Raw genomic sequence first — 55,237 nt, forward strand, 5'->3', positions numbered from 1 at the left:
TGTTGAGTTCTCAAGGAACGGACACTGCCATCGGTATCCCTCTCGGGAATCCCTCCGGGTGTTTCTTCCGTTTCGGTGCTTCCGACGCTATCACACCTCGGCCGGGGTGATTTCACCGCGCTCAGCGCGCGCCGGAATCCTGCCCTTTGAGGGAAGTGAGTCGGAGTCGGTAGCCCGCCATGGAATCTCCGAATGGAATTCTGTGGCGGCTGCACCTCTGCTGCCCGGCCGGGCGGCCTCTCGGTCGCTCCCGGCGGTGACAGCTCGGACTACGTTACGCGTCACCCGGTTGGGTGTCAAGCGCGGACCGGTGAGCGGCCGGCTCAGGCCGCCACCGGAAGTTCGTCCTCGCGGTCACCGGCGGTCACATCGCCGGTCTCACCTGCGCGAACGGCTCGGCGGCCGAGGATGAGGACATAGGCCAGGAACGCCGTTTCGACGGCCACTCCGATGCCGATGCGGGCCCAGGTGGGCAGCGACGAGGGGGTGACCAGACCCTCGATCAGACCGGAGATCAGCAGAATCAGGGTGAGGCCGATCACCATGCCCAGGGCGGCCCGGCCCTCCCGGGCCAGCGCCGCGCCCCGGGTGAGTCTCCCCGGGTCGATCACCGTCCAGCCCAGCCGCAGGCCGACGCCGGCCGCGATGAAGACCGCGGTGAGTTCGAGCAGGCCGTGCGGCAGGATCAGGCCGAGGAAGACGTCCAGCCGGTCGGCGGCGGCCATCAGGCCCACGCCCGTCCCCACGTTCATGGCGTTCTGCAGCAGCACCCACAGCACCGGGATGCCCAGGAAGACCCCGAGCGTCAGGGAGATGCCGGCGACCACCATGTTGTTCGTCCATACCTGGAAGGAGAAGGCCGCCGCCGGGCTGCTGGAGTAGTAGCTCTCGTAGCCGCCGCCGGGCCGGGTCATCTCCCGCAGCTCGTCGGGGGCGCCGATGCTGGCCTGCACCTCCGGGCTGCCGGCGATCCACGCCCCGATGCCCGCCGTGGCCAGGATGAAGACCAGCGCGGTCGGCACCCACCAGGCACGCGTGCGGTAGCAGGCGGCCGGGAAGCCGGCGGTGAAGTAGTGCAGGGCATCGCGCCAGGTGGCGCGCCGGGTGCCGACCACCACGCTGCGGGCCCTGGCGACCAGCGTGGTGAGCCGGTTGACCACGGCCGGGTCCGGGGCCCAGCTCTGGAGCTGGGAGAGATGGGTGGCGGTGCGCTGGTAAAGGCTCACCAGCTCGTCGGTCTCGGCACCGCTCAGCCGCCGGCCACGGCGGAGAAGCTGGGCCAGCCGGTCCCACTCCTGACGGTGCGCGGCCACGAACACATCGACGTCCATGGCACGACCCTCTCAGACGCTGCCGGGCGGAGGCAGTGGCCGGTTCGGTGGTGTGGCCAATCGGTGACCGGTGCAGACTGGCCGTACCGGCCGGACGCGGGGAGGATGGGCGGCCATGAGCAATCCCGTGACCGGTGATGCCGTTGTCCTGGGCCTGCAGCCCGCCAAGCTGCTGAGCCGGGCGCTGGCCGTGTCGATCGACCTGGCCGTGCTGCTCGGCGGGTACTTCCTGGCGACGCTGGTGCTGCTGAGCGCCGTGCAGGATCTGGGCTTCGCCGCTACGGCGGCCACCGCGATGGCCCTGCTGGCGCTGATCCTGGTCGGGGTGCCGGTGGCGGTGGAGACGCTGTCCCGGGGCAAGTCACTGGGGAAACTGGCCCTCGGGCTCCGGGTGGTGCGCAGCGACGGCGGTCCGGTCCGGTTCCGGCACGCGCTGGTGCGGCAGCTGGTCGGGGTGGTGGAGATTCTGGCCACCTCGGGGTCGGTGGCCTGCATCGCCTCGCTGGTGTCGGAGCGGGGGCGGCGGATCGGTGATGTGTTCGCCGGGACGCTGGTGGTGCGGGAGCGGATACCGGCGCCGCGCGCCTGGCCGCTGCCGGCGCCCCCGCCCGAGCTGGCCGGGCAGTTCGCGGAGCTGGATCTGTCCCGGGTGCCGGACGGGCTGTGGCTCACCGTGCGGCAGTTTCTGGCGCGGCTGCCGCAGATGGACGCCCGGATGAGCTGGTCCATGGCGGTGCGGCTGGCGGACGATCTGGTGCGGCTGACCGGGCGGGCGGCGCCGTCCGGGACGGATCCGGTCGGCTATCTGCGCGGAGTGGCGTGGGAGCGGCAGCGGCGGGATGTCCGGCGGCTGCAGGAGGAGCAGCGGCAGCTTCAGCAGGCAGCGCAGGTGGGTCCGGTGGGTCCGGTGGGTCCGGTGGGTCCGGTGCAGGAGATGCCGCGGGCGTGGGCGGAGGAGCCGGTACGGTCGGCCGTCGGCGGGGACGGGGACGGGGGCCGGGCCGGGGGGTTCGCACCTCCCGGGTGACGGGCGCGGACGGGCGGGAAGCCGGTCAGGCCGCGGCCGTGGGCCAGTCGGAAGGGGGCGCGTCCAGGTCGTCGAGTTCGATGCCGGGGGCGGCCAGCACGATGTCGCCGGTGAGGTGGACCAGCCCTCGCTCACCGCTCTCCAGGTCGTCGATCCGGTACTCCTCGACCGTGAGCTCGCCGCCCGCCGCGGCGTCACGGTGCAGTGCGCTGCTCAGCAGGGTCCAGCTCTGGTCGACGGTGCGCGGGGCGAGCACGGGCTCGGTGAGCGCCAGCAGGCGGACCCGGGCGGCCGGGCCGCCGGGGGTCAGCCGCAGCAGCCGGGCGACGGCCACCAGGTGGGCGGGTGAGCCGCCGGTGAAGGCGTGGGCCCGGGCGTTGCCGGGCTCGGCGTGTTCCCCGCCGGGGCCGGTGCGGACCCAGCTCAGCCCGTCCAGGGCCGCGCCGCGCAGCTGCCACCGCCCGGCCCGGGCTTCCAGCCGCAGCGGGCGTCCCCGTTGGTCCACGGTGAGGTCGAGGGAGCCGGCCGGGCGGCCGTCGGGGCCGAGCCGGCGGGCGGTGTAGCGCCAGCCGGACGGGCCGGGCGCGCACTGGAACCGCTCCTCGCCGAGCGGGGTGCGGTCGTGCGGGTCGTGGAGCAGATAGCGGCCACTGGGCATGCGGTGATCTTCGGGGAACCGGGAGGGAGCCGGGAACGGGATCGGGATCGGGGTCGGGTGCGGTGCGGCCGCCGGGGCCCGGCGGCCGCACCGCACCGGGCCGTGGTCAGTAGCGGTAGTGCTCGGACTTGTACGGGCCCTGGACCGGGACGCCGATGTAGGCGGCCTGCTCGGGGCTCAGCTCGGTGAGCCGGGCGCCGAGGGCGTCCAGGTGCAGCCTGGCGACCTTCTCGTCCAGATGCTTGGGCAGGGTGTAGACCCCGATCGGGTACTCGTCGTTCTTGGCGAACAGCTCGATCTGGGCGATGGTCTGGTTGGCGAAGCTGTTGGACATCACGAACGACGGGTGGCCGGTCGCATTGCCCAGGTTGAGCAGGCGGCCCTCGGAGAGCACGATGATCGAGCGGCCGTCGGTGAAGGTCCAGGTGTGGACCTGCGGCTTGACCTCGTCCTTGACCACGCCGGGAACGGCGGCCAGGCCGGCCATGTCGATCTCGTTGTCGAAGTGGCCGATGTTGCCGACGATCGCCTGGTGCTTCATCCGCAGCATGTGCTCGGTGCGGATGACGTCCTTGTTGCCGGTGGCGGTGATGAAGATGTCGGCGGTGTCGACCACGTCCTCCAGGCGGGCCACCTGGTAGCCGTCCATGGCGGCCTGGAGGGCGCAGATCGGGTCGATCTCGGTGACGATCACCCGGGCGCCCTGGCCGCGCAGCGACTCGGCGCAGCCCTTGCCGACGTCGCCGTAGCCGCAGATCACCGCGACCTTGCCGCCGATCAGGACGTCGGTCGCCCGGTTGATGCCGTCGACCAGCGAGTGGCGGCAGCCGTACTTGTTGTCGAACTTGGACTTGGTGACCGAGTCGTTGACGTTGATCGCCGGGAAGAGCAGGGTGCCCTCGCGCTGCATCTCGTACAGCCGGTGGACGCCGGTGGTGGTCTCCTCGGTGACGCCGCGGATCTCGGAGGCGAGCTGGGTCCACTTCTGCGGGGTCTCGGCCAGCGTGCGGGCCAGCAGCCGGAGGATGACGGCCTCCTCCTCGCTGCCCGCGGTGTCCGGGGCGGGCACCTCGCCGTCCTTCTCGCAGACCACGCCCTTGTGCACCAGCAGGGTGGCGTCGCCGCCGTCGTCCAGGATCATGTTGGGGCCGCCGGTGGGGGTGCCGGGCCAGGTCAGCGCCTGCTCGGTGCACCACCAGTACTCTTCGAGGGTCTCCCCCTTCCAGGCGAAGACCGGGATGCCGCGGGGGTCCTCCGGAGTGCCGTCGGGGCCGACCGCGACCGCCGCCGCGGCATGGTCCTGGGTGGAGAAGATGTTGCAGGAGGCCCAGCGGACCTCGGCGCCGAGCGCGACCAGGGTCTCGATCAGCACGGCGGTCTGCACGGTCATGTGCAGCGAGCCGGTGATCCGGGCGCCGGCCAGCGGCCGGGCCTCGGCGTACTCGCGGCGGATCGACATCAGGCCGGGCATCTCGTGCTCGGCGAGGGTGATCTCCTTGCGGCCGAACCCGGCCAGGGAGAGGTCGGCGACCTTGAAGTCGGGGTGAGCGGACTCGCTCGTGGGCATGAAGCTGCTCCTCGATTGACGGTCTTGGCGGGCAGGGTGCGCCGGGGACGCGACGGCAGGCGCCCGTGCCGGTCCGCTGGGCGCCGGGCGGCGTTCCCGGCCGCACCGGTCCGTCGGAGGGCCTTCTTTCCCCTCGGCCGGGCACGGGCCCGTCCGGCGGGCCGCCCCGACTGCCATCAGCAGCGACGTGTTGTGCGGTCGTCACCGAATCTAGCAGCCGGGCCGTGGGCACCTTCAAGGCCGCATGACGGGGCGTCCGAAAACGAGCCCTCGCCGCCTCCGGGCCGCCGCGGGCGGCGCGGGGTCTCAGAGCCGGACGGTGGCGCGGAAGACCGTGCCGGGGCCGTCCACCAGCAGGGATTCCTGGGCGGCGGGGACATAGGCGGACTCGCCGCGCCGCAGGATCAGCTCCCGCTCGGCCGGGCCGTCCGCGATGCGGATCATGCCGTCGGTGCAGAGCAGGATCTGCGGCACGCCGGTGGGCAGGGCGCGGGGCTCGGCGCCGGGCGCCAGTACGCAGCGGGACAGCCGGAACTCGCTGACCGGGGCGGCGTACACCTCCTCGCCCTCCGGGGTCTCCTCCGGACGCAGCACGCCCGCGTCGCCGCTTTCGAAGCGGACGATGCGCAGCAGCTCCGGCACGTCCACATGCTTGGGCGTCAGGCCACAGCGCAGCACATTGTCGGAGTTGGCCATGATCTCCACGCCCATGCCCCTGAGGTAGGCGTGCGGCACCCCGGCGGCCAGGAACAGCGCCTCGCCGGGCTGGAGCCGGACGTGGTTGAGCAGCATGGCGGCCAGCACGCCCGGATCGCCGGGGTACTGGCGGGCGATGGCGGCGTACGCGCCGCAGGCCGCGGCCCAGGGGCCGCCGTCCGCGGCGACGCGGTGGGCGGCCTCGGCGGCCAGGCGGACGGTTTCGGCCACGGCGGCGCGGTCCGCGGTGAGGACGGCGGAGAAGACCTCGCGCAGCGCGGCGTCCTCGGGGCGGGCGGCGGCCAGGATGTCGGCGTAGGGCTTGAGCTGGTCGACGTCGAGCGCGGTGAGCAGGGCGGCGGTCTCGGCGGCGGGGCGGAAGCCGCACAGCCCTTCGAAGGGGGTCAGCGCGCAGATCAGCTCGGGCTTGTGGTGGGCGTCCTTGTAGTTGCGGTGCGGGGCGGAGGGCGGGACGCCGCGGCCCTCCTCGTCGTCGAAGCCGGCCTGCGCCTGGGCCAGGTCGGGGTGGACCTGGAGGGAGAGCGGGGAGGCGGCGGCCAGCACCTTGAGCAGGAACGGCAGGCGCGGTCCGAACGCCTCGGCGGCGGCGCGGCCCAGCTCGCGCCCGGGGTCGGCCGCGATCAGCTCGCCCAGCGGGATCCGGCCGCCGTCGCCGCGTTCCACCAGGGAGGGGGCGCCGGGGTGGGCGCCCATCCAGAGTTCGGCCTGGGGCTGCCCGGTGGGCTCGGTGCCCAGCAGCTCCGGGATGGCGGTGGTGGAGCCCCAGGCGTAGGGGCGCACGGCGTTGACAAGTCGGTCCATGGCGGCGGTTCCGGTTCCGGTGCGGTGGGCGGGCGGGCGGTTGCCCGGCGGGGCGGGCCGGCACGGGAGGCGGCGGCCGGCCGGCCGCCGCCTCCGGGTCAGGTGCGGTTGTTCGAGGTGAGCGCCAGGTAGACGGCGGAGAAGTCGAGCTGGGCGATCAGCTCGGCGGCGGCCTCCAGCGGGGTGCTCGGGTCCGAGGGGGTCAGCTCGCTGAGTGCGGCGCCCTGTTCCACGGCCAGTTCCCGGGCGGCGTCGGCGGCGCCGAACCGGGGGCCGGGTCCGGGTCCGGGCCCCGGTCCGGGGCCGGGTCCGGCGGGGCGCTCGGCGGCCCCGGCCCCGCCGCCGCCGTTGCCGAAGCTGCTGCCGGGCGGATCCAGGATGGCCGGGCTGCGCAGCAGGACCACGCGGGCGTGCAGCGCGGGCGGCTCCTCGACCCGGTCGCGGAAGAAGTCGTCGGCCTCGGAACCGCCGGTCAGGCTGCCGCCCAGCAGCGCCCCGTGCGCGGTCATCGCCTCCGGGAGGGCGGCGCTCAGCGCGGGCAGGCCGGACAGTCCGGTGAGGGTCGCGGCGCCGTGCCGGGCGGCGGCTGCCGCGAGCGGGCCGTCGCTCCACAGCAGCGGCAGCGAGCCGGCGAACTCGGCGGCCAGGGCCTTGGCCGGGTTGGCGTCCACGGGGGCCGCCGGGCCGCAGCGCTCGGCGGTGGCGTCCAGCCGGTCGGCCATGGCGAGCAGCGCGTCCTCGCCGGCCCGGCACAGCCCGAGCCGGTCGCAGAGGTACAGCAGCGGGGTCACCAGCGACCACTGGGGACCGGGCGCGGCCGGGTGGGCGGGCAGCTCGACCCGGGGCGCGTGGGTGAGCTCTATGGTCAGGCTGCGGCGGCGCAGGGTGAGGTCGGCCAGCGAGGAACGGTCGGGGACCACGGTGACCACGGTCAGGCCGCGGCGGTAGGCGGTCTCCAGCAGCTCGCCCAGGCCCGGCTCGCTGCCGTCGGTGCTGGTGAGCAGGAGCAGGTCGAGGGCGCCGGCCCAGTTGGGCAGCGGCCAGCGCAGGGCGCCGGGGGCGGCCAGCGCGCCGGTGGCGGGCAGCCGGGCCACCCGGACGTTCTCGTCGATCAGCGCGGAGAGCAGATCGACGGTGAGCGCGGCGTCCGGGCCGGGGCCGGCCACCAGCACCGTGCCGGGACGGCCGTCCGGCCGCAGGCGCGGCACGGGGGACTCCTCGACGGCACGCAGCGCGGTGCGCACCTGGGCGCCGGCGGCGGCGACGGAGCGCAGCAGTCCGCGCAGATCGGCCCGGTCGAGCGCGTCGGGGGCGTCCAGCAGCGATTCGTCGATCATGTCGGGACTCCGATCGCCCGGGGTGGCCGGGAGGTCCGGGGAGTGGCTCGGAACGGGTCAGGACGGCTTGCGGGCCTCGTCCTCCAGCAGGACCGGGATGTCGTCGTGGACGGGGTAGGCCAGGCCGCAGCTCTCGCTCGTGCAGACCAGTTCGCGGCCGTCCTCGCCGGCGCGCAGCGGCGAGCGGCAGGCCGGGCAGGCGAGGATTTCCAGAAGACCGGCTTCCACGGGCGGCATGGGCGTTTCCTCACTTGTCCATCGGTGCACGCGGCGGGAGGAGCCGTTGCCGGGCTCCTCCCGATCACCCTACCGGCGCCGCACCCCGCCAGCCACGCAACCGCCCGCTGCCGTCTCCCGCCGCATCCGCGGCGGGGAGAGGGCGGCGGGAGCGGGCGGAGTCAGGCGCGGACGAGGGCGAGGACCTCGTCGCGGACCTTGGCGACGGTGTCCGGGTCGCGGGCCTCCACATTGAGCCGGAGCAGCGGCTCGGTGTTGGACGGCCGCAGGTTGAACCACCAGTCGCCGGAGGTGACGGTGAGGCCGTCCATCTCGTCCACCGTGGTGCCCGGCCGGCCGGCGTAGGCGGCGCGCACCGCGGCCAGCCGGCCGTTCTGGTCGTCCACCCGGCTGTTGATCTCGCCCGAGGCGGCGTAGCGGTCGTACTGCTCGACCAGCCGGGAGAGCGGCTCCGGCTGGCCGCCGAGCGCCGCCAGGACATGCAGCGCGGCCAGCATGCCGGTGTCGGCGTTCCAGAAGTCCCGGAAGTAGTAGTGCGCGGAGTGCTCGCCGCCGAAGACCGCGCCGTGCCGGGCCATCTCGGCCTTGATGAAGGAATGCCCCACCCGGGTGCGCACCGGGGTGCCGCCGCTCTCCCGCACCACCTCGGGCACCGACCAGGAGGTGATCAGGTTGTGGATCACCATGGAGCCGGGGTGCTTGGCCAGCTCCCGGGCGGCGACCAGCGCGGTGATCGCGGAGGGCGAGACGGGCTCGCCGCGCTCGTCGACCACGAAGCAGCGGTCGGCGTCGCCGTCGAAGGCCAGCCCGATGTCGGCGCCGGTCTCCCGCACCCGGGCCTGGAGATCCACGATGTTGGCCGGGTCCAGGGGGTTGGCCTCATGGTGCGGGAAGGTGCCGTCGAGCTCGAAGTAGAGCGGGTCCAGGGTGAGGGGCAGCCCCTCGAAGACGGTGGGGACGGTGTGCCCGCCCATGCCGTTGCCCGCGTCCACCACGACCTTCAGGGGGCGGATTCCGGTCAGATCCACCAGGGTGCGCAGATGCCCGGCATAGTCGCCGAGGGTCTCGCGGCGGGTCATCGTGCCCGGTGCGGCGGCCGGTTCGGGTGCGCCCTGGGCCAGCCACCGCTCGGTGAGGGAGCGGATCTCGGCCAGCCCGCTGTCCTGGCCGATGGGCGCGGCGCCCGCCCGGCACATCTTGATGCCGTTGTACTGGGCCGGGTTGTGGCTGGCGGTGAACATGGCGCCGGGCATGTCCAGGGCGCCGCTGGCGTAGTAGAGCTGATCCGTCGAGCAGAGCCCGATCTCGGTGACGTCCGTCCCGAGCGAGGCCGCGCCCTCGGCGAAGGCGCGGGACAGGCCGGGCGAGGACGGGCGCATGTCGTGGCCGATGACGATGCCGGCGGCGGGGTCCTCACCGGCGTTGCGGAGCATGGTGACGAACGCCGCTCCGAGCAGCCTCGCCAGGTCCGTATCCCACTGATCAGGGACCACGCCCCGCACGTCGTATGCCTTGACGATCTGCGACAGGTCCGGCACAGCTCACCCCTTGGGTCGCGGTTGACGGCGCGGGTAACCGTTGCCACCCGATGCGGTCGGCGGCGCCGCTCACTGTACCGGCCGGATGTTACGCCGGGATCAGGAATCCGGTGAACGGAGAACCCGCAGGTGGCCGCGGCGGGCGACCTCCATGGGATCGGCGCCGGGGGCGGCCGGGCCGGGCGGCGGCTCGGGGCGGGGGCGGCTGCGGGCGGCCTCCCGCACCGCGTCGGCCAGGGCCTCCAGATCGTCGCCGCTGGGGCGGCGGGCGGCGGTGGTGTCGACGGCGAGCCGGACCACTTCCCAGCCGCGGGGGGCGGTGAGCCGCTCGGAGTGCTCGGCGCACAGGTCGTAGCAGTGCGGCTCGGCATAGGTGGCGAGGGGGCCCAGCACGGCGGTGGAGTCCGCGTAGACATACGTGAGCGTCGCCACGGCGGGGCGACCGCAGGCGGTTCGCGAACAGCGTCGGACGGGGCTCACGATGTTGGACCGTACCGCACTCCTGAGCGGGCCGCGACGCATCGCCGTGGCGTCACCCGGCCGTGTCGCCGCATCCTGGCCGGGACGTACCGGTTCGCCCCGTAAGGTGAGCTGCTTCGGCCCGGTGTCCTCTATGGTCAGAGGCGATGAAGAACGAGCCGAGCAGCGTCTCCTCCCCCGCTCCCGGGCCGCCGGCGCGGCGCCACCGGGACCGGCACGGCCGCGGCATGCGCGGTCCGCTGGCGCCTCCGCAGGTGCCGCTCTCCGCCAGCCGGTCGGAGACCTTCGCGTCCCTGGTGCAGGACTCGGCCGAGCGGCTGCGGCGGCGGCTGCCGCAACTGGAGGGCGTGGCCTTCGAGGTGCAGGAGGTGCCGCGGCTGTCCGGGCCGCCCGGGGGCGATCCGGCGGCGGAGGGCGTGCCGCTGGGCGGGGTGGTGCGCGGCCGGGGCGGGCGGCCGGACCGGATCGTGGTGTACCGGCGGCCGGTGGAGCTGCGGGCCCGGGACCGGGACGAGCGGGCGGACCTGGTGCACGAGGTGGTGGTCGAGCAGGCCGCCGAGCTGCTCGGCCTGGCCCCCGAGTCGGTGGACCCGCGCTACGGCGAGGACTGAGCGGGCCGCCCGGCGGCCGGGCCGGGGGCCGGGCCGGGGCCGAGCCGGGGAGCTCAGTCGTCGGGGAGCAGCAGGCCGATGTTCTCGCCGGTGCCGGGGACGGTCACCCGGGAGCGGTCGTCGGGCAGGGTCTGCACGGTGAACATCGGGATCTTGTCGCGCTCCACGGTCAGGGTCCGGGCGGCGTAGAGCTCGCCGCCGCCGGTGCGTTCCACGGTGGCGGCGTAGCGGCCCTTGGCGCCTTCCGGCAGCTCCGGGGTGACGGCCACGGTGGTGCCCGCCGGGACGGTGATCTCCTCGGTCACCGGGTCGCCGCCGCCCGAGGCGGCGGACCAGGTGACCCGCACCTCGGCGGTCTCGCCCGGGGCGACCAGGGACAGCTCGGTGCCGTCCAGGACATTGCCGGAGACCGAGGCCCGTTCCTCCACCGGCGCGGTGCCGGCGATGAACGCCATCTCCTGCTTGCTGCCGTCGCCGCGGGTGACGCGGAGCGAGGCGACCACCGGGCCGGTGAGGGAGTCCTCGGGGGTGAGCAGCAGCGAGCCGGGCTCGCCCTGGGTGATGTCGGCGAGTTCCACGGCCTCCAGCAGCCCGGAGCGCAGGAAGAGGCTCTCGTTCCCGGCCGGGGTGAAGGTGCCGGTGGCCCCGACGAGCTGGACGGAGAGATTGAGGTCGGCGTCGCCGGGGGTGAAGGCCACCAGGCGGACGGTCTTGGCGTCGGCGGGAATGCCGGGCAGCAGGACCCGGCCGTCGGTGCCGCCGGTGACGGCCGGCAGCCAGTCCACGCCGAGCTGTTCGTCCACGGTCTCGATCTGGGCGCCGATGCGGCCGGTGCGGGCGGTGACATGCACGGCCAGCCCGGCGTGCTGCTCATCGGTGAGGGTGGACAGCCGGACCGCGACCCCGGAGCGGCCGGGGAGCGAGACCCCGTCCTCGGCGATGCCGGTCTCCAGCCTGCCCTCCGGGCCGTACAGCTCGATGTCGACGACCGTGCCGCCGTCCTCGGGGTTGGTGAGATGCAGGTAGTCGTGGCGGGTGTCGACGGTGGCGGCGCCGGCGAACCAGAAGTCGGCGGCCGGGGCCTGGCAGGCGGTGCCGAGCAGGCCGCGGGCGCCCGAGGTGTCCACGATGCTGCTCTGCTGGACGGTCCAGCCGGGGGCGACCCGGTGCTCGGCGGTCCCGGCCAGGGCGGTGGCCTCGTCGTTCTTGACGTTCACCGCCACGGGGACGCCGGGCTCGGCGGACTCCACGACCGGCTCCGCCCCGGGCTGTTCCCCGGAGTCGTCGGTGGCCTCGGTGGCGTCGGTGTCCTCGCCGGTCGCTTCCTCGTCCTCGTCCGGGTTCTCCTCGTCGGTGCCGGGGGTGTAGGGGGTGATGGGGAGCAGGCTCGCGGTGCCGGGCCGGCTGTCCCCGGCCGGTCCCTCCCCGGCCGGGCTGTAGGCGGTGTAGTAGGTGGCGGCCTCTTCCACGGCTGTGGGGCGGGGGCAGACCAGGGAGGTGCGGACCACGGGCGCCCGGGCGGCCTCGCCCGCCGGGGCGGGCGGGGCGGCGGACTCGCCGCCGCCCAGGGTGCCGAGCGCGCCGGCCAGGGCCAGGGCGGCTCCGGCGGCGAGCAGGGAGAGCACCGGGCTGCGGCGCAGGGCGTCTCGGTTCATCGCCGGCCTCCGTCGCCGTAGTCGGTGCCGTAGTCAGTGCCGTAATCGGTGCCGTAGTCGTACTGGCCGTAGTCCTGCCGCTGGTCCCATTCGCCCCGGCTCCGGCCGGGGACGGACGGGGCGGCGGAGGGCTGCTCGCCGTATCCGCCGGGGTCGTGGGCGGGGTCGTGGGCGTTGCCGTCGTAGGAGTAGCCGCCGCTGTCCTGGTAGCCGTACTCGGGCTGATAGCCGGTGGCCGTCCCGGTGCCGGGGTCGTACCAGCCCTGCTGGGACGGCACGGCGGCGCCCGCGGGTTCGGGGGCCGGTTCGGGTTCCGGGAGCGGTGCCGGTTCCCGGGCGGGGGGCGCAGGTGTCTGCCGGGTGTGCTCCGGGGTACCGGCCGGGCGGGCGGGCTCGCCCTCCTCCGGCAGGTCGTCGTCGAGCTCCCGGCGCCGGCCGGGCAGCGCCAGCACGGTGAGCACCAGCAGCAGGAAGCCCTGGGTCCAGACCCAGAAGGTGTGGGCGGAACCGGAGTCGTAGGTGACCTCCAGCAGGCCGCCGCCCTCGGGAAGTTCGAAGCCCTGGGCCCAGCCGTCCAGCGTGACCCGCGGCAGCGGAGTGCCGTTCACGGTGGCGACCCAGCCGGGGTCGGCGGTGTCGGCGAGGCGCAGAACGCGGCCGGCCGGGCCGTCCGGCAGTTCGGTGCGGACCTCGACCGGGCCGGCGGGCAGCGGCTGCGGTTCCACCGCCCCGGCCCCGGCCTCGGGGTCGGCGGCCTCGGGGTCGGCGGCCTCGGGATCGGCGGCCTCGGCGGGCTGTCCGGCGGGGAGGATCTGGACCCGCGCGGTCTCCCGCTGCACCCGCCACAGCGGGCTGCCGTCCTCCTGGCTGAGCCGCTTCAGGCCCACGGTGGCGTCCAGCACCCGCTGCAGCCCCTCGGAGGAGCCCTGGCGCACCAGCACATAGCGCACCGCGTAGTCGCCGAGAATCGCCGTCTGGTCGGCACCGGTACCGGCCACCAGATCGGCCACGGCCCGGCTCAGGGCCTGATCCTCGGGCATCAGCGCGGCAAGGTCGGCGTCGCCCAGCCGGGCGCCCGCGCCGCGCACCAGGGTGTACTCCACATGCACCGGGGTGCCGTCTGGGGCGTCGGCCTCACTGGACAGCAGCAGGGTGCGGGCCTGGTCGCTGGTGGAGCTCTCCTCGGCGACAAAGGCCGGGACCTGCACCGGCGAGCGCCGCTCCAGCGGCCCGCCGGCGCCGTCCACCACCCAGGCGGCCAGGGCCAGCAGCGGACCCGCCGCCGCGGCCACCGCGGTCAGCGCGGCCACCGGCTGCCGCCAGCCGAAGCTCTGCTCGGCGACCCGGGCCCGGGCGCCGTCGGCGCCCACCGCGGCGGCGCACAGCAGGGCCAGGCTGTAGACCAGCACGGCGGGTCCGGCCCAGTGGCCGCCGCCGTTGGACCAGACGGCGAACAGCAGGGCGATCAGCGCCGCGCCCCAGGCGGCGGTCATGGCGAGCCGCCGGTCCCGGCGCAGCAGCGCGGCGAGCGCGGCCAGCAGCAGCCCGGCCAGCAGCCAGGCGCCGGTGGTGCCCGGCCCGCCGGGGCTGAAGGTGAGCAACTGGGCCGCGGAGGCCGGCTCGGTGGCGTACGGCAGACCGGCCTCGGACAGGAAGCGGTCGGGGCTGATCAGCACCCGCCACAGCCACGGTCCCAGCAGCAGCAGGGGGGTGAGCAGCAGCGCGGCCAGCCGCAGCGCGCGGGCCCGGCGGGCGCCGGGCGGCTGGCGGAGCGGCAGGATCAGCACGGCCAGTGCCAGCACGGCGGCCAGCGGCCAGATCACCGGGGTGAAGGCGGTGATGACGGTGAGCACCAGCGCACCGGACCAGGCGGTCCGCCACGGCCCGCGGGCCGCGCCGCCGCCCGCGGCCAGGCCCGTGGTGCAGGCCGCGAAGCGGGCCAGCGGCGGCAGCAGCACGGCCAGCACCACGGTGCCGATCCGGCCCGAGGCAAGGGCGCCGGTGAGCGCGGGCAGCAGGGCGTAGGCCACCGCGCCCCAGGCGCGCAGGATGCGGGACGGCAGCAGCGGCTTGGAGCACAGGTAGGCGCTCAGCCCGGCCAGCGGCACGGCCAGCACCACCAGGCCGGTCATGGCCAGGCCGGTGCTGCCCAGCAGCAGGGAGGCCGCCATGGCCAGGAAGGCGAGGTGGGGCGGGGCGGACTGGCTGCCGCCGGTGCCCAGCGGCTGCCAGGTGGTCAGGTAGCGGTCCCACAGGGCCTCGGCGTCGCCCGGCGCGGGAAGCAGGGCACCGCCGCTCAGCGCGCCGCCGCCGAGCAGGGCACGGCAGGCCAGGAAGGAGACGAGGAGCAGCAGGGCGAACAGCACCGGGCCGGGCCGGCGGGCCAGTTTGCGCAGCAGGGCGAACTGCTCGACCTCGAAGTCCTCGGCGGCTTCGTCGGTGGGGCCGGACTCCACGGCGGAGGCACGCCCGCCGCCGTGCCGGCCGACCGGGCCGCCGCCGCTTCTGGTCCGGCTGGTCAGCGTGGTGACGGCCTGTTCCAGGGTGGCGCGGACGGTGGCGCCGGGCGGCGGGAAGAGCGGGCGGATGACGGCCGGCTGGAAGTCGGCCGCGGTGGTGTGGCGGCGGCTGCGGCGGGCCATGAGGATGCGGCCGGGCCGCAGCAGGGTGGCCAGCAGCCCGGCGGCCTCGTCCAGGGCATGGCCGGGGGCCTTGCCCAGCAGATGGCCCAGGATGCGCAGCACGGTGCCGAGGACCAGCCGGAACAGCGCCCAGGGCAGGGCCCGGCCGCGCGCGTTGGCGAGCAGGGTGTAGGCGGCGGCGGCCTTGTCCACGCGGTGCGGGCTGCCGCCGAGCCGGCCGGCGCAGTCGATGGAGCGGCGCTCCCGGGCGGCGGCCTCGGCGTGCCGCAGGACCGCGTCGGTGGCGATGAGCACCCGGTGGCCGGCGGCGTGGGCGCGCCAGCACAGGTCGATGTCGTCCCGCATCAGGGGCAGCCGGCGGTCGAAGCCGCCGAGGCGCTCGAAGACGTCCCGGCGGATCAGCATGCCGGCGCTGGAGACGGCGAGCACGGTGCGGTTGGCGTCGTGCTGGCCCTGGTCCTGCTCGCGTCGCTCCAGGCCCGTCCAGCGGCGCCCGCTGGGGGCGATGGTGACGCCGGTCTCCAGCAGCTGGCGCCGGTCGTACCAGCCGCGCAGCTTGGGGCCGATGACGGCGGCGTCCGGGTCGGCGTCCGCCCGGCGCAGGAGCGCGCGCAGCGCGCCGGGCTCCGGGGCGGAGTCGTCGTGCAGCAGCCAGAGCCAGTGCACGGGCTCGCCGAAGGGCAGCTCCGGCATGTCGTAGGTGCTGGTGTCCCAGGTGCGGGTGACCGGGTTCCAGGCGTCGGGGCGGCGCAGATAGCGCAGGTCCTCGGGGGTGAGGACGGGGGCGGTGCGGGCCGCTTCGGCGACCGCGGCGCCGAAGCCGGTGCGCCGGGCGAGATGGAGCACGCGGTCCGGGCCGAGCTTCTCGGTGAGCAGGGCGGCGGAGCTGTCGGCGCTGCCGGTGTCGGCGGCGATGACGTCCTGCACCTGGCGTTCCTGGCCGAACAGCCCGTTCAGGACGTCGGGCAGCCAGCGTGCGCCGTCATGGGCGACCAGCACGGCGGTGACGACGTGCTGCGGAAACTCTGGATGGCCCGGCTGGGCCGACTGGGCTGACTGGGCTGACATCGAGGTGCGGGCCCCGGCTTCGCTTCGGTGGCGTCGGACAGCGAACCACACTAGCGCCCCGCACCGTCAGCACCTCCGCCGTCCACAGGACGGGCGCCCCACCGCCCGGCGGCGGCCCCCGGGAGGCGGGCCGCGGCTAGACGGCGGCCTTCTTCAGCCGGCGGCGTTCGCGCTCGGACAGCCCGCCCCAGATGCCGAAGCGTTCGTCGTTGGCGAGGGCGTACTCAAGGCATTCGGAACGCACTTCGCAGGCGAGGCAGACCTTCTTGGCCTCCCTGGTGGAGCCGCCCTTCTCCGGGAAGAAGGACTCGGGGTCGGTCTGGGCGCACAGGGCGCGTTCCTGCCATCCGAGTTCCTCTGCACCGTCCAGGTCCAGCAGTTGATGGAACATCTCGGCCATCGCGCCCCTCGCCTCCTGTACGTCCCCGTGATGTCGTCGTTATCAATTCCACTCGAACGACACGAGTGAAATTACAAGTGCGGTGATCCGGACCAGTCAAGCCGCGATCTGCTATTGACGCGATGTTTCACCCTCCGAGCCCACAGTCATGTCAATAATGTACAAATCACCACAAGCCCTGACCGTGCTTCCGACAGGATCCCGGCATTTCGCCCGGCCGCCGGCGCCCTCTCCCTGGAAGACGTCTCGAACGCCGGTGGCGTTCCCGGGCCTCCGGGCGAGCGAACCCGATCACGGTGGGATCACGGATCCGCAACGCCGCCCGCCGCCGCCGGCCGCCAGGGGCGGCACGGCTGAGGCCCGCTTGTCCGCTCCCCGGAGGCATAAACCTTCCTTCCACAGATTCCACCGGATGCGGTGAAACAGTGACGGAGCGGGCGCTGCGGGTTGACGGGCTGACGGGCTGACGGGCTGACAACGAAGACGCGGGCGCTCCCGGCTCGCCGCCGCGCCCGGAACGCCGCAGTCCGCACACCGCCGGACGCGCCGCCGGACGCACCGGACACCCCGGGACACCCCGGACACCGGAGTGTCACCGCCTGCTGACAGACTGAACCCATGCGACGCATCGTGGTTCTGGCCGGCGGCATCGGCGGCGCCCGCTTCCTGCGCGGCCTGAGACCGGCCGCTCCGGATGCCGAGATCACCGTGATCGGCAACACCGGGGACGACATCCATCTCTTCGGGCTGAAGATCTGCCCGGACCTGGACACCGTGATGTACACCCTCGGGGGCGGCATCCACGAGGAGCAGGGCTGGGGCCGGGCGGACGAGAGCTTCGCCGTCCGGGAGGAACTCGCCGCCTACGGCGTGGAGCCGACATGGTTCGGTCTGGGCGACCGGGACATCGCCACCCATATCGTGCGCACCCAGATGCTGGGGGCCGGCTATCCGCTCAGCGCGGTCACCGAGGCGCTGTGCGCCCGCTGGCAACCGGGCGTGAAGCTGCTGCCGATGACGGACGACCGGGTCGAGACCCATGTGGTGATCGACGCCCCGGACGGCGGCCGGCGGGCGGTGCACTTCCAGGAGTACTGGGTGCGGCTGCGGGCCGCGGTCCCGGCCCACGGAATCGTGCCGGTCGGGGCCGAGACGGCCGCGCCCGCGCCCGGGGTGCTCCAGGCGCTGGCCGAGGCCGATGTGATCCTCTTCCCGCCGTCGAATCCCGTGGTCAGCATCGGGACGATCCTGTCCGTGCCGGGCATCCGGGAGGCGGTGGCCGGAGCGGCGGCACCGGTGGTCGGCCTGTCCCCGCTGATCGGCGGGGCCCCGGTGCGCGGCATGGCGGACAAGGTGCTGGCGGCCATCGGGGTGGCCGCCGACACCGCCGCCGTGGCCCGGCACTACGGCCCGGAGCTGCTGGACGGCTGGCTGGTCGCCCCCCAGGACGCCGACGCCGTCCCGGAGGTGGAGAAGGCGGGCATCCGCTGCCGGGCGGTGCCGCTGCTGATGTCCGACCGGCAGGCGGCCACCGCCATGGCCGGACAGGCCCTGGAGCTGGCCGAGGAGGTGCGCGCGGCATGACGCGGCAGACGACGGCCAGGGACGCGGCTCAGGCGGCGTTCGAGGCGTGGGCGGTGCCCGGCATCCCCGAGGTGCAGCCGGGGGACGACATCGCCAAGCTGATCGCCGCGGCCGTCTCCGGCCCCGGCGCCCGGCCGCTGGCGGACGGGGACGTGGTGCTGGTCACCTCCAAGATCGTCAGCAAGGCGGAGGGCCGGCTGGTGCCGGCCGAGGACCGCGAGGCCGCCATCGACGCGGAGAGCGTGCGGGTGGTCGCCCGCTACGGCCGGACCAGGATCGTGGAGTCCCGGCACGGCTTTGTGATGGCCGCCGCCGGGGTGGACAACTCCAACACCCCGCCCGGCACCGTGCTGCTGCTGCCGGTCGACCCGGACGCCTCGGCCGCGCGCATCCGGGAAGGGCTGGCCGAGCTGCTCGGGGTGCGAACCGGGGTGGTGCTCACCGACACCTTCGGCCGGCCCTGGCGGCTGGGGCAGACGGATGTGGCGATCGGCGCGGCCGGCCTGCGGGTGCTGGACGACCTGCGCGGCGGCACCGATTCCTACGGCAATCCGCTGGGGGTGACCATGACCGCGCTGGCCGACGAGCTGGCGGCGGCGGCCGATCTGGTCAAGGGCAAGACCGGGGGCCTGCCGGTGGCCGTGGTCCGCGGCCTGGCCGGCCGGGTGATGCCGTCCGCGCCCCCGGCCGGCGGAGCGGCCGGAACGGAGGGAGCGGACGGGGCGGACGGAGCGGACGGGGCGCGGGCGGCGGCGGGAACGGCCCGGGATCTGATCCGGCCGTCCGGGACGGACATGTTCCGGCTGGGCACCTCGGAGGCGGTTCGGGAGGCCGTCACCCTGCGGCGCACGGTGCGGGAGTTCACCGGTCAGCCGGTGGATCCGGCCGCGGTACGGCGGGCGGTCGCCGCCGCGGTGACGGCGCCCGCGCCGCACCACACCACCCCGTGGCGGTTCGTGCTGCTGGAGTCGGAGGGCGCCCGCACCCGGCTGCTGGACGCCATGCGGGAGGCGTGGATCGCCGATCTGCGGGCGGACGGCCGCGGCGAGGAGAGCATCGCCCGGCGGCTGCGGCGCGGCGAGGTGCTGCGGCGGGCGCCGTATCTGGTGGTGCCCTGCCTGGCCGCCGAGGGCGCGCACCGCTACCCGGACGCGCGGCGGCAGACCGCGGAGCGGGAGATGTTCGTGGTGGCGGCCGGCGCGGGGGTGCAGAACTTCCTGGTGGCGCTGGCCGGTGAGGGCCTCGGCTCGGCCTGGGTGTCCTCCACCATGTTCTGCCGCGATGTGGTGCGGGCGGAGCTGGAGCTGCCGGCCGGATGGGATCCGATGGGCGCGGTCGCCATCGGCTTTCCCGCCGCGCCGCCCGCACCCCGCCCGGCCCGCCCGGCCGATGCCTTTGTCGAGATTCGCTGACCGGCGGCGGCGTCAGGGGCAGGAGATCTGGTCGCCGGTGGCGGCGGCATAGCCGCCGCCCTGCCAGGCGCCGGAGTCGATCGGCGTTCTGGCGTCCCGCACCGGCTGGACCCGCTCGTGCTGCTCGCCCAGGGTGACGGTCAGCTCCCGGCCCTGGCCCTCGGCCTCCCGCAGCCGGGCACCGGGCAGCGCCGCCTGAAGGGTCAGCGCCTCGCCCCGGCGGGCCGGGTCGTGGGTGATGACGGTGTGGGTCTGGAGCCGGCCCGCGGCCCGCTCACCGCCAGAGGCGTCCGCGGCGGCGAAGCCGGTCTCCGTCAGCTCCTCGGCGACCTGCTTGCCCAGCTCGGCGCGGGCGCTGGCGTTCTCCACCCGGACCCGGATCCCGCCCGGCGGGATGTCCACCGGCACCACCCCCGAGGGCCCCCCGTCCCCGCCGTCCCCGCCGTCACCTCCGCTGCCGCCGCTGCCGTCGCTCTCCCCGGGGGGCTCGCCGCCGTCCTCGGTCTTCTGCCCGTTCTCCTGGCCGGCGGGCCGGGGGGCCAGCGGGCGGTCCTCGCGGAGCGCGCGGAAGAGGCGGTCCGCGGCAGGCTGTTCCCAGGCCAGCGCCGAGTCGCCGATCTCCCCGATGGGCACCGTGGTGAACTCCGCCGAGGACGGGCCGAAGCCGTGCAGGGCACGCACCAGCTCGATCATCTCCTCGGCGCCGAATCCCGGATCCACCCGCACCGAATCCAGCAGCACCTCCGCCGTCCGCCGCAGCTTTCCGGGATCGAGCAGCACCTCGGCGCTGACCGCCTTGTCGATCAGCGCGGCCACGAACCGCTGCTGGCGCTGCATCCGGCCGAAGTCCGCGGAGGCGTCCACATTCCTGCTGCGCACATACTGGAGGGCCTCGCCGCCGTTCAGGGTGGAGGTGCCCGGCGAGAGGTCGAGGCCGGTCTTGTCGTCCTTCAGGGCCCGCACCGTGCACACCTCCACCCCGCCCAGTTCGTCCACGGTGCGCATGAAGCTGACGAAGTTGACCTCGACATAGTGGTCCACCCGCAGCCCGGTCATGTCCTCCACGGTGCGCACCATGAGCTGGGGGCCGCCGTGCGAGAGCGCGGCATTGAGCTTGTCCGGGTGGGCCTCGTGCCGCTCGCCGGTCGGGGCGAACTCGTGGGCGGGCAGTTCGGCCCGGGAGTCCCGGGGGAGGCTGATCACGCTGGCCCGCTTCCCGTCCGCGGAGAGATGCACCAGCATGATGGTGTCCGCGCAGTTGCAGGACACCCGGCCGAGGTGGTACTTGGCCAGGTCCTCGACGGGGATGCCCTCCCGGCTGTCGCTGCCGATGAGCAGGATGTTCAGGCCCGCGCCGCCCTCCGGCCGGTCGTCCAGGCCGCTGAACGGGTCCACCCGCCGCACGCTGTCCTCCACCCCGCGGACCATGGCATGTCCCACTCCGCCGGTGATCAGCACCAGGGCGGCGGCGGTGGTGGCCAGCCGCAGCCCCCAGCGCGGCCGGGGGGCGGGCCGCGGTGCGCGGCCCCGGGGCGGTCGGGGTCGGCTGGCGGGTGCGGGCATGCGAGGCACCTCCGCGGGTCCGGCGGGCTGCCACGGTAGACACAGCGGTGCCGGGCCCGCCCGGCCGAACCGCCGCCCGGTACGGGCCGGTACCCGGGCGGCGCAACGGACTGCGCCGTTCGCGGTACCGTGACCCCGTGAGCAGCGACTCCCCCACTCCGTCTTCGTCGTCGTCCTCGTCGTCGTCCTCGTCGTCGTCGTCCTCGTCCCAGGCGTCCCCGGCGCCGTCACCGGCCCCGGCCGGGGCGCCGGCGGTCTCGGTGATCATGCCGGTGCTCAACGAGGAGCGGCATCTGCGCAGTGCGGTCGAGCACATCCTGCGCCAGGAGTACGCCGGCGATCTGGAGATCGTGATCGCGCTGGGCCCGTCCACCGACCGGACCGACGAGATCGCCGCCGAGCTGGTGGCCGAGACCGCCGGGCGCTCCTGGGGCCGGGTGATCACCGTGCCGAACCCGGGCGGCCGGACGCCCTCCGGGCTGAACGCGGCGATCCGGGCGTCCCGCCATCCGGTGGTGGTGCGGGTGGACGGGCACGGCATGCTGTCACCCGGCTATATCGCCACCGCGGTGCGGCTGCTGGCCGAGACCGGGGCGGCGAACGTCGGCGGGATCATGCACGCCGAGGGCGAGACCGACTGGGAGCGGGCCGTGGCCGCCGCCATGACCTCGCGGATCGGCGTGGGCAACGCCGCCTTCCACACCGGCGGTGAGGCGGGCGAGGCGCAGACCGTCTATCTGGGCGTGTTCCGGCGCGAGGTGCTGGAGGAGCAGGGCGGCTACAACGAGGAGTTCGTCCGGGCCCAGGACTGGGAGCTGAACTTCCGCATCCGGCAGGCGGGCGGGCTGATCTGGTTCTCGCCGCAGCTCCGGGTGGACTACCGGCCGCGGCCCACGGTGCGCGCGCTGGCCCGGCAGTACAAGGACTACGGGCGGTGGCGCCGGGTGGTGGCGCGCTATCACCGCGGCTCGATCAATCCGCGCTATCTGGCGCCGCCGGCCGCGCTGCTGGCGATGGCCGCCGGTCTGGTGGCGGGGGTCACGGTGACGCCGTGGGGGCTGGTGGTCCCGGCCGGTTATCTGGCCGCCATCACCGCGGGCTCGCTGCCGGCCGGCAAGGGCCTGCCGGCCGCCGCCCGGGTGCGGGTCCCGGTGGCGCTGGCCACCATGCATCTGAGCTGGGGCTGGGGCTTTCTGACCAGCCCGCGCAAGCTGGCCCGGCGGGTGCGGGCCAGCGCCCGGCCGGCCCCGGCCCGCACCGACGGAACCGACCGCGCCGGCGCACACCGCTGACCGGCCGGGCTCCGGCCCGGGCCCCGGCAATGTGCCGGGGCCCGGGCCGGAGCCCGGCGGAATCAGAAGGTGTAGGCGGGGTTGACCTCCATGCATTCGGAGGTGTCGTCGCCCTCCACGGCCCTGGAGGTGTCCAGCGCGGTGTCCTCCTCCCCCGTACCGCCGCCGCCGGAACTCCCGCCGGTGGAGCCGCCGTCCGTCTCCCCCGCCGGGTGTCTGTCGCCCTCCCGCCAGTCGGAGCCGACGATGAGCTCGATGCTCTCGGCGCTGGGTGAGATCTTGATCTGCCGTGCCGGCAGCCCGATGGCCTCGGCGATTTCCTCGGCGTTGGCCCGGGCCTTCGGATCGTCGGCCGGGTAGGACAGCGTGGTGCTGTCCTGGGAGGTTCCGTTGACGTCCACCACGGCCCGGGTGAAGCCGTGGCCGGCCAGCACATCGGTGATGGCGGCGGCCCGGCCGTCGACCGGCCCCAGGGAGACCGAATCGGTGCCGTTGCGCACCGAGACCTCGATGGTGTCCCGGGGGTCGGGCTCGGCCTCGGCGGTCTCGGTCGGTCCGGGCGATCCGGTGCCGTCGCCGCCGCCGTTGTCCTGCTTCGGCTTGCGGTTGGCCTCGTCCAGCGCCACGTCCTCGCGGACCAGGGCGAAGAGTTCCTCGGACGGGCCGGGGTCCGGGACCAGCCAGGCCTCGGGGTTGGAGGGCGCGGGCAGCACCGGCAGGGTCATCATGGTGATGCCCCCGGTGGGCACGTTGCGCAGATCCTCGGCCAGGTCGTAGAGCTTGGTGACGGTGCCCAGGGCGGTGTCCACGGTGAGCGCCTTGGTGGCCGCCTGGGCCAGGGTGTTGAGCTTGCCCGGATCGGTCAGCTTGGCGCCCGCCTGGAGCTCGCGGACCATGGAGGCCAGATACATCTGCTGGGCCTTGGTGCGCCCGGTGTCGCTGCCGTCGCCGAAGCCGTAGCGGGTGCGCAGCCACTGCAGGGCCTGCTCGCCCTGGATGGTGTGGTCGCCCTCGGTGAGTTCCAGCCCGGACTTGGGGTCGCGCACATTGGCGTCCACGCAGACCGGCACCCCGCCGACGGCGTCGGCCATGTCCACCACCCCGGCGAAGTCGATCATCATGAAGTGATCGATCGGAATGCCCGTCAGTTCCTCCCAGGTGGCCACGGTGCAGCCGGGGCCGCCGTGCTGGATGGACAGGTTGATCTGGGTGTCCGGGGTCTCCGGGTAGACGGTGCCGGTGTCCGGGTCGGTGCATTTGGGGATGGTGACCAGGGTGTCCCGGGGGATGGATATCACCGTGGCGTTGCTGCGGTCGGCGGCGACATGGAGCAGCAGCTGCACATCGGCCCGGGGCGGGTCACCGGCGGTTTCGTGGGCACCGCCGAGCCGGAGGTTCTCCGCGGAGTCCCGGGCGTCCGAGCCCAGCAGCAGGATGTTCATCGGGGTCTGCCCGGCCGCGTTGGGCTCGGGCCTGGCCAGCTTGTTGTCACCGAGGTTGAGTTCGTCCTTGGTGATGTTGTCGTTGAGGCTGTCGATGTAGAGCCAGCCGGCCACGCCGATGCCGAGGACCAGCAGGGCCAGGGTGGCGGCGACGCCGATCAGCACCTTGGCCCAGCGCGGGCGTTTTCGCCGTCTGGCCCGGTGGCCGGGCCCGCCGCCCGCGGCGGCCCGGCGGCGCGCCGCCCGTCCGCCGCCGCCGGGCACCGCGCCGTCACCGTCACCGGCGCCGCCCGGGCCCCTGCCGGGGACGGTGAGCGGGACGGTGCTGGGGTCGTCGGCGTGGTCCTGCGGCGGCGCACCGCCCTGGTACGGCATGCTGTGGCGGTCGGTCTCGCCGCCCCCGTGGTTCCGGCTGTCGTCCCGGCCGAGGTTTCCGGCGTGGCGCGACGGGGCCGTGGGACGCCGATCGTCTTCGGGTATACCGGTCCGGCGCACGGTTGGCTCCCCCCGTTGTCTAGGGTCTATGGGTTCGGCCGCCGCCCCCAGACGGCCCCGCTCAGCCGGCGCAGACGTCCTCGTCGGCCGCTGTCACGGTGTCCACATCGGCCGGCTTCTCGGCCGGCACCTCGATGGGCTTGCCCACTTCCTCGAAGTCGTCTCCCAGGGTCAGCACCATGGGCGTATCTCCGGCGTCCTCCGAGGTTTGCTTCATAGCATTCTTGGGCAGGCCCATGAGTTCGGCAAGTGTGGCCGCCATGCCCGCCTGATCCGGGCCGGATTCCAGGGTGGTGGCCGCCTGCGGCGCGGGGGCGTTGCCGGCGTTGGTGGCCAGCGCCGCGCCGTGGGTGACCTGGAGCCACTGGAGTACGGACTGGGCGGCGCCGTTGATGCTGCCGCCGTTGTAGATGTCCACCCGCACCTCGGCGACGGGCACCGGGTCCGGTTCGGCGGACTGCCCGCCGCCGCTCTCGCCGCCCTCGGCCGGCTCCTTGTCGCCCTTGGCCTCCTTCTCGGCGGCGGTGAAGGACTTGTCCTCCTGGAGCATCTTGAAGACGGGCAGCGCGCGCGCCTCGTCCAGGACCACCGTCACCTTGACCTCCTCGGCCGGGTTGTCCAGCACCGGGACGGTGAGGAAGGTGATGTCCTTGACGGGAACCCGGGAGAGGTCCTCGGCCAGCGACTTGAGCTTGTCGATGGTGCCGATCGCGGTGTCCACGGTGAGCGCCTTGGTGGCGGCGTCGGCGAGGTTCCAGAGTTTGCCCGGATCGGTCAGATCGTCCTTGATCTCCCGGGCGAGCGAACCGAGGAACTGCTGCTGGAGCTTGATCCGGCTCAGATCGCTGCCGGTGCCCACGGTGCTGCGGGTCCGCACAAAGGCCAGCGCCTCCTCGCCCTCCAGCACATGGTCACCGGCCGGCAGATTGAGATGTGACTTGGGGTCGTTGATGTCCTTGGACAGACACACCGGGACGCCGCCCACCACGCTGGAGAGCGTCTTGACGGCGTTGAAGTCCACCATCATGAAGTGATTGACGGTCACGCCGGTCAGCTGCTCCACGGTCTTCCAGGTGCAGCCGGGGTCGCGGCCGTCCACGCCGAGGCTCTCGTTGAACCGCACCTGGGTGCTGCCCGGGACGGTGACCGTGCCGCCGCCCTCCTGGACGGTCTCGCAGTCCGGGATGTCCACGATCATGTCGCGCGGGATGGAGAGCGCGGTGGCGTGCGTCCGGTCCTTGCCGAAGTGCAGCAGGATGGTGACGTCGGCATGGCCCGCGCTGCCCTCGTCGCCGTAGCCCCCGTTGCCCTCGCCGGTGCGCTGGTCGGTGCCGATCAGCAGGATGTTGACCGGCTCGTCCCTCTTGGCCGGGCTGTTGGCGTGCGGCACCTCGACCTTGTCGATGTTGTCGTTGAGATGGTCGTAGGCGAGGTACACCGCGGTGCACGCGGTGATCAGCAGCAGCGCCAGGGTGCCGCCGGCCCAGGCCAGGGCCTTCTTCTTGCTCTTCTTCCGGGGCCGGCGGCGGCTGCGCGGTGCGCCGGTGCCCCGCTGCGGCGGGACGCCGCGGTCGCCGGCGCGGGGCGGGCGGCGGTCCTCGCCGTCCACCGGGCGCCGCTGGCGGGGCGGGGCGGTACGGCTGCGGTCACCCGTCCGGCGGGCGGCGGCCCGGGACGGCGCCGCGGCGGCGGTGGCCGCCGGGCGGGTACCGGTGCGCCGGTCACCGCCGGCGCCCGCCGGAGAGGTGCCGGGGCCCGGGGTGCGTCCGGCGCCGGGCCGGGTGCCGGACGGACGGGAGCCGGGCAGCCGCAGCTCATAGCTGCCGGTGTCCGGGTTGAAAACCCACTGATCCGCGGGGTCGATCTCCCCGGCACCCCCACGTCCCTGTGCGCTCACCTGCCTGCGTGCCCTCCGTGAGTTCCCTGAGGATTCAGACGGCCCACAGTAGTCTCCCGGTTCCCGGGGAGGCGATGCCGGGGATGTATTCCGGATCTCAACAAGAGAATTCTGTCCCGTTATCAGGCTATTCGCTGGTGTTAACTATCCGTGTCCTGGCCGCACTGGCGTGCGACCCGCTGGCGTCAGGCGTCGGCGACATGGGTGATGCGTTCGTCGGCCACCCGGCGCTCCAGCACCGCGGGGTCCGGCTCCGCCCCGGGACGGCACAGCACCACCGAACCGCCCGCGGCCAGCGGGGCGTACAGCCCGGCGGAGAGCCCGGCCCAGCCGTCCCACGCCAGGCCGGACAGCACCCGGCTGCCGGGGCCCAGACCGCGGCGCCGGGCATCGGCCCCGGCCCGCTCCAGCAGTTCCCGGCCGGTGAAGCCGGCGCCGGCCACCACCAGCGCCGGGTCGTCCGGCCCCGGCTCCTCGTACGGTTCGAAGTGGTCGCCCTGGCCCGGCACGGCCACCGCATAGTCCAGGAAGCCCTCGGGCGGCTGCGGGAAGCGGGCCCCGAGCGGACGCAGGCTGAGCGCCACCCGGTCGCCCGGGCAGGCGCGGGCCTCCGCCAGCCGGTCCGGGCCGGCCACCGCCAGATCGGCGGCGGCCGGATCACCGCCGATCTCGGCGACCACGCCGGTGGCGGCGCAGGCCAGCAGCCAGGCGGCGGTCTGCCAGTGGGCGGGCAGCAGCAGGGCGAGCCGGGCGCCGGGCTCGGCGCCGAGCTCGTCCTGGAGCAGATTGGCGGTCTTGGCCACCCAATTGGCCAGGGTGGCGGCGGAGAGTTCGACGCGCTCCCCCGTGCTGTCGTCGTAGTAGGTCACCAGGGGACGGCCGGGGTCTGCGGCAAGCGCGGAACGCAGCAGGTCGGCGGGGGTGGCTTCGGTGGGATTCATCGGCGTCAGAGTATGTCAGCAGACGTTGCCGGCAGCGCCGCCCGGGATACATCCGGGCTCCGGAAGAATGCGCGGAGAGGGATACTCCCGCTGGCCGGTTCCGTCCGGTTCTGCCCATGATCGCGGCATGCGTGCACTGGTCATCTCTGCTCTGCGGGCCTTCTGCGGCACCGTCTGCGGGGCGGCACTGGTCGTCTGCACCGGGCCGGCCGCCGCGATCGCGCGGGCGCATCCGCCGCCCCCGGCCGAGGCCGGGCAGGAGGCCGGGGCGCGCCCCGGCGCGGCCGGGAGCGTCCGGGCGCTGCCGCTGCGGCCACGGGCGGCGGCCGGGCCGGTGACCGAGACCGGGCCGTTCTCGCTGCTCGGCATCGTCTGGCCGGACGCCGGGCAGGAGCTGCGCGCCGAGGCATGGGTGCGGACCCGTTCGGCGGCGACCGGCGAATGGTCCGGCTGGCACCGGCTCGAAGGCCATCCCGATCACGGCCCCGATCACGCGGTCGGTCACGAGTCCGGTCACGAGTCCGGTCACGGGGCGGCGGAGCGGGCGGCGGAAGCGGTGCGCGGCGGGACGGCGCCGCTGTGGACCGGCCCGTCGGACGCGGTGCAGGTGCGGCTGGCCGCGGCGCCGGGGCTGCCGCACGGGCTGCGGCTGGCGCTGGTCGATCCCGGCGAGGGCCCGGCACCGGCCGGGACGGCCGCCGGTGCGCCGCAGCCGCGCGGTGCGGCGGCGCCCATGCCGCAGATCACCAGCCGGGCGGGCTGGAACGCGGACGAGAGCCGGCGGGAGGCGGAGTTCGTCTATACCGAATCGGTGAAGACGGTGTTTGTGCACCACACCGAGACCGGCAACGGCTATGACTGCGCCGAGGCCCCGGCCGTGGTCCGCAGCATCTACCGCTACCACACCGAGGGCCTGGGCTGGCGGGACATCGGCTACAACTTCCTGGTGGACAAGTGCGGCACCCTGTACGAGGGCCGGGCCGGCGGGGTGGACCTGCCGGTGCGGGGCGCGCACACCCTGGGCTTCAATCACAACAGCGCGGGCGTGGCGGTGATCGGCACCTTCATGGACCAGGAGGTGCCGCCGCCGGCCGCGGACGCGGTGGCGCGGCTCGCCGCGTGGAAGCTGCGCATGTACGGCGGCGACCCGGCCGGCACCCGGGAGCGGACCTCCACCGGCGGCAAGTACCCCGCGGGCACCGTGGTGCGGCTGCACACCGTCTCCGGCCACCGTGACGGCACCCACACCGACTGCCCGGGCGACCGCCTCTACGCGCAGCTCCCCGCCATCCGCACCGCCGCCGCGGCCATCCGCCGGCCGGCCGCCGGGCGGTAGCGTGTGCCCTCGTGCTGGAGAGAGAGTGGACCCCGCCCGGACCGTACGACCTGCGCCGCAGTGTGGGGGTGCTGCGGCGCGGACCGTACGATCCCGCCTTCCGGGTGGACCGGCGGGGCGCCGTCTGGCGGGCCACCCGCACCCCGCACGGCCCGGCCACCCTGCGGCTGGCGCAGCTCCGCCCCCGGGTCACCGCCGCCGCCTGGGGCCCCGGCGCCCCCTGGCTGCTGGACCGGCTGCCGGTGCTGCTCGGCGCCGGTGACCGCCCCGAGGAGTTCACCGCCCACCACGGCCCGGTCGCCGAGGCGCACCGCCGTCACCCCGGCCTGCGGCTGATCCGCACCGGGCGGGTGCTGGAGGCGCTGATCCCCTCCGTCCTGGAGCAGAAGATCACCACCGAGGAGGCGTACCGCGCCTGGCGGCTGCTGCTGCGCCGGTTCGGCGAGCCCGCGCCCGCGCCCGCCCCCGGTACGCCGGACGCCGAGGCCATGCCGCCCGGGATGCGGGTGATGCCGGACCGCCGCACCTGGCTGTCCATACCGTCCTGGGAGTGGCACCGGGCCGGGGTGGACGGCAAGCGCTCCGCCACCGTGCTGCGCGCGGTGCGCCTGGCGCCCCGGCTGGAGCAGGCCGCCGCCATGGAGCTGCCGGACGCCCTGGCCCGCCTCCAGCTCGTGCCGGGGGTGGGTCCCTGGACCGCCGCCGAGGTGCTCCAGCGCTCCAACGGCGCGGCGGACGCGGTGACCGTGGGCGATCTGCATCTGCCCGGCATCGTGGGCCATGCCCTGGCCGGCCGGCGGGAGGCGGACGACGCCGAGATGCTGCGGCTGCTGGAGCCGTACGCCGGGCAGCGCTACCGGGCGACCCGGCTGATCCTGCTCTCCGGTGTCTCCCCGCCGCGCCGCGCGCCGCGGATGCGGCGCTGGGACATCGCCAGGCTCTGACCGGCCGGGCCGCCGGCCGCCCGTCAGGCCACGTCCAGGCCCTCGGCGATCCGGCTCTCGCGCAGTTCCCGGATGGCGCGGCGGCGGGCCAGCCGGTGGGTGCGGCGGATCTGCGCCTCCTGGCGGCGGCGCCGGTCGTCCTCGTTCTCCGGGATCACCGGCGGCACCGGGCGCGGCCTGCCCTGCTCGTCCACGGCCGCGAAGACCAGATACGCCGATCCGACATGGGTCGGCGGGGCGGACTCGTTCCACCGCTCGGCCATCACCTTGACGCCGATCTCCATCGAGGTGCGCCCGGTCCAGTTGCACTGCGCGTGCACATGCACCAGATCGCCGACCCGGACCGGCACCAGGAACACCATCTCGTCCATGGAGGCGGTGACCGCCGGGCCGCCGGAGTGGCGCCCGGCCACCGCGCCGGCCGCGTCGTCCACCAGCTTCATGACCACCCCGCCGTGCACCGTGCCCAGCAGATTGGTGTCGTTGTGGGTCATGATGTGCGACAGCGTGGTGCGGGAGGCCGCGGTGGGCTTGCCCGCGGCGGCGGTGCCGTCGGTGACGGGATCGGTCATGCCTCCACGATAGGCGGGCGGCTGCGGCCACGACCGTTCGGTCGCGATTGCATCAGCTCTGCCACATTCACCCGCACGGCCCCCGCATCCCCGTTCGGACGGGCACACTGCATTGCATGAACGACTGGCCGGAGGGATGGACCGACGACCGGGACGGCACCGGACGCGCGGGGGCGCCGCGGCCGGAGAGCCCCCGGGTCATGCGGCATGTGCAGCGCCCGGTGCCGCGGCAGCAGCCCCGGTACGGCGGTCCCGGCGACGACGGCTGGAACGAGGGGCAGGTCTACCGCGCCGCCCCGGCCGGCCCTCCGCCGCCGCCCGGCCCGCGGGAGGACGACGGCCACGGCTACGACGGGTACCGCGAGCGGCGCCGTCCCGACTGGCGCCGCCGCATCACCTGGACCGCGCTCACCCTGGTCGTGGTGCTGCTGGTCACCGTGGCCGGCACCTATCTCTGGGCCGACTCCAAACTGCGCAAGGAGGTGGATCTGGAGGCCACCGGGCTCGCCCCGGAGGGCGAGCGTCCGCCGGCCACCGACGGCACCACCTATCTGATCGTGGGCACGGACAGCCGGGAGGGCCTGTCCGCGGAGGAGCGCAGCGAACTGCACACCGGCGACACCGGCGGGAAGCGCACCGACACCATGATGATCCTGCACCGCGGCGGCAGCGGCAGCACCCTGGTCAGCCTGCCGCGCGACTCCTGGGTGACGATCCCGTCGTTCACCGGCTCGGTGAGCGGCAACCGGATACCCGAGCAGCAGAACAAGCTCAACGCCGCCTATGCGATCGAGGGCCCCGAGCTGCTGATCGCCACGGTGGAGCAGAACACCGGGCTGCGGATCGACCACTACGCCGAGATCGGCTTCGGCGGCTTCGCCGGCGTGGTGGACGCGCTGGGCGGGGTGGAGATGTGCTTCGAGGAGCCCATCAAGGACAAGAACTCCGGCGCGGACTTCGAGGCGGGCTGCCAGAAGCTGGACGGTGCCGATTCGCTGGCCTTTGTGCGGCAGCGCTACCAGGAGGCCATGGGCGACCTGGGCCGGACCAAGAACCAGCAGAAGTTCCTGGGCGCGCTGGGGGACCAGGTGGCCTCCCCGGGCACGCTGCTCAATCCGTTCCGGCTCTACCCGACCATGGGCGCCAGCCTGGACTCGCTGATCGTGGACAAGGACATGAGCGCCTGGGAGCTGTCCCAGATGTTCCTCGCGCTGCGCGGGGTGCAGGGGAAGAACGGCACCCAGATGAATGTGCCGGTGGCCAACCCCGGCTTCGCCACCGACAAGGGGTCGGCGGTGCTGTGGGACGAGGAGAAGTCCCAGCAGCTTTTCGATCAGATCCGCAACGACGAGAAGATCACCGTTACCGACGAGTAGGGCAGCGGGACGCGCGGCACGGCGGCGCCCGGACGCAACTCGCGTCCGGGCGCCGCTGTTGTGTCCGGGGCCCGGGGCCCGGGGCCCGGAAGCCTCAGAAGCAGAGGCAGAAGGGATGGCCGGCCGGGTCGGCGTAGACCCGCCAGTTGCGCTTGCCGTCGTCCCCCTCCAGCAGCCTGGCGCCGAGCGCCAGCGCCTGCTGCTCGGCCTCCGCCAGCTTCTCCCGCGGCACATCGAGGTCGAGGTGGAACTGCTGGCCGTGCTCGGTGCCCGGCCAGTCCGGCGGCCGGTGGCCCTCGGAGCGCTGGAAGGCCAGCACCTGCCCCTGCGGGCCCTTGAGTTCCACCCACTCGTTCTCACCCGGCTCGCCGTCCGTCTGCCAGCCGAGGACGGCGCCGTAGAAGCCGGCGAGGGCACGGGGGTCGGGACAGTCCAGGGCGACGGCGCCCAGGGTGGCGATGGCCATGTTTCCTCCACAGGTGTGCGGACACTCGGTTCCGTCCGGTCGCGCGGCGGTCTCGCCCGCCATGGCGACGGCGGCGGTGCGGCTCCCGGCCGCCCCCGCCGAAAGCAACCGCAAGAACGGGTCAACAGGTAACCGTTACCTCATGATGGCCTGTTACCGGTAACCGCGCAAGGGGGTTACCGTTTCAGCGTGGGAGACACGACCGCGCCCGCCGGCCTGGCCCTCGTCCAGGAGCTGATCAACACGCTCGACGTGGAATCCGGCAACGACGCCCTGTCCTGCCCGGAGGGCATCGCCGCCTTCTCCCTGCGGCACGGTCTTGCTCTGGCCCAGGCCGACCTGTCCGGCGTGCGGCGGCTGCGCGAGGCGCTGCGCGAGGTCTGCCGCGCCCACACCGGCACCGATCTGGACGCCGGCACGGCCGCCACGCTGCACCGGATGCTCACGGCCGCCCCCCTGGTGCTGCGGCTGGACCGGGCCGGCCGCGCCGCGCTGGTTCCCGCCGACACGCTGACCGGGCTGCCCGCGCTGACCGCCCGGCTGGCCGCCGCCATCGCCGTGGCCGAGGCCGAGGGCACCTGGCAGCGGCTCAAGGCGTGCGAGGCCGAGGACTGCCAGTGGGCGTACTACGACCGCAGCCCGGCCGGGCGGCGGCGCTGGTGCTCCATGCAGACCTGCGGCAGCCGGGCCAAGATGCGCACCTACCGGGCGCGCCGCCGCGGCGCCGCCCCGGGCGAGGCGCCCGCCGACGGGCGGGACGAGGCCCCGCTCCGCTGACCCCGGCGCCGCTGACCCCCTGCGCCTGATCCCCGCACCTGATCCCCGCGCCCGCCCGTGCGCGGCGCGGAGGTCCCGGACGGCCGCCCGAGCGCGGCCCGAGCGGCGGCTGCGCAACTGGACGGGTGAGACGGATGACCTGCCGGACCACCGCCGGGCCGCCGCCCCCGGCACCGCTCCCGCGCGCCGCGTCAGGCCGCCGGGCGGCCCAGCGCGCGATAGGTCCAGCCGGCCGCCCGCCAGCGCGCCGGATCCAGCGTGTTCCGGCCGTCCAGCAGCCGCCGGTGGCCGACCAGCCTGCCCAGCTCCGCCGGGTCCAGCTCCCGGAACTCCCGCCACTCGGTGAGATGCAGCACCGCGTCCGCGCCGCGCACCGCCTCCGTCACCGAGCCGGCGTAGCCGAGGGTGGGGAAGACCTGGCGGGCGTTGTCCAGCCCCTTGGGGTCGTAGACGGTCACCTGGGCGCCCTGGAGGTGGAGCTGGCCGGCGATGTTGAGCGCGGGCGAGTCGCGCACATCGTCCGAGTCGGGCTTGAAGGTGGCGCCCAGCACCGCGATCCGCCGGCCGAGCACCGCGCCGCCCAGCGCCTCCCGGGTGAGCTCCACCATGTGCGAGCGGCGCCGCATGTTGATGGAGTCGATCTCCCGCAGAAAGGTCAGCGCCTGGTCCACGCCCAGCTCCCCGGCGCGGGCCATGAAGGCCCGCAGGTCCTTGGGCAGACAGCCGCCGCCGAAGCCGATGCCGGCCCGCAGGAACTTGCGGCCGATCCGCTCGTCGTGCCCGATCGCCTCGGCCAGTTTCACCACATCGCCGCCCGCGGCCTCGCAGACCTCGGCCATGGCGTTGATGAAGGAGATCTTGGTGGCCAGGAAGGAGTTGGCCGCGGCCTTGACCAGCTCCGCCGTGGGCAGGTCCATGGTCAGAAAGGGCGAGCCCTCGGCGATCGGCCCGGCGTACACCTCGCGCAGCAGCCGCTCGGCCTCCGGCCCCGTCACCCCGGCCACGATCCGGTCCGGCCGCAGGGTGTCCTGCACCGCGAAGCCCTCGCGCAGGAACTCGGGGTTCCAGGCCACCTCGGCCTTGTCCCCGGCCGGGGCCAGCTCGGCGATCCGGGCGGCGATCCGGGCCGCGCTGCCCACCGGAACGGTGGACTTGCCGACCACCAGTGCGGGCCGGGTGAGATGCGGGGCCAGGCTCTCCACCGCGGCGTCCACATGGCTCATGTCGGCGGCGTGCTCGCCGTGCCGCTGCGGGGTATTGACGCAGATGAAGTGCACATCGCCGAAGGCGGCGGCATCCGGGTAGGAGGTGGTGAAGCGCAGCCGGCCGGTGGAGCCGGGCAGGCCCTCCACATGGCGGCGCAGCAGTTCCTCCAGACCCGGCTCGAACATCGGGGTCAGACCGGCCGACAGGGTCTTGACCTTCTCCTCGGAGATGTCCAGGCCCAGTACCTCGAAGCCCAGTTCGGCCATGGCCGCGGCATGGGTGGCGCCGAGGTATCCGGTTCCGATGACGGTGATCTTGAGGGCCATGGCCTGCTCCTGACGCTCCTGCCGCTGCGTGGATGTGCGCGGCTTGAGCATAAACCGGACGCTGTCGGCAAGCTCACGTGCACGGGGGCGGCGCCCCGGCCTACGATTAAGTTACTTAACAGTCGTTAGCATCACCGTCCGCCGTGCACCGTTCACCGCATGGACGCTTTGACTCTCTCAGGGAGTGAGGACCCGTGGCACGAGCCGCAGACTTCGACCTGTACCGGCCGGCCGAGGAGCACGAGATGCTCCGGGAGTCGGTGCGCGCGCTCGCTGAGGCGAAGATCGCCCCGCATGCCGCCGCCGTGGACGAGGAGGCCCGCTTCCCCCAGGAGGCGCTGGACGCGCTGGTCGCCAGTGACCTGCATGCCGTGCATGTGCCCGAGGAGTACGGCGGGGCGGGCGCGGACGCCCTGGCCACCGTGATCGTGATCGAGGAGGTGGCCCGGGTCTGCGCCGCCTCCTCCCTGATCCCGGCGGTCAACAAGCTGGGCTCGCTGCCGCTGATCCTCTCCGGCTCCAAGGAGCTGAACACCAGGTATCTCACTCCGCTGGCCGAGGGCGGGGCGATGTTCTCCTACTGCCTCTCCGAGCCGGACGCCGGCTCGGACGCGGCTGGCATGAAGACCCGCGCGGTGCGCGACGGGGACGGCTATGTGCTCAACGGCGTCAAGCGCTGGATCACCAATGCCGGGGTCTCCGACTACTACACGGTGATGGCCGTCACCGACCCGGAGAAGCGCTCCCGGGGCATCTCCGCCTTCGTGGTGGAGAAGTCCGACCCGGGCGTCTCCTTCGGCGCGCCGGAGCGGAAGCTGGGCATCAAGGGCTCCCCCACCCGCGAGGTCTACTTCGACAATGTCCGCATCCCGGCCGACCGGATGATCGGCGAGGAGGGCACCGGCTTCGCCACCGCCATGCGGACCCTGGACCACACCCGGATCACCATCGCCGCCCAGGCGCTCGGCATCGCCCAGGGCGCGCTGGACTACGCCAAGGGATACGTCACCGAGCGCAAGCAGTTCGGCAAGCCGATCGGCGACTTCCAGGGCGTGCAGTTCATGCTGGCCGACATGGCGATGAAGCTGGAGGCCGCCCGCCAGCTCACCTATGCCGCCGCCGCCCGCTCCGAGCGGGTCTCGCTGGGCGCCGACGGCAAGGCCGAGGACCTCACCTTCCACGGTGCCGCCGCCAAGTGCTACGCCTCCGACGTGGCCATGGAGATCACCACCGACGCCGTCCAGCTCCTCGGCGGCTACGGCTACACCCGTGACTACCCGGTGGAGCGGATGATGCGCGACGCCAAGATCACCCAGATTTATGAGGGTACGAATCAGGTGCAGCGGATCGTGATGGCGAGGAACCTTCCCTAGCAGGGTTTCCGCAGGTCAACAGCGGTTTAGCGGCCTCCGGCGAGCGGTGTTGCACTTCCTCCTATTGCCGCCTGTTTCCCGGTGTCTTCGGGTGTCATCCTGGGGAAATCCTGGGGAGCCCGAGCCCGGAAAGCCGCCTGTGACCTGCCCAAACGCAACGACCCCCGGCACCGCGCCGGGGGTCGTTCGTCTGTCGGTTCAAGCCACCTCGCTCCCCGCCGCGCCGGGGTCGTCCGCGCCAGGGCTGAGCATGGAGGCGATAGCGCTCCTCCCCCGCTCCTCCGCCCCCTCGAAGATGTAGTGGTAGTGCTCGCGGAGCACATCCGTACTGCTATGCCCCATCCAGTCAGCCACGTCGTTCTCGGGCACTCCCGCGTACAGCAGACGCGACCCGTAGTAGTGCCGCACGGCGTGCGGCTTGCAGTAGTCCAAGGCGGCCTTGGTGAGCGACACCATCCAGATCTGGCGGTAGAAGTACGAGGCGTACAGGTAGCCGGACCGCGTGACGTTGGGGAACAGCAGCCGCTCCGGCCCCCACGTGCCGTGGTTCTTGAGGTGCCTCCGCAGTTCGAAGGCGACGTTTGGCGGGAGCGGCACGGTTCGGCCTGGCTCCTCCGCGTCCCGCGCCTTGATGTGCCGCCGCTGGATCGCGCTGTTCTTGCCGGAGTCGGTTTCGCCGTCCTCGGTGATCTGGAAGTCAACCCGCAGGGTCTCCCCCTTGAAGTCGATCTGATCCCGGGCGACCGCCATGGCCTCACCGAGCCGCAGACCGCAGCCCGCCATGAGCCAGAGCATCGCCCGGTAGCGAGGGGGTGCGCCATCCAGGATGGCCAGAACTTCCCGAGTAGTCAGCCGTCGTGCCTTGTTCTTGTACTCGCGTATCTCCTTGGCGCGACTTCCGGCGCCCTTGACCTTCTTGCAAGGGTTGCGCCCGATGATCTCGTTGACAACGGCCCAGTCCATCATCCCGGAGAAGTAGGAGAAGCGCTGCCGTCGCGTTCGGGCTGCAAGGCCCGCCTCCTCCTCCATCCACAGTAGCCACTTCTCGATATCGGCGACTTTGAGTGAGACGATCGTGCGCGCCCTGAAGAATGGCTTGATGGTCGTGTTGAGGATTGACCGGTATTGCTTCTTGGTACTGTTGGTCAGCTTTCGCTGATTGAACCACTGTTCCCAGACGGCAACGACAGTCTGCTTCCCCAGCCGGTCATCCAGATAGGTCCCGGCGTCCAACTCTTGCTCTTTGCGCTTTCGGTGATCATCCGCGCGCGTCTTTGTTGAAAAGCTCTTCTGTCGCTGCTTCCCGTCCGGGTCGTACCAAAATGTCGTCCACTTCTTCGGATCGTCCTTCGACCTGGCAACCCATGCCCGTGCCATGCGCCCCTCCTCGGTGCTCCCATCTCAGTCTGCGCATGGACCACCATGGGTTGTCAACCGTCGGTGGATCACCCACCGTGGTACCTTGGCTCCATGAGGCCAGACGACGAGGGGTTCGAGATCACCCAGCAGCAGGGCGCGTGGACTGTGCACATGTGGTGGCCGGTCGGCCCCGTGTCAGGCGGGCCGCAGCGCATCACCATCGAGGCATCGGAAGATGCTCCGGCACGCGACGTGGCCCGGGGGATCTCGACAACCGTCCTGCGGCGACTCGACCTCCCCGGCGCCCTGGAGCTGGCCAAGCAGGCACCCCAGGCGCAGAGCACATTGGAAGACGCGGCCCGGATGCTGACGGAATCAGCAGAGGCGGCCGGGATGCTGTTGGAGAACGAGGGCGTTTCAGACAGGTACCTAGCTATGCTCTCGGCGTCCTACAAGCACATGGCCGACAGTGGCGCAGCCGCTCCCGTGTCCTGGCTGGCACGCGCTATTAACCGGCGCCCCGAGACAATAAGAGACCATCTGAAGAAGGCGCGACGAGACGGCTTCCTGACCACCGTTACCGGGAAGGCCGGGGGCGAACTGACAGAGAAAGCCCAGTCAGCACTGGATTCATTCTCACCAGAGGGACAGAACAAGCAGTAGTCGAACATCAGCCAGTTCCAGCCCCCGGGCCACCACCGGGGGCTTTTTCTGTTTGAAGGAGTTCATGAACTCGCAAGGACGCACCATCCCGCCAACCGGTGACCGCGAGCGCTCACAACTGGAGAAGGAAGCTGATCGAATACTTTCCGAGGCGCCGGAGGAAAGTTTCGCGCCGCACCCGGAGCAATGGGAGGGAACAGCAGAGGTTAGTTCCTTTGAGACCTTGGTCGCCGCTCATGCTGGCTTCGTGCCTCTGGCTCTTACCGGCATGGTGGCCACTTTTCCGGACTATGATCCGGAATCGCGGCGCCGGGAACTGGAAGACTTGATGACTGCGGTTCCCGGTGCTGGCGACTGCGGCGGCCGGCATGTGGTAGTGGGTGAGCTTTTGGATCTGGGCGGGTTCGACTGGACGGAGGAGAGCCAGCCGCCCGGGACCGTGTGCGAGTGGTGCCGGTGGAAGAGGTGCGGGGCGGCCCTGTACGCCACTGGGCAGCCTCGGGGGCGGGGGAAGCCTCGCAGGTATTGCCCCGGACATCAGAAGGCCGCGAGAGCGGCCACGGCGCGGCTGCGGAGAGCCGGTGTTCACGTTGGGAAGCACAGGAACTTGGTCTACGACTTCCCGGGACTGGAGGGTCAGGAACTCCAGGGCTACCGGGACGTCTGGGCGGGGCTCAACCGGCCTGATATTGAGGCGTCGCTTTAATTCGCAGCTTGTGGAGGGCTTGTCTTCTCACTCTTGGGCGCCCTTTGGAGTCATGTCCGCTGGGCGGTGGACCTCTGACGCGGAAGTGAGCCGGGGCCGTCACCAAGTCCGGAGCGTTCGCGCTCGAACGGGTCTCTGCGGATACCTCCCTGTGAGGGTGGACAGCGGAGAGAGAGCGGGCTTCCCTACCCTCCGGGCGGGCTGGTCACCGGCTGGGGGGTAGGGGGGCCGTATCTCTCTTACGTTGTCCTCTTGTGAGTGTGTCCAACCGGCCGCCCCTCAGAGGCGGCCGCCCGGGGAACCATTCCCTGGCCTTGCCGTTCGATGTGACGTGGCTCCCACTTCAGGGTTTGACCGTGAGGACTCGAAGGATTCACACCTACGTTTAGTGAGAAGTAGTCTTCACCGTCAGGAAGCAGTTTCCTGCCTACCTGGCAAAGAACAGGCCCCGGAATCCGGTCCGGGGCCTGTCTGTTTTACGCGTTCTCTACTCTTTCGTTGGATGGTGAGTTGATGTATGACCCGAAGCGGGGGAAGGCCCGGCGGGAAGCGCTGGGGATGTCGGTTGAGGAGCTGGCGGCGCGGGTGGGGGTGAGCGCTCAGGCGGTGTATCAGTGGGAGTGGGGGAAGCGTAGGCCGAATCTCGTTCGGTTTGTTTCGATCGCTTCCGCCCTTCGGATTCCCGTTGAATCGCTTGTGGAGCAGGCCGGGGGCGACGAAGAGACGATTTTGGCTATCCATCTGGCGCGGCTCCGGCAGAACAAGAATGAGGTATGAGGAATGAGCAGTGAAGACCCCATGCGGGGGATGATCCGGGGCGAGATTCTGAAGGCGATGCGGGATGTCCGCCCGGTGCAGTACACGCGGGAAGACCTTGCCCGCATGACGCGCGGGCAGATCAACGCCGCCCGTAAGGCCGGGCATCTCGATGACCTTCTGATGGGTCGGAACTGACAGATAAACGAGAGGAGTATTTGATTCGTGGCAGATGACTTGAGGTTCATGAATGTTGATCTCGCCCATTTCGAGCTGTCGGACACTCTGGTTGAGTTGTTCCGCAGGCGGAATGAGGCCCGGGAGCGGTTCCGGAAGTACGCGGCGGAGAACGCCGACTGTCGGCGGCGGGACACCCGGAGCCCTCACGATCACCACGCGCCCCCGCAGTGGGTTGTGCCCGCCTTGGCGGCGGCGGACCGGGAGTTGCGGGAGCTGGAGGCGAAGGCGCTGGCGGAGGGGAAGCCGCTGCCGGACCGGGATGGGTTCATGGCGCCGGTCCGGGCGCGGGTGGCGGAGTATGAACGGATGGTTCCGGCTCTGCGGAAGTTGTGGGACCAGGCGGAGGAGGCGCTAGCCGCCGCTGTTGAGGAGGAGTTGCCCGCGCTGGCCGCGCAGGCTGTGGAGGGCTGCAACAAGGCGCAGAAGGAGTACCGGGCTGCTCTGGGGAAGGCTGAGGCCGCGCGGGCGCGGATGCGCGCCAGCACGGAGCGCTTCACCTGGGCGGTGACGGCTGGTTCCCGGCATGTCCCGGACGGCCGGGGCACCTTCAGCGCGTTGGGTGATGACCTGGACCGGTGGGAGGCCACCGAGGACGGCCGGATCACCGAGCGTTCCGCGAAGGCCCTGGGCCTGATCACTCCATACGCCAACTTCCTTGCCCTGGACGACTTCGTTCGGTTCGACCGCGAGGACGCGCCCGTTCCGCGTTGATTGGTTGCTTCGACGGTTTTCCCGTCGTCACGAGCCCCGCGGCTTCCCGGCCGCGGGGCCGTTTCCGTTCGTGCGCTCCGGTTCTCCGTCCGTGAGGCCGGCGACCACGCTCCGCTTCCACGCCCTGTCACCTTTGGAGGTCATCACGTGCCCCGACTGCGTAACCCGAACTCTCCGCACTCCCGTTACCGGGGGGTGGATGTGCTGCCCAATGATCACGGGTTGCCCGTGCCGGAGCTGCCCGCCTCCCGGGAGTGGACGCCGGAGGAGCGGGAGCAGTGGCGCCAGTGGTGGGAATCTCCCCAGGCGGCCCGCTGGGATGAGTCCTACGTGCCGACCGTCGCGGTGATGCTGACCTACTACGGCAAGATCCTGGACGGAACGGCCAACCGGGACCACCTGACCGAGTACCGGCAGCTTGCCGGGGCTCTGGGCCTGACCGCTGACGGCATGAAGCGTCTTGGCTGGGCCTTCGAGGCCGGTATCTGCTGGACGCGCTTGGGGTGCCGGGGGAAGGTTCGGCCCCGGACGTGCCGGAGGAAGCCGCCACGGCGGCGCCTACGGCCGTTGCTGGGGACGCTGAGAAGCAGCCGGAGGAAGCGGCGGAGCCTGCCCACACCGACACCGAGGACGACACAGACGACACGGACGACACGGCGGAGGAGACGGCTCCGGAGGAGACTCCGGCCGCACCGGGGCCGGTTGAGTCGGTCATGGTCTGCGGGGAGGTTCCCGGCTACTCGTGGCAGGACGCGCGGGACGCCGTGCGCAACCTGGGCTATGAAGTGGTCGGCCGGGCGGACGACTCCACAGTGTTGATCATCTGTGGCACGGGTGCGGAGCGGAACGCGACCAAGCTACGGGACGCGCGGGAACGGAACCTGCCGTGTCTGGACGCTACCCGGCCGGGCGCGTTCGCCGATGCCGTGTGCGCCGGGAAGCTCACCGGTAGCGACCCGTTGCCGGAACCGGTCAAGCACGACCGGGAAGGCATGAGTGAGCGGGAGCGGAACCGGGCTGTTCGCCGCTTGGCACGGGCGCACGGGTTCACCGTGCCGGACCGGGGCCGCATCCCCATGAACGTCCGCCACGCCTACGACCTGTCCCAGCGGGCCGGGGCGGAGGGGACGGAGGGAAAAGCGCAAGCGGCGTGAGTGCCGCGCCCACGGTGACGGCCGCCCAGTGCGGCCGTCACCCCCGGCCCACCGACACGGCGGCATGGCGTGCGGCCAAGGGCTACGGGGCCGAGAGCAAGCCCAGCAAGCGCGCGTACGGCCCCGGTAGCTGGGTGAGCTGGACGACCCCGACCGGCCAGCAGCGAACCGGAGTGGTCACCCGCGATGACCTCACCGTGTACGCCGCGAAGCGCGCTGCGGATGTGGGAGCGGCCAAGGAGGCCCGTACCCGGGCCGCCGTCGTTCCCTCCGACGGCGGGGAAATGCTCCCGCTTGCGCTTCCCAACTCCAACAATCCGGCCGCCCTGGTCAAGGACGGCGGCCGGTGGCGCCCGGTCAGCGTGGCGCACCACCTGTCAGCTACCCAATCAACTCCCCTGGAAGTGAGCGCAGCATGAGCACCGCCCCTGTCTTCTACGGTCCGATCGGCCGCGCGGTCCGCAAGGTGGCGCCGTATGTCGAGACTGACCCGCTGGGCATCTACGTTGCCGCCCTCACCCTGTGGTCTGCCGCGATCGGCGGAACGGTACGGGTGTCTTCCCGGGGCAACGCCCGTCCGGCTCTGCTGTGGACGTCGCTTGCGGCCGGTACCGGCCGGGGAAAGGGAACGGCACTACGGGCCGCCCAGCACGTGATGCGCCCGGCCATCGGGCGCTTCCTGGACACGCACACCACATCCGGGATCACCTCCGGCGCGTCCCTGGTCAACCATCTTGCCGAACAAGCGGAGGCCACAGCGGAGATGGAGGCCGGGCGGGACGTGCGCGCACTGGTCATCGAGGAAGAGTGGTCGGAAGTGCTCCGCCGGGTGCGGCGCGATCCCTCGTTCGCGGCCAAGCTGCGTGCTGCGTGGGACGGGGCACCGATCCGCAACACCACCAAGGAAGACGCACAGTGCGTGGACGATCCCGCGATGGTGCTGCACACCCACATCACGCCGTCCGACTGGACGCGCTACATCGGCGCGGTTGAGGCGGCCGGGGGCAGCTACAACCGGATCATGCCCTTCACGCTCGGTGCCGTGCCCATGCTGGACGATGACCGGGTGAGCCTGCCCACCATCAACGGCGCGGAACTGTCCGACGCCTACGGATGGGCCACCCTCCGGCCCCGGACCCTCACCCTGACCGATGACGCCCGGCCCCTGTGGCGGATCATCCGCCGCTACGCCCGGATCATCACTGGTTCCCTGCCGGAGACTCAGGCGGTGTTCATCGAGCGCACGGCGGAGCAGACCCTACGGGTTGCCGCCTGCCTGGCCGCGTCGGAGTGCTCGGAGGAGATCACAGAAGAGATGCTGTCGGCCGCCTTCTCCTTGGTCCGCCGCAGCGTCGCCAGCGCCGTGAACCTCACCGGGACCACCCCGGACAGCGCCAAGGCAGCGCGCCCGGTCCTCACCCTGGCCGACAAGGTACGCGCCCGAATCGAGCTGCACGGCGGCCGGGCCACCTCCTCCCAGGTACTCCCCTACGTCAACGCCACCGCCGCACAGGTCAAGGCACTCCCCGGAATCGTCGTCACCCAGGAACGAAACGGCGTCGGCCGCCCGGCCGTCGTCTTCACCCTCCGCGAGAACACCACCGTTCACCCCGAGTCGAACCGGACCGTCCCCACGCCCCGGCCGGCGGAAGCGAAGCGTGAACAGAACCGGAGAACCGTCGTGCGGATGGACTCCTACCGCCCGACCCACACCCCGGAACCGAAAACCGCCCCCGCACCGGCCGCCCGACCGACCCCGAAGACAGTCGTCCCCCAGCAGCAGCACGCCAAGACCACCCCGGCAGCCGCCAAGCCGCTCCCGGCCGACAACCCGTTCCGTGCGCTGCTCTGACCAGCCACACGAACCAAGAAACGCCCCCGCCAATCGCGGGGGCGTTCTTCTGTTTGGCGATCAGGAAGGGAACCAGCACGCGGTTCTTGAATAGACGAACGACGGAAAGGCAGGCCATCCGCGCGGCGGATTCGATTACGTCACAAAGCCCATTGATGCACCTTGCCGCTTGGGTCTGTGTACGTGATGGCCTGACCATCCGGACTGGCGGTGATGGTGAACCATTCGCGGCGGGGCCTGTTGAGGGCTAGCCACGTCTCGTGGGCCCTTTCGATGGGTGCCCACAGGTCTCGGGGGCCTGACACATGGACCTGTGCGCCGGGTCCTTCTGGTTCGTCGGCCACGCGGGTACATGAGCCGTCCCGGGCATCAAATAGTGTCGTGATGTGTGTGCCGTCCGGCTCTCGGCGGTACTCACGGCGTGCGCTCGGGTCCATGTGAAGCTGGGCGAAGAAAGAAAATGTCCAGTCGTCCAGCACGCTACCGGAAAGCTTCGATTCTCGGGTCTCTCGACTCACTGGTTCCGGGGCTTCCGACGGTGAATCCTCACCAGAGAGGAGCGGCATGAAGGCCGCAGGTGTGTGCAGGATGTGACCGGCTGCGGCGCCATCCGGCAGTTTCTTGAGCCGGGCTAGCATTCCTCCGGCCAGGGTCCCCTTGATCGGCACGACCATGAGGCCGCCCGTTGCGCACTGGTCGAACCAGGAGTTCGGAATTCTGCGCACTGAACAGGTGGCAATGATTCTGTCGAAGGGGGCACGTGCGGGAAAGCCTTTCGCCCCGTCTTCGCGGGCAACGTGTGGGTGCAGCCCCAGTGCGTTAAGCCGCTCCTGCGCCGCGCTTGTCAGGCCAGCAGAGTGGTCTACCGTGGTCACGTTCTCTGCCCCTGCCAGATGACAGAGCAACGCCGCGTTGTATCCGGTACCGGTACCCACTTCCAAGACGCGCGTTCCCTCGCGCAGATCGAGGGCGTCAAGCATATCGGCCATGAGACTTGGGGCCGTCGAAGACGACGTGGGGACACCCACGACAGCGCTTGGTCCCGCCTCTTCGGCATGTACGCCGTCCACTTCGGTGATGAGCGAGTCATCCGCGTACACCTGGGCCAACCAGGCGGAAGCATCGCCGTTTGAACTGCGCCACGGAATGAACTGGTCGGCCTCCCTGCGGTAGAAGACGGGAACGAAAGGATGGCGAGGCGTGTTCAGGAATGCTTCCGCGAGGCGCGAGGGAAGAACGACGCCTCCTTGATCCATCCTCTGCACCAGACGCACGCGGGCCTCAATGTACTGTGGGTCTTCCTCGACAGGTAGAGTCACAGTCCTTTTCCTTCCAGGTAGTCAGCGATTGCGGCCGTGATGGGTAGACCGGTTGCTTGTTCCACGAACCCGAACTGGCCACTTGGGTTTACTTCCAGAAAGCGCCAGTCGCCATCGGGCGTGATGGCGAAGTCGAAGGCACCGTAGGGCAATTCTAGTCGTTGCAGCATCCGCAGAACTCCAGCCGTCACTGACACTGGAGGATCACATACTGCATAGCTGTGGCTCTCATAGTCGCTCCTCCAGTCAATATGCCCAGCATCGGAATCCGCGTGAATCTCGGCAGCGAAGACTCTGCCTCCGACCGCCGTAAGCCTCACTTCGTATGCCTTTGGAACCCATTCTTGAAAGAGATGGGCCGTTGTGGCGATATCAGCATGAGAGAGGTCTTCAGGACTGACGATGCTGGTGTAAACGGCCGCCGTGTGCTCGTCGATGACACCCCGGACGTGAGAGAAGGGCTTATAGATCACAGCACCCGCCACCGCTTCCGAGAATTGCTGTGCCGCACTGGGATTGTTGGTGATGAGCGTTCGCGGCACACTCAGCCCCGATTCGGCAGCGATACGAAGCTGAAGAGGTTTGTACTCAGCGTCAGCGGCCTTGCCCGGCGGGGGCAGCCATCGGCAGGGGAGGGCGGCGAGCAGACCACCGAAGCCCAAACGCGCTTCCCGCTCAGCCACCTTTCGGGCTTCTGATGACATGCCCTCCGGAAACTTCGGACGGGTGGGTCTGCGGTAGTAGACGGAGCGAACCGCCGCCAAGTCCAGCGTCCGGCGGCTTGTACTGAGCGTGCCGTGCCAGCCGTCCCCGCTGAGGCTGGCGGACAGTGCCAGCCTCAGCGGAAACTCTGCCATGTCAGCCCGGAAGACGGGCACGGCACGCCGGTTCAGCTCCTCAATCACCAGATCCGCCGTTGGGTCAAAGCGACCCGCCAGCACGAGGACTGTTCCGGCTTCGTCCATTAGTCGTCACTCGGCCCCGGGTCGTCGGGCGCGTCCATCTGCCCTGACGGCTGAGTCGGGCCGTACGTCTTCGGCGGGTTCTTCGTCATGAAGACACCCGGCGGAAGTCCCTCGTACGTGCCGGTCTGCGTCTCCTCGTCGTACTCGATGTCATCCGGCAGGATGCCGCCCGACTCCGTGACCGCCGTGAGGAACCGGAAGGCCAGCGGGGCAGGACCCGTGTTGTCGGTCAGATCGGGAAGCGCCGGAGCTGTTCCCCGGTCAAGGGCGAACCGGCTTTCCGGCCGGTCCAGAGCCATACCCGCCCCGGTCTGATCTTCGAGCGTTGCTGTGTGCATTTCTTCCCCTTCTCTTCGGTGATGGGAAGTGCTCTTCCTTCCCGCTCTGTCCGAGCCGGAAGCTTGACCCGCCCCCTGCTGGGGGCCGTGCCGTGGGAGATGTGCGGTTTCCTCCCCGGCAGGGGGCGGGAGTCTGTCAGGCGTGCGCTTGCTGCGGTTCTACTAATCTCCAGTCGGTCAGGAAGTCGAGGGCGATCGGCCGGCACGACAGGGAGTAATAGACGTCCGCGTCACACCGCCCCCATACGTGGTCCGGGCCGCCCGCGTTGACGCTGATATGCCGACCGGTCACCAGGGCCGCCAACTGCACCTCCTGAAACCGGAGATCGGCCGCCCACTCACGGAAGATCCGCCCCGGGTTCGGTCCGTGCGGCCCGACCTGCCGCAGGCTGCCCGGCGGGAACGGGCCACGGTCGGGAAGCGGGTCCAGAGCGCCAGCCAGGCGGCGGGCCTGGCTCCGCATCCATCGCAAGGCCAGACGGGGCGTGCTCGCCCGGTAGCCGCCGAGTATCCATTCCCCCTCCGCCTCCGGGCTCCGCGCCACCGTCTCGCACCAGTAGCCGTCATGGACCGTCGTCACAGCCAACCCCCGGGAACCAGCCGGTAGGGGTGGGTCTCCACCAGGCGGTAGGTGAAGTGCTCCCGGTTGCTGTCCCGGTGCTGGCGCACCCACCCCGCCGCCGACCGCCGGGCCACCTCCCGCGCGCCGGGCGCGTGCTGCCGGGGCAGCTCTACGGCCGGGCTGGACTCCCCGCACACGGCACACTGCATCGCTACCGTGGACGGCTCCGCGTCCGGCTCCACATCCGCCTCCATGACGAACCGGCGCACCCCGTACACCTCCCGCATCACTGCCCCCTCAACCGGTTGAAGTGGTCCGTGATGCGAGCGTTCAGCGCCTCGTGCCGCGCGTTCAGCTCCGCCAGGGTGGGGGTCGCGTCGTCGGCCGCTGTCTCGGTGTCGTCGTGCTCCGTGGCGGGCGCGTGGGGCTGTTCGGTCACCGTGTCACCTCCACAGCCGCACTGCCCCGGAGAGCCGCCGCCAGAGCGCGGGCCGTCTCCACGTTGCAACGGCCCAGCTCGACCAAGGGAGGACAGGCCACGAACGGCGCACTGGGACCGATGTCCACGCAGAGCGACGGAAGCTTGATGCCAAGGACCGTCAGCACGTCTTCCAGTTCGTCACAGACCGCCTCGGCGTCCTCGATCTCGTCGTCTGCCGACTGCTGCTCGGGGGTCGTCATGCCTGCCACTCCGTACGCCGTCTTGTTCGTCCCTCTTGCGGGGCGGGTACTTACGTTGTGTACTCCCACCATCACCGGGGGGCCGTGCGTTCAACAGGCAGCCAGCCTGGACAGTCCCAACTGTCCAAGGATCTCCAGGGACTTCGTATGACGATCGAAACCGTGTCCGATGACGCGTCAGACCCCAGTGCCTCGCCGCTCAAGCATTTCGGGAACGAAGTCAAGCTGGAGCGGGAGCGATTGGGCCTGTCGCGGGCTGACCTTGGGAAGGAAGCCCACTGTGGCTACTCCCTCGTCGCCAAGATCGAAAGCGGCGACAGAGTGCCGCCCCTGAGCTTCGCCGAAGCGTGCGACCGGGTGTTCCCGCACTCCAACGGCAGGTTCGTGCGGCTCTGGCCGCTTGTCATCCGGTACGCCTACCCGCCGTGGTTCCGGCCGTACGTGGAGCTGGAGCAGAAGGCGACCTTGGTGCGGATGTTCAACCCGAAGCTTCTACCGGGGATCGTCCAGACCCGGGACTACGCCGAGGCAGTCTTGCGCACGGCCCGACCCACCAACCTTGAAGATCTCGTCACGGCCCGAATCGAGCGGCAACGCATTCTCAGCCGGGACGACAACCCCGCCCGGCTGTGGCTGGTGCTCAACGAGGCGGCGCTTCGGAACCCGGTAGGAGAGTCACAGCTCATGCGGGCTCAACTGGATCACTTGCGTGAGCTTGCGGAGACCCCCCGTCATCGCGTCCAGATTGTTCCTGAGCGCAAGGTCAACAATCTCGTCGTGAGCCCGTTCGGCCTCCTGTCCTTCAACGAGGGTGCTGACGTGGTGCACGTAGACGGGTTCCCACGGGGCTACGTGCTGGCGGAACCTGACGACGTGGCGGAAGCCCAGGAAGCCTATGATCTGCTCGTGGCCATGGCCGCACCGCCGGACGAGACCGCAGAGCTGATCCAATCCATTGCGAAGGACTGTTACTCATGACGCACGCCGACCTTCCCGAAACCCCGGACTGGACAAGCTCCACCTACAGCCAGAGCAACGGCGGTGAGTGCATCGAGTGGGCGCCGAAGCACGCTGCGGCCCATGGCGTCGTTCCCGTCCGCGACAGCAAGGACCCGCGCGGCCCGCACCTCAGCGTCTCTCCAGTCGGCTGGGCCGGATTCGTCGCTGCGGTCAAGAACGGCGACCTGGGCACGGCCTGAGCCGTTCGTCCGGTCACTCAAGAGCGGAACGACTCGGGGAGCCTCCGGAGGACGGAGGCTCCCCTTCTGCGTCTCGTGACGGTAGTGATCATGGGGGAATCCTGGGGAGGCACCCCACGGAAGGAGTCTTCGCGCAGGTCAGCGGCGTGTTATCCGTCAAGCACCCAGATCTACGAGGGCACGAACCAGATCCAGCGGATCGTGATGGCCCGCAACCTTCCCTGATCCGCCCCTGACCTGAGCCGCGCCCGGCCGGCCGTTCCCGCCCCTCCCCCGGCGGGGGCGGCCGTCCGGCCGCGGCTCAGCCGCCGGCCGCCTCGCGGTCGCGGATCATGACGGCCACACCGTCCAGGACGAAGTCCAGGCCGTATGCGAAATCGTCCTCGGCGTCCTGCTGTCCGCTCTCGAAGACGCCCGCCCGGATGATCCGGGCCAGGGTGGGGAAACGGCCGTCCCGGACCACCTCGGTCATCAGCCGGCCGTAGACCCGGCCCGCTTCCTCGTAGGAGACCCCGGTACGGTCGAAGGCCTGGTCCATGGAGCGTTCCAGCCTGGTCTGGCCGAGCACATAGCCGCTGAGGATCATCAGCACGCCCACCATGTCCTCCTCGGTGAGCGGGGTGCCGTTCATCCGGGACAGGCCGGCCTCCATCCAGGCCAGGTTGTTCGGCCCCATGGGCGGTCCGCTGATCGGGATGTCCATGGTCCAGGGGCGGGCCAGCAGTACCGCCCGGCTGCCGCGGGCGAAGGCGGCCAGGCCGCCCCGCCAGTCCTCGGGCCACCGCGCGGTGTCCGGCTGCCCGGCCGCCGCGTCGAACATCAGCTCAAGCAGTTCGTCCTTGCCCGGGACATACCGGTAGAGCGACATGGTGGTCAGACCGAACCGCTCGGCCACCTTGCGCATGGACAGGCCCGCGATGCCTTCGGCGTCCGCGATCTCCATGGCGGTCCGGACGATCTCATCGAGGGTGAGGCTGCCGCGGGGTCCCCGGCTGCCCGGCTGCCGGGTGCGCCACAGCAGTTCCAGCGTGTGCTCCGGTCCGCGCCGGGCGGCGGTTCGCCCCTCGGCCATGTCCCTCCTCAGCCTGGTGCCACCGGTCGGTTGACCACATCCTAGAACTGTGTATGGTGTAGAGAGTAGTTTATGACATACACAGTTTGGGTACCCGGGGGCCTTGGGAGGCGGCATGGGAAGGGCGGAGGGGACGCTCGCGGTCACGGCCGAGGGGCTGGACAAGCGCTACCGCGGAACGGCGGCGCTGGACGGCCTGGAGCTGCGGGCGGCACGCGGAACGGTGCACGGGCTGCTGGGGCCCAACGGCGCGGGCAAGACCACGGCCGTGCGCTGCCTGGCCACCCTGCTGCGCTTCGACGCCGGGCGGGCCACCGTCTGCGGGCACGACGTGGCCCGCCGCCCGGAGCGGGTGCGCGAGCTGATCGGCCTCACCGGCCAGTACGCCGCCGTGGACGAAACCCTGAGCGGACGGCAGAACCTGGTGATGTTCGGCCGGCTGTTCAAGCTGAGGGCCGGGGCGGCCCGCCGCCGGGCGGACGAACTGCTGGACCGGTTCGGCCTGGCCGGAGCGGCCGGAAAGTCCGCCGCCCAGTACTCCGGCGGCATGCGGCGCCGGCTGGACCTGGCCGCCGCCATGATCCGCACCCCCGAGGTGCTGTTCCTGGACGAGCCCACCACCGGCCTCGACCCGCGCAGCCGCAACCAGGTCTGGGACGCGGTGCGGGCGCTGGTCGCCCAGGGCACCACGGTGCTGCTCACCACCCAGTACCTGGAGGAGGCCGACCAGCTCGCCGACCGCATCTCGGTGCTGGACGCCGGGCGGATCGTGGCCGAGGGCACCGCGGACCAGCTCAAGGCCCGGACCGGCGGGGACCGGATCGAGGTGGTGGTGCGGCACGCCGCGGATCTGCCGGCGGTGGCGGAGATCCTCGCCCGGGCCGGGGACGGCCCGCCGGTCACCGACCCGGACCGGCGGCTGGCCGGGGCGCCGGTGGCGGACCGGGTCGCCGCGCTGACCGAGGTGGTCCGGGCGCTGCACCAGGCGGGCCTGGCGGCCGAGGACATCGGCACCCGCCGCCCCACCCTGGACGAGGCGTTCCTGGCGCTCACCGGCCGGGCGGCGGCATGAGCGGCGGCATGAGCGGGGCGCTCACCATGGCGGCGGAGCGCCCGGTGCGGCGGTCCCGGCTGCGGGACGCCGCCGCCGACGGCTGGGTGCTGACCCTGCGCAATATGACGCATCTGGTCCGCTCGCCCGAGGAGATCGGCGTCTACTTCTCGCTGCCGGTCATGTTCGTGCTGGTCTTCGGCTATGTCTTCGGCAGCGGCATGCAGGTGCCCGGTGACGGCGGCTACCGGGAGTTCCTGCTTCCGGGGGTGTTCGCGATGACCATGCTCTACGGAATGGGCGCCACCGCCACCGCCGTCTCGCTGGACACCGGGCGGGGGGTGGTGGACCGCTTCCGGTCGATGCCGGTGGCCCGCTCCGCGCTGCTGACCGGCCGCAGCGCCGCCGATCTGCTGCGCGCCCTGCTGGAGCTGGCGGTGCTGGTGGGATGCGGTCTGCTGGTCGGCTGGCAGTGGCACCGGGGAATCGGCAACGCCCTGGCGGCCCTCGGCCTGGTGCTGCTGCTGCGCGCGGCCATCACCCGGACGGGGATCTGGCTCGGGCTGGTGGTGCGGAATCCGGACACCGTGGGCGTCATCGTCTTCCCGCTGGCCTTCCCGCTGACCGCGCTGTCCAACGTCTTTGTCGCCCCGGAGCTGATGCCGGGCTGGCTGGGCGCGGTGGCGGAGTGGAACCCGCTGTCGGCGACGGTGGCCGCCGTCCGGGAGCTGTTCGGCAACCCCGGGCACGCGGGCACCTCCTGGGCCGCGGAGCACGCGCTGCCGCTCGCGGTGGCCTGGCCGCTGCTGCTGATCGCCGTCTTCGCACCGCTGGCGCTGCACCGCTACCGCTCGCTCAGCCGCTGAGGCCGGCGGCGGCGCGGTGCGGAGGAAACGGCGGGCGGCCCGCCCCGCGCGATGCGCGGGACGGGCCGCCCGCGGCCGTTCCCCTGCCGGGGTCAGACGGTGACGCCGTTGGTCCGGAGGTAGGCCACCGGGTCGATGTCGGTGCCGTAGCTGGTGCCGGTCCGGATCTCGAAGTGCAGATGCGGGCCGGTGCTGTTGCCGGTGGTGCCGACCAGGCCGATCTCCTGGCCGACGGTGACCGACTGGCCCGCGCTGACCGAGATGGCGGACAGGTGGGCGTACTGGCTGTAGTGACCGTCCTCGTGCTGGATGATCACCTCGTTGCCGTACGAGCCGCCCCAGCCGGCCGAGACCACGGTGCCGCTGGAGACGGCCTTGACCGAGGTGCCCGCACCGGCGTTGAAGTCCACACCGGTGTGGTAGCCGCTGGCCCACATGGCGCCGGTGACCCGGTAGGCGGTGGTGATCGGGGCGTCCACCGGGGCGGTGTAGCCGGAGGCCGCGGCCGACTGCTCGGCGGTCGGCTCCTCCGCGGCGGGCGCCTCGGCGGCCGGCTGCTCGGGGGCCGGCTGCTCGGGGGCCGGCTGCTCGGCCGGCGGGGCGGGCTGCTCCGCGGGGGCCTCGGCCGCGGGCACCTCGGTCAGCTCGATGACGATGCCGCCGTCACCGCTGTCACCGCCGTCCGAGGTCCGCTCGGCCTTGCCCGAGGCGGCGGAACCGCTGCCGCTCGCGCTCCCGGTCTTCAGCGACAGCTTCTGGCCCGGGTGGATGAGGTTCGGGTTGTCGCCGATCACCTTCTGGTTGACGTCGTAGAGGGCGAGCCAGCCGCCGTCCACGTCATGCGCCTTGGCGATCTTGAACAGGGTGTCGCCGGTCTTCACCGTGTGGTGGCCGGCCCGGTCGTCGGCGGACTGCTGCGCGGCGGCGGCCTGCTGGAGCAGGGCGGCGACATGCGCTCCGGCGGCGGTCTCCGGGACCGTGACGGCGGTGGCCTGGGCGGCGGCGGGTGCCGGCGCCGCGCTCGCGGTGCCGGCCGCGACCAGCGGCAGGGCGACGCCCGCGCCGCCGGCGGTGAGCATCAGGGAGATACGGGACATGCGGCTGTTGCGGGGGCGGCGATGGCGTCCGCGTCCGGGCATGGGGAAGCTCCTCTCCGACGCCTGCGAGGTGAGCTGTCGGGTTCGGGCCGGAAAGGTGCCCGGCCGCCGGCCGGTCCGGCCGCGCGCGTGCGCGGCGAATTCGGCAGACGGCTTCACCCCGAGCCGGTGTGGTGGCCGGCAGAAGTGGGTCCCCCGCTCCTGTCAGACGGAATTGCTGCTCGGTCCGCCACCGGTGACAGGATTCGGCGTCCGGTGGCGGCACACCGCGTCTGCGGCGCGCCAGAACACTAAGCCGGTGAATTCCCGGAACACAAGAAAACTCTCGTGATTTTCCCGTAACCGGGAATTGTCATGAACGACATGAGTGACACGGCGGCATCGCGCGAACTCGGAGTGCGACAATGGATATTCGGATCATATTGACAATGCCCGGGCGGGGAAGGCGAGTTGACCCGAGGGGCAATTCGGACGAAAGCCAGGATGCGGAGCGATCTTCCCCGAAACCCCCGGCGGCGTGACATCGGTCACCCAACCACCGGCCCCTGCGGCGAATTTAAGCAATAGTCCGTGATGTCCGTTTTACCCCTGAGGGGCGGCGACCGATTCCCTCGTGGCCAACGAGGGCCCGCGCCGCTTTTGCAGGGCCCGGCCGGTCTGCTCGGCATCGCCCAGCACACGTACCGCGTTCCGCCAGGTGAGCTTTGCGAGTTCCGCCTCCGACCACCGCCGGCGCAGCAGTTCGGCCACCAGCAGCGGATATCCGGCCACGCTTGCCAGCCCTCGGGGCAGAAACGCCGTGCCGTCGAAATCCCCGCCGATGCCGATGTGGTCGATTCCCGCCACTTCCCGCATATGGTCCAGATGGCCGGCGACATCCGCCACCGTGGCCACCGGCCGCGGATGCTCCGCCTCGAACCGCCGCTGCACCCGCATCGCCTCGGGCGTGGTGGCCAGCGGATCCATGCCGTGCGCCCGCAGGTTCCGCTCGGCCCGCGCGGTCCACTCCACCGCCGCCGGCAGCACGAACTTCGGCACAAAGGTCGCCATCGCCACCCCGCCGTTTCCGGCCAGCCGGGCCAGCACGTCGTCCGGGACGTTGCGGGGGTGGTCGCAGACCGCGCGGGCCGAGGAGTGCGAGAAGAGCACCGGTGCCTCGGTGACCCGCAGCGCGTCCCGCATGGTGTCCGGTGCGACATGCGAGAGATCGACCAGCATGCCGAGCCGGTTCATCTCCCGCACCACCTCCTCGCCGAACCGGTTCAGCCCGCCGTGCACCGGCTCGTCGGTGGCCGAGTCCGCCCAGTCGGTGTTGGTGTTGTGAGTAAGGGTCAGATAGCGCACCCCGAGGGCGTACAGGGAACGCAGCGTGCCGAGGGAGTTGTTGATGCAGTGCCCGCCCTCGGCGCCCATCAGCGAGGCGATCCGGCCCGCCGCGCGCGCCGCCGCCACCTCGTCGGCGGTGGTGGCCAGGCGCAGCGCGTCCGGGTAGCGGGCGGCCAGCATCCGCACCGCGTCGATCTGCTCCAGACAGGCGGTCACCGCCGCGTCCCCGCCCGGCGAGGCCCGGACATAGACGGACCAGAACTGCGCGCCGACCCCGCCGGCCCGCAGCCGGGGCAGATCGGTGTGCAGGCAGGCGCTCTGGTCCCGGGCGAGATCCCGCCGGCCGAGGTCGTAGCCGACCTGCTCGCGCAGCGCCCACGGCAGATCGTTGTGGCCGTCGAAGACCGGGTGCGCGGCCAGCAGCCGCCGGGCCCGCGCCAGCACGCCCGGCCCGGGCTCCGTACCGGAACCGGGGCCGGGGCCGGGGCCCGGTCCGGGGCTCACCGGCCGGCCGCCCTGGCGCGCAGCCGCCGTCCCTTCTCCGTCGCCTGCTCCCTGAGCCGCTCCTGGAACTCCCGCATCCGCTGCCGCAGCCCCGGATCGTGCGCGGCCAGCATGCGCACGGCCAGCAGACCGGCGTTGCGGGCACCGGCCACCGAGACCGTGGCCACCGGCACCCCGGCCGGCATCTGCACGATGGACAGCAGGGAATCCATGCCGTCCAGATACTTCAGCGGCACCGGCACCCCGATCACCGGAAGCTCGGTGACCGCGGCCAGCATGCCCGGCAGATGGGCGGCGCCGCCCGCCCCGGCGATGACCGCCTTCAGGCCGCGGCCGGCCGCCTGCTCGCCGTAGGCCACCATCTCGCGCGGCATGCGGTGCGCGGAGACCACGTCCACCTCGTAGGGGACCTCGAACTCCGCCAGTGCCCCGGCGGCGGCCTCCATCACCGGCCAGTCGCTGTCCGAGCCCATGACGATGCCGACCAGCGGAGCCGGCGAGGACGACGACGAGGACGAGGACGACAACGAGGACGAGGACGAGGACGCTGCTGCTGCGGTCATTCGGTGATGGTCCCTCGCAGGTAGTCGGCGGCATGGCGGGCGCGGGCGCGGACCTCCGCCAGATCGTCGCCGTAGACGTTGACATGGCCCACCTTGCGGCCGGGCTTGACGTCCTTGCCATACATATGGATCTTGAGCTGCGGATCGCGGGCCATGCAGTGCAGATACCCCTGGTACATGTCCGGGTAGTCGCCGCCCAGCACATTGGCCATCACGGTCCACGGCGCCCGCGGGCGCGGATCGCCCAGCGGCAGGTCCAGCACGGCCCGCAGATGGTTGGCGAACTGCGAGGTGACGGCGCCGTCCTGGGTCCAGTGCCCGGAGTTGTGCGGACGCATCGCCAGCTCGTTCACCAGCACCCGGCCGTCCGGGGTCTCGAACAGCTCGACCGCGAGATGCCCCACCACGCCCAGCTCCGCGGCCACCGTCAGGGCCAGCTCCTGGGCCTGCGTCGCACGCTCCTCCGGCAGCCCGGGGGCGGGCGCGATCACGGTGTCGCAGACCCCGTCCACCTGCACCGACTCCACCACCGGATAGGCCACGGCCTGGCCGTGCGGCGAGCGCACCACATTGGCGGCCAGCTCCCGGGTGAACGGCACCATCTCCTCGGCCAGCACCGGCACCCCGGCCCGGAACGGACCGGCCGCCTCGGCCTCGGAGCGGACCACCCACACGCCCTTGCCGTCGTAGCCGCCGCGCACGGTCTTCAGCACCACCGGGTAGCCGGAGCCGGAGGCGGCGCCGCCCTCCGCGGCGAACCGGGACACATCGGCCGGGCCGGTGACCAGCCGGTGCCGGGGGCAGGCCACGCCCAGCTCGGTCAGCCGGGCCCGCATCAGCCCCTTGTCCTGCGCGTACACCAGCGCCTCGGGGCCGGGCCGGATCGCATGGCCCTCGGCCCGCAGGGCATGCAGATGCTCGGTGGGCACATGCTCGTGGTCGAAGGTGATCACATCGCAGCCCTCGGCGAAGGCGAGCAGGGTGTCCAGATCGCGGTAGTCGCCCACCACGACGTTCTGCACCGCCTGCGCGGCCGAGTCCTGCGGAGTGTCACTGAGCAGCTTGAATCTGATGCCGAGCGGGATGCCCGCCTCATGGGTCATGCGGGCGAGCTGGCCGCCGCCGACCATGCCGACTACCGGGAATGTCACGGACTCAAGGGTATCGGCCCGGGTCAGCGGT

53 protein-coding genes, 1 pseudogene and 1 riboswitch are annotated in these 55,237 nt (G+C 72.1%); of the genes and pseudogenes, 23 read left to right on the forward strand and 31 right to left on the reverse strand.

Annotated elements, in window-relative coordinates:
- Positions 1-323: 323 nt before the first annotated feature.
- Entirely contained in the window at positions 324-1,331 is a 1,008-nt protein-coding gene (locus BM242_RS04535; protein WP_093837356.1) for a stage II sporulation protein M, read from the reverse strand.
- Between the two features lie 115 nt (positions 1,332-1,446).
- Between BM242_RS04535 and BM242_RS04540 the strand changes: the two genes are divergently transcribed.
- The gene (locus BM242_RS04540) at positions 1,447-2,358 is read left to right on the forward strand and encodes an RDD family protein (protein WP_175541266.1); all 912 of its coding nucleotides are present in this window, start codon (positions 1,447-1,449) and stop codon (positions 2,356-2,358) included.
- A 25-nt stretch (positions 2,359-2,383) separates the two neighbouring features.
- Here the strand turns inward: BM242_RS04540 and BM242_RS04545 are convergent, their stop codons facing one another.
- From BM242_RS04545 to BM242_RS04575, 7 genes are all read right to left on the reverse strand, one after another.
- Positions 2,384-3,016 (reverse strand): hypothetical protein, encoded by a 633-nt coding sequence (locus BM242_RS04545; RefSeq protein WP_093837807.1) that lies wholly within the window; start codon positions 3,014-3,016, stop codon positions 2,384-2,386.
- A 106-nt stretch (positions 3,017-3,122) separates the two neighbouring features.
- Positions 3,123-4,583 carry an adenosylhomocysteinase gene (gene ahcY / locus BM242_RS04550; protein WP_093837357.1) on the reverse strand — a complete coding sequence of 487 codons (1,461 nt, stop codon included), beginning with the start codon at positions 4,581-4,583 and terminating at the stop codon, positions 3,123-3,125.
- A 306-nt stretch (positions 4,584-4,889) separates the two neighbouring features.
- Positions 4,890-6,101 (reverse strand): mannose-6-phosphate isomerase, class I, encoded by a 1,212-nt coding sequence (gene manA, locus BM242_RS04555; RefSeq protein WP_093837358.1) that lies wholly within the window; start codon positions 6,099-6,101, stop codon positions 4,890-4,892.
- Between the two features lie 98 nt (positions 6,102-6,199).
- On the reverse strand, positions 6,200-7,438 hold the full coding sequence (locus tag BM242_RS04560; RefSeq protein ID WP_093837359.1) for an SIS domain-containing protein: 1,239 nt from the start codon (positions 7,436-7,438) through the stop codon (positions 6,200-6,202).
- Between the two features lie 57 nt (positions 7,439-7,495).
- Positions 7,496-7,675 carry a Trm112 family protein gene (locus BM242_RS04565; RefSeq protein ID WP_093837360.1) on the reverse strand — a complete coding sequence of 60 codons (180 nt, stop codon included), beginning with the start codon at positions 7,673-7,675 and terminating at the stop codon, positions 7,496-7,498.
- Between the two features lie 161 nt (positions 7,676-7,836).
- Entirely contained in the window at positions 7,837-9,213 is a 1,377-nt protein-coding gene (locus BM242_RS04570; protein WP_093837361.1) for a phosphomannomutase/phosphoglucomutase, read from the reverse strand.
- A 99-nt stretch (positions 9,214-9,312) separates the two neighbouring features.
- Positions 9,313-9,735: a DUF3499 domain-containing protein gene (locus BM242_RS04575; protein ID WP_093837362.1), complete on the reverse strand. Its 423-nt coding sequence runs from the start codon at positions 9,733-9,735 to the stop codon at positions 9,313-9,315.
- Positions 9,736-9,839: 104 nt separating this feature from the next.
- Here BM242_RS04575 and BM242_RS04580 point away from each other — a divergent pair, with 104 nt between their 5' ends.
- Positions 9,840-10,304 carry a metallopeptidase family protein gene (locus BM242_RS04580; protein ID WP_093837363.1) on the forward strand — a complete coding sequence of 155 codons (465 nt, stop codon included), beginning with the start codon at positions 9,840-9,842 and terminating at the stop codon, positions 10,302-10,304.
- Positions 10,305-10,357: 53 nt separating this feature from the next.
- Here the strand turns inward: BM242_RS04580 and BM242_RS04585 are convergent, their stop codons facing one another.
- From BM242_RS04585 to BM242_RS04595, 3 genes are all read right to left on the reverse strand, one after another.
- Entirely contained in the window at positions 10,358-11,959 is a 1,602-nt protein-coding gene (locus BM242_RS04585) for a DUF5719 family protein (protein ID WP_093837364.1), read from the reverse strand.
- Positions 11,956-15,669, reverse strand: a complete 3,714-nt coding sequence (locus BM242_RS04590) for a glycosyltransferase (RefSeq protein ID WP_093837365.1) — start codon at positions 15,667-15,669, stop codon at positions 11,956-11,958. The genes BM242_RS04585 and BM242_RS04590 overlap by 4 nt, the downstream gene beginning before the upstream one ends.
- A gap of 136 nt (positions 15,670-15,805) precedes the next feature.
- Positions 15,806-16,069: a WhiB family transcriptional regulator gene (locus BM242_RS04595; protein WP_093837366.1), complete on the reverse strand. Its 264-nt coding sequence runs from the start codon at positions 16,067-16,069 to the stop codon at positions 15,806-15,808.
- 618 nt (positions 16,070-16,687) lie between these two features.
- Here BM242_RS04595 and cofD point away from each other — a divergent pair.
- The gene (cofD, locus tag BM242_RS29795; RefSeq protein ID WP_093837367.1) at positions 16,688-17,653 is read left to right on the forward strand and encodes a 2-phospho-L-lactate transferase; all 966 of its coding nucleotides are present in this window, start codon (positions 16,688-16,690) and stop codon (positions 17,651-17,653) included.
- The gene (locus tag BM242_RS04605; RefSeq protein WP_093837368.1) at positions 17,650-19,065 is read left to right on the forward strand and encodes a coenzyme F420-0:L-glutamate ligase; all 1,416 of its coding nucleotides are present in this window, start codon (positions 17,650-17,652) and stop codon (positions 19,063-19,065) included. The genes cofD and BM242_RS04605 overlap by 4 nt, the downstream gene beginning before the upstream one ends.
- Positions 19,066-19,077: 12 nt before the next feature.
- Here the strand turns inward: BM242_RS04605 and BM242_RS04610 are convergent, their stop codons facing one another.
- On the reverse strand, positions 19,078-20,628 hold the full coding sequence (locus BM242_RS04610; protein WP_093837369.1) for an LCP family protein: 1,551 nt from the start codon (positions 20,626-20,628) through the stop codon (positions 19,078-19,080).
- A gap of 260 nt (positions 20,629-20,888) precedes the next feature.
- Between BM242_RS04610 and BM242_RS04615 the strand changes: the two genes are divergently transcribed.
- Positions 20,889-21,920 carry a glycosyltransferase family 2 protein gene (locus BM242_RS04615; protein ID WP_281254667.1) on the forward strand — a complete coding sequence of 344 codons (1,032 nt, stop codon included), beginning with the start codon at positions 20,889-20,891 and terminating at the stop codon, positions 21,918-21,920.
- A gap of 62 nt (positions 21,921-21,982) precedes the next feature.
- Here BM242_RS04615 and BM242_RS04620 read toward each other — a convergent pair whose 3' ends face one another.
- The 3 genes from BM242_RS04620 to BM242_RS04630 form a co-directional block, all read right to left on the reverse strand.
- The gene (locus tag BM242_RS04620) at positions 21,983-23,737 is read right to left on the reverse strand and encodes an LCP family protein (protein ID WP_139238258.1); all 1,755 of its coding nucleotides are present in this window, start codon (positions 23,735-23,737) and stop codon (positions 21,983-21,985) included.
- A 181-nt stretch (positions 23,738-23,918) separates the two neighbouring features.
- Positions 23,919-25,754: an LCP family protein gene (locus BM242_RS04625; protein ID WP_093837371.1), complete on the reverse strand. Its 1,836-nt coding sequence runs from the start codon at positions 25,752-25,754 to the stop codon at positions 23,919-23,921.
- A 185-nt stretch (positions 25,755-25,939) separates the two neighbouring features.
- A complete protein-coding gene (locus BM242_RS04630) occupies positions 25,940-26,695 on the reverse strand; it encodes a TIGR03089 family protein (protein ID WP_093837372.1) in 756 nt (251 codons plus the stop codon).
- A 127-nt stretch (positions 26,696-26,822) separates the two neighbouring features.
- Between BM242_RS04630 and BM242_RS04635 the strand changes: the two genes are divergently transcribed.
- The gene (locus tag BM242_RS04635; RefSeq protein ID WP_093837373.1) at positions 26,823-28,031 is read left to right on the forward strand and encodes a peptidoglycan recognition protein family protein; all 1,209 of its coding nucleotides are present in this window, start codon (positions 26,823-26,825) and stop codon (positions 28,029-28,031) included.
- The gene (locus BM242_RS04640; RefSeq protein WP_425443815.1) at positions 27,947-28,975 is read left to right on the forward strand and encodes a DNA-3-methyladenine glycosylase family protein; all 1,029 of its coding nucleotides are present in this window, start codon (positions 27,947-27,949) and stop codon (positions 28,973-28,975) included. Before BM242_RS04635 ends, BM242_RS04640 begins: the two co-directional genes overlap by 85 nt.
- Positions 28,976-28,998: 23 nt before the next feature.
- Here BM242_RS04640 and BM242_RS04645 read toward each other — a convergent pair whose 3' ends face one another.
- Positions 28,999-29,547: an acyl-CoA thioesterase gene (locus tag BM242_RS04645; RefSeq protein ID WP_093837375.1), complete on the reverse strand. Its 549-nt coding sequence runs from the start codon at positions 29,545-29,547 to the stop codon at positions 28,999-29,001.
- Positions 29,548-29,663: 116 nt separating this feature from the next.
- On the opposite strand from BM242_RS04645, the gene BM242_RS04650 reads away from it, so the two are divergent.
- The gene (locus tag BM242_RS04650) at positions 29,664-30,923 is read left to right on the forward strand and encodes an LCP family protein (RefSeq protein WP_093837376.1); all 1,260 of its coding nucleotides are present in this window, start codon (positions 29,664-29,666) and stop codon (positions 30,921-30,923) included.
- A gap of 94 nt (positions 30,924-31,017) precedes the next feature.
- Here the strand turns inward: BM242_RS04650 and BM242_RS04655 are convergent, their stop codons facing one another.
- The gene (locus tag BM242_RS04655; RefSeq protein ID WP_093837377.1) at positions 31,018-31,389 is read right to left on the reverse strand and encodes a VOC family protein; all 372 of its coding nucleotides are present in this window, start codon (positions 31,387-31,389) and stop codon (positions 31,018-31,020) included.
- Positions 31,390-31,578: 189 nt separating this feature from the next.
- Here BM242_RS04655 and BM242_RS04660 point away from each other — a divergent pair, with 189 nt between their 5' ends.
- On the forward strand, positions 31,579-32,166 hold the full coding sequence (locus BM242_RS04660) for a CGNR zinc finger domain-containing protein (RefSeq protein WP_093837378.1): 588 nt from the start codon (positions 31,579-31,581) through the stop codon (positions 32,164-32,166).
- 191 nt (positions 32,167-32,357) lie between these two features.
- Here the strand turns inward: BM242_RS04660 and BM242_RS04665 are convergent, their stop codons facing one another.
- Positions 32,358-33,698: a UDP-glucose dehydrogenase family protein gene (locus tag BM242_RS04665; RefSeq protein WP_093837379.1), complete on the reverse strand. Its 1,341-nt coding sequence runs from the start codon at positions 33,696-33,698 to the stop codon at positions 32,358-32,360.
- A 194-nt stretch (positions 33,699-33,892) separates the two neighbouring features.
- Here BM242_RS04665 and BM242_RS04670 point away from each other — a divergent pair, with 194 nt between their 5' ends.
- A complete protein-coding gene (locus BM242_RS04670) occupies positions 33,893-35,071 on the forward strand; it encodes an acyl-CoA dehydrogenase family protein (RefSeq protein WP_093837380.1) in 1,179 nt (392 codons plus the stop codon).
- 198 nt (positions 35,072-35,269) lie between these two features.
- On the opposite strand, the gene BM242_RS04675 is transcribed toward BM242_RS04670, so the two are convergent.
- Positions 35,270-36,448, reverse strand: coding sequence for a tyrosine-type recombinase/integrase (locus tag BM242_RS04675; RefSeq protein ID WP_093837381.1), 1,179 nt, complete (start codon positions 36,446-36,448; stop codon positions 35,270-35,272).
- A gap of 93 nt (positions 36,449-36,541) precedes the next feature.
- On the opposite strand from BM242_RS04675, the gene BM242_RS04680 reads away from it, so the two are divergent.
- The 9 genes and pseudogenes from BM242_RS04680 to BM242_RS04710 all read left to right on the forward strand — a co-directional run bounded on the left by BM242_RS04680 (position 36,542) and on the right by BM242_RS04710 (position 42,512).
- A complete protein-coding gene (locus tag BM242_RS04680; protein ID WP_093837382.1) occupies positions 36,542-37,093 on the forward strand; it encodes a hypothetical protein in 552 nt (183 codons plus the stop codon).
- A gap of 64 nt (positions 37,094-37,157) precedes the next feature.
- Positions 37,158-37,799 (forward strand): hypothetical protein, encoded by a 642-nt coding sequence (locus BM242_RS28785; protein WP_139238259.1) that lies wholly within the window; start codon positions 37,158-37,160, stop codon positions 37,797-37,799.
- 513 nt (positions 37,800-38,312) lie between these two features.
- Positions 38,313-38,576 (forward strand): helix-turn-helix transcriptional regulator, encoded by a 264-nt coding sequence (locus BM242_RS04690; protein WP_093837384.1) that lies wholly within the window; start codon positions 38,313-38,315, stop codon positions 38,574-38,576.
- Between the two features lie 3 nt (positions 38,577-38,579).
- Positions 38,580-38,753 (forward strand): hypothetical protein, encoded by a 174-nt coding sequence (locus tag BM242_RS29190; RefSeq protein ID WP_175541268.1) that lies wholly within the window; start codon positions 38,580-38,582, stop codon positions 38,751-38,753.
- 27 nt (positions 38,754-38,780) lie between these two features.
- Positions 38,781-39,506 (forward strand): hypothetical protein, encoded by a 726-nt coding sequence (locus BM242_RS29195; protein ID WP_093837385.1) that lies wholly within the window; start codon positions 38,781-38,783, stop codon positions 39,504-39,506.
- A gap of 228 nt (positions 39,507-39,734) precedes the next feature.
- A pseudogene (locus tag BM242_RS31260) lies at positions 39,735-39,926 on the forward strand (hypothetical protein); the annotation flags it as partial.
- A 110-nt stretch (positions 39,927-40,036) separates the two neighbouring features.
- Positions 40,037-40,660 carry an Lsr2 family DNA-binding protein gene (locus tag BM242_RS04700; protein ID WP_245833830.1) on the forward strand — a complete coding sequence of 208 codons (624 nt, stop codon included), beginning with the start codon at positions 40,037-40,039 and terminating at the stop codon, positions 40,658-40,660.
- On the forward strand, positions 40,657-41,079 hold the full coding sequence (locus tag BM242_RS29200; protein ID WP_175541269.1) for a hypothetical protein: 423 nt from the start codon (positions 40,657-40,659) through the stop codon (positions 41,077-41,079). The genes BM242_RS04700 and BM242_RS29200 overlap by 4 nt, the downstream gene beginning before the upstream one ends.
- Complete coding sequence (locus tag BM242_RS04710; protein ID WP_093837387.1) at positions 41,076-42,512, forward strand: YfjI family protein; 1,437 nt, start codon at positions 41,076-41,078, stop codon at positions 42,510-42,512. The genes BM242_RS29200 and BM242_RS04710 overlap by 4 nt, the downstream gene beginning before the upstream one ends.
- Positions 42,513-42,652: 140 nt before the next feature.
- On the opposite strand, the gene BM242_RS04715 is transcribed toward BM242_RS04710, so the two are convergent.
- The 7 genes from BM242_RS04715 to BM242_RS04740 form a co-directional block, all read right to left on the reverse strand.
- On the reverse strand, positions 42,653-43,831 hold the full coding sequence (locus BM242_RS04715; protein WP_245833831.1) for a methyltransferase domain-containing protein: 1,179 nt from the start codon (positions 43,829-43,831) through the stop codon (positions 42,653-42,655).
- On the reverse strand, positions 43,828-44,796 hold the full coding sequence (gene tgmB / locus BM242_RS04720; RefSeq protein WP_093837388.1) for an ATP-grasp ribosomal peptide maturase: 969 nt from the start codon (positions 44,794-44,796) through the stop codon (positions 43,828-43,830). The genes BM242_RS04715 and tgmB overlap by 4 nt, the downstream gene beginning before the upstream one ends.
- A complete protein-coding gene (locus BM242_RS04725; protein WP_245833832.1) occupies positions 44,796-45,134 on the reverse strand; it encodes a hypothetical protein in 339 nt (112 codons plus the stop codon). Before BM242_RS04725 ends, tgmB begins: the two co-directional genes overlap by 1 nt.
- 136 nt (positions 45,135-45,270) lie before the next feature.
- Complete coding sequence (locus tag BM242_RS04730; RefSeq protein WP_093837389.1) at positions 45,271-45,714, reverse strand: hypothetical protein; 444 nt, start codon at positions 45,712-45,714, stop codon at positions 45,271-45,273.
- A complete protein-coding gene (locus BM242_RS04735; RefSeq protein ID WP_093837390.1) occupies positions 45,711-45,983 on the reverse strand; it encodes a DUF7848 domain-containing protein in 273 nt (90 codons plus the stop codon). The genes BM242_RS04730 and BM242_RS04735 overlap by 4 nt, the downstream gene beginning before the upstream one ends.
- Positions 45,983-46,135, reverse strand: a complete 153-nt coding sequence (locus BM242_RS29205) for a hypothetical protein (RefSeq protein WP_175541270.1) — start codon at positions 46,133-46,135, stop codon at positions 45,983-45,985. The genes BM242_RS04735 and BM242_RS29205 overlap by 1 nt, the downstream gene beginning before the upstream one ends.
- Positions 46,132-46,377, reverse strand: coding sequence for a hypothetical protein (locus tag BM242_RS04740; protein ID WP_093837391.1), 246 nt, complete (start codon positions 46,375-46,377; stop codon positions 46,132-46,134). The genes BM242_RS29205 and BM242_RS04740 overlap by 4 nt, the downstream gene beginning before the upstream one ends.
- A 147-nt stretch (positions 46,378-46,524) precedes the next feature.
- On the opposite strand from BM242_RS04740, the gene BM242_RS04745 reads away from it, so the two are divergent.
- A complete protein-coding gene (locus BM242_RS04745; RefSeq protein WP_093837392.1) occupies positions 46,525-47,355 on the forward strand; it encodes a helix-turn-helix domain-containing protein in 831 nt (276 codons plus the stop codon).
- Positions 47,352-47,576 (forward strand): DUF397 domain-containing protein, encoded by a 225-nt coding sequence (locus BM242_RS04750; RefSeq protein WP_093837393.1) that lies wholly within the window; start codon positions 47,352-47,354, stop codon positions 47,574-47,576. Before BM242_RS04745 ends, BM242_RS04750 begins: the two co-directional genes overlap by 4 nt.
- A 301-nt stretch (positions 47,577-47,877) precedes the next feature.
- Here BM242_RS04750 and BM242_RS04755 read toward each other — a convergent pair whose 3' ends face one another.
- Positions 47,878-48,648 carry a TetR/AcrR family transcriptional regulator gene (locus tag BM242_RS04755; protein ID WP_175541271.1) on the reverse strand — a complete coding sequence of 257 codons (771 nt, stop codon included), beginning with the start codon at positions 48,646-48,648 and terminating at the stop codon, positions 47,878-47,880.
- A 115-nt stretch (positions 48,649-48,763) separates the two neighbouring features.
- On the opposite strand from BM242_RS04755, the gene BM242_RS04760 reads away from it, so the two are divergent.
- Positions 48,764-49,720: an ATP-binding cassette domain-containing protein gene (locus BM242_RS04760; protein ID WP_093837395.1), complete on the forward strand. Its 957-nt coding sequence runs from the start codon at positions 48,764-48,766 to the stop codon at positions 49,718-49,720.
- An 8-nt stretch (positions 49,721-49,728) separates the two neighbouring features.
- Complete coding sequence (locus BM242_RS04765) at positions 49,729-50,565, forward strand: ABC transporter permease (RefSeq protein WP_093837396.1); 837 nt, start codon at positions 49,729-49,731, stop codon at positions 50,563-50,565.
- 92 nt (positions 50,566-50,657) lie between these two features.
- Here BM242_RS04765 and BM242_RS04770 read toward each other — a convergent pair whose 3' ends face one another.
- The 4 genes from BM242_RS04770 to BM242_RS04785 all read right to left on the reverse strand — a co-directional run bounded on the left by BM242_RS04770 (position 50,658) and on the right by BM242_RS04785 (position 55,206).
- The gene (locus tag BM242_RS04770) at positions 50,658-51,704 is read right to left on the reverse strand and encodes a M23 family metallopeptidase (protein ID WP_093837397.1); all 1,047 of its coding nucleotides are present in this window, start codon (positions 51,702-51,704) and stop codon (positions 50,658-50,660) included.
- 3 nt (positions 51,705-51,707) lie between these two features.
- Positions 51,708-51,894: riboswitch (cyclic di-AMP (ydaO/yuaA leader) on the reverse strand.
- A 350-nt stretch (positions 51,895-52,244) separates the two neighbouring features.
- Positions 52,245-53,432, reverse strand: a complete 1,188-nt coding sequence (locus BM242_RS04775) for a dipeptidase (RefSeq protein WP_093837398.1) — start codon at positions 53,430-53,432, stop codon at positions 52,245-52,247.
- A gap of 56 nt (positions 53,433-53,488) precedes the next feature.
- A complete protein-coding gene (purE, locus tag BM242_RS04780; RefSeq protein ID WP_175541297.1) occupies positions 53,489-53,965 on the reverse strand; it encodes a 5-(carboxyamino)imidazole ribonucleotide mutase in 477 nt (158 codons plus the stop codon).
- Positions 53,966-54,051: 86 nt separating this feature from the next.
- Positions 54,052-55,206 (reverse strand): 5-(carboxyamino)imidazole ribonucleotide synthase, encoded by a 1,155-nt coding sequence (locus BM242_RS04785; protein WP_093837811.1) that lies wholly within the window; start codon positions 55,204-55,206, stop codon positions 54,052-54,054.
- Positions 55,207-55,237: the final 31 nt, after the last annotated feature.

The organism is Streptomyces aidingensis, assembly GCF_900112355.1.
Lineage (GTDB): Bacteria > Actinomycetota > Actinomycetes > Streptomycetales > Streptomycetaceae > Streptomyces > Streptomyces aidingensis.

Excerpts from the sequence above, each read along its gene's own strand:
- BM242_RS04565 (WP_093837360.1), bottom strand. The coding sequence starts at position 7,675 with ATGCCGCCCGTGGAAGCCGGTCTTCTGGAAATCCTCGCCTGCCCGGCC.
- BM242_RS04630 (WP_093837372.1), bottom strand. The coding sequence starts at position 26,695 with ATGAATCCCACCGAAGCCACCCCCGCCGACCTGCTGCGTTCCGCGCTT.
- BM242_RS04595 (WP_093837366.1), bottom strand. The coding sequence starts at position 16,069 with ATGGCCGAGATGTTCCATCAACTGCTGGACCTGGACGGTGCAGAGGAA.
- BM242_RS04770 (WP_093837397.1), bottom strand. The coding sequence starts at position 51,704 with ATGCCCGGACGCGGACGCCATCGCCGCCCCCGCAACAGCCGCATGTCC.
- BM242_RS04735 (WP_093837390.1), bottom strand. The coding sequence starts at position 45,983 with ATGCGGGAGGTGTACGGGGTGCGCCGGTTCGTCATGGAGGCGGATGTG.
- cofD (WP_093837367.1), top strand. The coding sequence starts at position 16,688 with ATGCGACGCATCGTGGTTCTGGCCGGCGGCATCGGCGGCGCCCGCTTC.
- purE (WP_175541297.1), bottom strand. The coding sequence starts at position 53,965 with ATGGGCTCGGACAGCGACTGGCCGGTGATGGAGGCCGCCGCCGGGGCA.
- BM242_RS04620 (WP_139238258.1), bottom strand. The coding sequence starts at position 23,737 with ATGCCGTACCAGGGCGGTGCGCCGCCGCAGGACCACGCCGACGACCCC.
- BM242_RS04535 (WP_093837356.1), bottom strand. The coding sequence starts at position 1,331 with ATGGACGTCGATGTGTTCGTGGCCGCGCACCGTCAGGAGTGGGACCGG.
- BM242_RS04645 (WP_093837375.1), bottom strand. The coding sequence starts at position 29,547 with ATGACCGATCCCGTCACCGACGGCACCGCCGCCGCGGGCAAGCCCACC.
- BM242_RS04590 (WP_093837365.1), bottom strand. The coding sequence starts at position 15,669 with ATGTCAGCCCAGTCAGCCCAGTCGGCCCAGCCGGGCCATCCAGAGTTT.
- BM242_RS04745 (WP_093837392.1), top strand. The coding sequence starts at position 46,525 with ATGACGATCGAAACCGTGTCCGATGACGCGTCAGACCCCAGTGCCTCG.
- BM242_RS04760 (WP_093837395.1), top strand. The coding sequence starts at position 48,764 with ATGGGAAGGGCGGAGGGGACGCTCGCGGTCACGGCCGAGGGGCTGGAC.
- BM242_RS04585 (WP_093837364.1), bottom strand. The coding sequence starts at position 11,959 with ATGAACCGAGACGCCCTGCGCCGCAGCCCGGTGCTCTCCCTGCTCGCC.
- BM242_RS04750 (WP_093837393.1), top strand. The coding sequence starts at position 47,352 with ATGACGCACGCCGACCTTCCCGAAACCCCGGACTGGACAAGCTCCACC.
- manA (WP_093837358.1), bottom strand. The coding sequence starts at position 6,101 with ATGGACCGACTTGTCAACGCCGTGCGCCCCTACGCCTGGGGCTCCACC.
- BM242_RS04765 (WP_093837396.1), top strand. The coding sequence starts at position 49,729 with ATGAGCGGGGCGCTCACCATGGCGGCGGAGCGCCCGGTGCGGCGGTCC.
- BM242_RS04575 (WP_093837362.1), bottom strand. The coding sequence starts at position 9,735 with ATGCGTCGCGGCCCGCTCAGGAGTGCGGTACGGTCCAACATCGTGAGC.
- BM242_RS04725 (WP_245833832.1), bottom strand. The coding sequence starts at position 45,134 with ATGCACACAGCAACGCTCGAAGATCAGACCGGGGCGGGTATGGCTCTG.
- BM242_RS04680 (WP_093837382.1), top strand. The coding sequence starts at position 36,542 with ATGAGGCCAGACGACGAGGGGTTCGAGATCACCCAGCAGCAGGGCGCG.
- BM242_RS04710 (WP_093837387.1), top strand. The coding sequence starts at position 41,076 with ATGAGCACCGCCCCTGTCTTCTACGGTCCGATCGGCCGCGCGGTCCGC.
- BM242_RS04740 (WP_093837391.1), bottom strand. The coding sequence starts at position 46,377 with ATGACGACCCCCGAGCAGCAGTCGGCAGACGACGAGATCGAGGACGCC.
- BM242_RS29190 (WP_175541268.1), top strand. The coding sequence starts at position 38,580 with ATGAGCAGTGAAGACCCCATGCGGGGGATGATCCGGGGCGAGATTCTG.
- ahcY (WP_093837357.1), bottom strand. The coding sequence starts at position 4,583 with ATGCCCACGAGCGAGTCCGCTCACCCCGACTTCAAGGTCGCCGACCTC.
- BM242_RS04665 (WP_093837379.1), bottom strand. The coding sequence starts at position 33,698 with ATGGCCCTCAAGATCACCGTCATCGGAACCGGATACCTCGGCGCCACC.
- BM242_RS04580 (WP_093837363.1), top strand. The coding sequence starts at position 9,840 with ATGAAGAACGAGCCGAGCAGCGTCTCCTCCCCCGCTCCCGGGCCGCCG.
- BM242_RS04755 (WP_175541271.1), bottom strand. The coding sequence starts at position 48,648 with ATGGCCGAGGGGCGAACCGCCGCCCGGCGCGGACCGGAGCACACGCTG.
- BM242_RS04635 (WP_093837373.1), top strand. The coding sequence starts at position 26,823 with ATGCGTGCACTGGTCATCTCTGCTCTGCGGGCCTTCTGCGGCACCGTC.
- BM242_RS04675 (WP_093837381.1), bottom strand. The coding sequence starts at position 36,448 with ATGGCACGGGCATGGGTTGCCAGGTCGAAGGACGATCCGAAGAAGTGG.
- tgmB (WP_093837388.1), bottom strand. The coding sequence starts at position 44,796 with ATGGACGAAGCCGGAACAGTCCTCGTGCTGGCGGGTCGCTTTGACCCA.
- BM242_RS04690 (WP_093837384.1), top strand. The coding sequence starts at position 38,313 with ATGTATGACCCGAAGCGGGGGAAGGCCCGGCGGGAAGCGCTGGGGATG.
- BM242_RS04540 (WP_175541266.1), top strand. The coding sequence starts at position 1,447 with ATGAGCAATCCCGTGACCGGTGATGCCGTTGTCCTGGGCCTGCAGCCC.
- BM242_RS28785 (WP_139238259.1), top strand. The coding sequence starts at position 37,158 with ATGAACTCGCAAGGACGCACCATCCCGCCAACCGGTGACCGCGAGCGC.
- BM242_RS04605 (WP_093837368.1), top strand. The coding sequence starts at position 17,650 with ATGACGCGGCAGACGACGGCCAGGGACGCGGCTCAGGCGGCGTTCGAG.
- BM242_RS04650 (WP_093837376.1), top strand. The coding sequence starts at position 29,664 with ATGAACGACTGGCCGGAGGGATGGACCGACGACCGGGACGGCACCGGA.
- BM242_RS04560 (WP_093837359.1), bottom strand. The coding sequence starts at position 7,438 with ATGATCGACGAATCGCTGCTGGACGCCCCCGACGCGCTCGACCGGGCC.
- BM242_RS04545 (WP_093837807.1), bottom strand. The coding sequence starts at position 3,016 with ATGCCCAGTGGCCGCTATCTGCTCCACGACCCGCACGACCGCACCCCG.
- BM242_RS04610 (WP_093837369.1), bottom strand. The coding sequence starts at position 20,628 with ATGCCCGCACCCGCCAGCCGACCCCGACCGCCCCGGGGCCGCGCACCG.
- BM242_RS04655 (WP_093837377.1), bottom strand. The coding sequence starts at position 31,389 with ATGGCCATCGCCACCCTGGGCGCCGTCGCCCTGGACTGTCCCGACCCC.